Annotated in this window: 53 protein-coding genes and 4 pseudogenes; 29 read left to right on the forward strand and 28 right to left on the reverse strand. The window is 68.8% G+C overall.

Going from position 1 to position 43,475, the window contains the following annotated elements; all coding sequences use genetic code 11:
- Positions 1–145: 145 nt before the first annotated feature.
- From ACFWY5_RS53400 to ACFWY5_RS53410, 3 genes are all read right to left on the reverse strand, one after another.
- Positions 146–493, reverse strand: a complete 348-nt coding sequence (locus tag ACFWY5_RS53400; protein WP_379639667.1) for a hypothetical protein — start codon at positions 491–493, stop codon at positions 146–148.
- Positions 487–687 carry a hypothetical protein gene (locus ACFWY5_RS53405; RefSeq protein ID WP_379628034.1) on the reverse strand — a complete coding sequence of 67 codons (201 nt, stop codon included), beginning with the start codon at positions 685–687 and terminating at the stop codon, positions 487–489. The genes ACFWY5_RS53400 and ACFWY5_RS53405 overlap by 7 nt, the downstream gene beginning before the upstream one ends.
- Before the next feature lie 264 nt (positions 688–951).
- Positions 952–1,359: a GbsR/MarR family transcriptional regulator gene (locus ACFWY5_RS53410; protein ID WP_379628036.1), complete on the reverse strand. Its 408-nt coding sequence runs from the start codon at positions 1,357–1,359 to the stop codon at positions 952–954.
- A 63-nt stretch (positions 1,360–1,422) separates the two neighbouring features.
- Between ACFWY5_RS53410 and ACFWY5_RS53415 the strand changes: the two genes are divergently transcribed.
- Positions 1,423–1,896, forward strand: coding sequence for a DUF6653 family protein (locus ACFWY5_RS53415; RefSeq protein ID WP_379628039.1), 474 nt, complete (start codon positions 1,423–1,425; stop codon positions 1,894–1,896).
- Here the strand turns inward: ACFWY5_RS53415 and ACFWY5_RS53420 are convergent.
- Positions 1,854–2,567: a DUF998 domain-containing protein gene (locus ACFWY5_RS53420; protein WP_379628041.1), complete on the reverse strand. Its 714-nt coding sequence runs from the start codon at positions 2,565–2,567 to the stop codon at positions 1,854–1,856. The two genes, ACFWY5_RS53415 and ACFWY5_RS53420, sit on opposite strands and share 43 nt — an antisense overlap.
- Positions 2,568–2,607: 40 nt before the next feature.
- Here ACFWY5_RS53420 and ACFWY5_RS53425 point away from each other — a divergent pair, with 40 nt between their 5' ends.
- Both ACFWY5_RS53425 and ACFWY5_RS53430 read left to right on the forward strand, forming a co-directional pair.
- On the forward strand, positions 2,608–3,063 hold the full coding sequence (locus ACFWY5_RS53425) for a GbsR/MarR family transcriptional regulator (protein WP_379628043.1): 456 nt from the start codon (positions 2,608–2,610) through the stop codon (positions 3,061–3,063).
- A complete protein-coding gene (locus tag ACFWY5_RS53430; RefSeq protein ID WP_379628045.1) occupies positions 3,060–4,184 on the forward strand; it encodes an FAD-dependent monooxygenase in 1,125 nt (374 codons plus the stop codon). Before ACFWY5_RS53425 ends, ACFWY5_RS53430 begins: the two co-directional genes overlap by 4 nt.
- A gap of 20 nt (positions 4,185–4,204) precedes the next feature.
- Here ACFWY5_RS53430 and ACFWY5_RS53435 read toward each other — a convergent pair whose 3' ends face one another.
- Positions 4,205–4,783 carry a TetR/AcrR family transcriptional regulator gene (locus ACFWY5_RS53435; protein ID WP_379639668.1) on the reverse strand — a complete coding sequence of 193 codons (579 nt, stop codon included), beginning with the start codon at positions 4,781–4,783 and terminating at the stop codon, positions 4,205–4,207.
- A gap of 78 nt (positions 4,784–4,861) precedes the next feature.
- On the opposite strand from ACFWY5_RS53435, the gene ACFWY5_RS53440 reads away from it, so the two are divergent.
- Positions 4,862–6,097 carry an FAD-dependent oxidoreductase gene (locus ACFWY5_RS53440; RefSeq protein ID WP_379639670.1) on the forward strand — a complete coding sequence of 412 codons (1,236 nt, stop codon included), beginning with the start codon at positions 4,862–4,864 and terminating at the stop codon, positions 6,095–6,097.
- Between the two features lie 27 nt (positions 6,098–6,124).
- Here ACFWY5_RS53440 and ACFWY5_RS53445 read toward each other — a convergent pair whose 3' ends face one another.
- On the reverse strand, positions 6,125–6,466 hold the full coding sequence (locus ACFWY5_RS53445; RefSeq protein WP_379639671.1) for a TetR family transcriptional regulator C-terminal domain-containing protein: 342 nt from the start codon (positions 6,464–6,466) through the stop codon (positions 6,125–6,127).
- 13 nt (positions 6,467–6,479) lie between these two features.
- Here ACFWY5_RS53445 and ACFWY5_RS53450 point away from each other — a divergent pair, with 13 nt between their 5' ends.
- The 4 genes and pseudogenes from ACFWY5_RS53450 to ACFWY5_RS53465 all read left to right on the forward strand — a co-directional run.
- Positions 6,480–7,016 carry an aquaporin gene (locus ACFWY5_RS53450; RefSeq protein WP_379639672.1) on the forward strand — a complete coding sequence of 179 codons (537 nt, stop codon included), beginning with the start codon at positions 6,480–6,482 and terminating at the stop codon, positions 7,014–7,016.
- 174 nt (positions 7,017–7,190) lie between these two features.
- On the forward strand, positions 7,191–7,676 hold the full coding sequence (locus ACFWY5_RS53455) for an ATP-binding cassette domain-containing protein (RefSeq protein ID WP_379639674.1): 486 nt from the start codon (positions 7,191–7,193) through the stop codon (positions 7,674–7,676).
- Positions 7,677–7,740: 64 nt separating this feature from the next.
- Positions 7,741–8,097, forward strand: a complete 357-nt coding sequence (locus tag ACFWY5_RS53460) for a hypothetical protein (RefSeq protein ID WP_379639675.1) — start codon at positions 7,741–7,743, stop codon at positions 8,095–8,097.
- Positions 8,061–8,378: pseudogene (locus ACFWY5_RS53465) on the forward strand (ABC transporter permease); the annotation flags it as partial. The gene ACFWY5_RS53460 and the pseudogene ACFWY5_RS53465, both read left to right, overlap by 37 nt.
- Positions 8,379–8,404: 26 nt before the next feature.
- On the opposite strand, the gene ACFWY5_RS53470 reads toward ACFWY5_RS53465, so the two are convergent.
- The 3 genes from ACFWY5_RS53470 to ACFWY5_RS53480 form a co-directional block, all read right to left on the reverse strand.
- Positions 8,405–9,871 (reverse strand): cytochrome P450, encoded by a 1,467-nt coding sequence (locus tag ACFWY5_RS53470; RefSeq protein WP_379639676.1) that lies wholly within the window; start codon positions 9,869–9,871, stop codon positions 8,405–8,407.
- Positions 9,872–10,359: 488 nt separating this feature from the next.
- A complete protein-coding gene (locus tag ACFWY5_RS53475) occupies positions 10,360–10,497 on the reverse strand; it encodes a hypothetical protein (protein WP_379639677.1) in 138 nt (45 codons plus the stop codon).
- A gap of 426 nt (positions 10,498–10,923) precedes the next feature.
- A complete protein-coding gene (locus ACFWY5_RS53480; RefSeq protein ID WP_379639678.1) occupies positions 10,924–11,820 on the reverse strand; it encodes a choice-of-anchor K domain-containing protein in 897 nt (298 codons plus the stop codon).
- A 259-nt stretch (positions 11,821–12,079) separates the two neighbouring features.
- On the opposite strand from ACFWY5_RS53480, the gene ACFWY5_RS53485 reads away from it, so the two are divergent.
- Together ACFWY5_RS53485 and ACFWY5_RS53490 are read left to right on the forward strand one after the other, a co-directional pair.
- Positions 12,080–12,268, forward strand: coding sequence for a hypothetical protein (locus ACFWY5_RS53485; protein WP_379627620.1), 189 nt, complete (start codon positions 12,080–12,082; stop codon positions 12,266–12,268).
- 66 nt (positions 12,269–12,334) lie between these two features.
- Entirely contained in the window at positions 12,335–12,508 is a 174-nt protein-coding gene (locus ACFWY5_RS53490; protein WP_379639679.1) for a hypothetical protein, read from the forward strand.
- A 6-nt stretch (positions 12,509–12,514) separates the two neighbouring features.
- On the opposite strand, the gene ACFWY5_RS53495 is transcribed toward ACFWY5_RS53490, so the two are convergent.
- A complete protein-coding gene (locus tag ACFWY5_RS53495; protein ID WP_379627618.1) occupies positions 12,515–12,655 on the reverse strand; it encodes a hypothetical protein in 141 nt (46 codons plus the stop codon).
- On the opposite strand from ACFWY5_RS53495, the gene ACFWY5_RS53500 reads away from it, so the two are divergent.
- From ACFWY5_RS53500 to ACFWY5_RS53510, 3 genes and pseudogenes are all read left to right on the forward strand, one after another.
- The gene (locus ACFWY5_RS53500; protein ID WP_379639681.1) at positions 12,648–12,809 is read left to right on the forward strand and encodes a hypothetical protein; all 162 of its coding nucleotides are present in this window, start codon (positions 12,648–12,650) and stop codon (positions 12,807–12,809) included. The two genes, ACFWY5_RS53495 and ACFWY5_RS53500, sit on opposite strands and share 8 nt — an antisense overlap.
- A 14-nt stretch (positions 12,810–12,823) precedes the next feature.
- Complete coding sequence (locus ACFWY5_RS53505; protein ID WP_379639682.1) at positions 12,824–12,949, forward strand: hypothetical protein; 126 nt, start codon at positions 12,824–12,826, stop codon at positions 12,947–12,949.
- A 15-nt stretch (positions 12,950–12,964) separates the two neighbouring features.
- Positions 12,965–13,234, forward strand: a pseudogene (locus ACFWY5_RS53510) (hypothetical protein); the annotation flags it as partial.
- Positions 13,235–13,276: 42 nt separating this feature from the next.
- Here ACFWY5_RS53510 and ACFWY5_RS53515 read toward each other — a convergent pair.
- The 5 genes from ACFWY5_RS53515 to ACFWY5_RS53535 form a co-directional block, all read right to left on the reverse strand.
- Positions 13,277–14,101, reverse strand: coding sequence for a sulfotransferase family protein (locus ACFWY5_RS53515; RefSeq protein ID WP_379639718.1), 825 nt, complete (start codon positions 14,099–14,101; stop codon positions 13,277–13,279).
- A complete protein-coding gene (locus tag ACFWY5_RS53520; protein WP_379639683.1) occupies positions 13,984–14,442 on the reverse strand; it encodes a hypothetical protein in 459 nt (152 codons plus the stop codon). The genes ACFWY5_RS53515 and ACFWY5_RS53520 overlap by 118 nt, the downstream gene beginning before the upstream one ends.
- Before the next feature lie 16 nt (positions 14,443–14,458).
- Positions 14,459–14,875 (reverse strand): hypothetical protein, encoded by a 417-nt coding sequence (locus ACFWY5_RS53525; RefSeq protein ID WP_379639684.1) that lies wholly within the window; start codon positions 14,873–14,875, stop codon positions 14,459–14,461.
- Between the two features lie 33 nt (positions 14,876–14,908).
- Positions 14,909–15,442, reverse strand: coding sequence for a hypothetical protein (locus ACFWY5_RS53530; RefSeq protein ID WP_379627608.1), 534 nt, complete (start codon positions 15,440–15,442; stop codon positions 14,909–14,911).
- A gap of 123 nt (positions 15,443–15,565) precedes the next feature.
- On the reverse strand, positions 15,566–15,886 hold the full coding sequence (locus ACFWY5_RS53535; protein WP_379639685.1) for a thioredoxin family protein: 321 nt from the start codon (positions 15,884–15,886) through the stop codon (positions 15,566–15,568).
- 333 nt (positions 15,887–16,219) lie between these two features.
- Here ACFWY5_RS53535 and ACFWY5_RS53540 point away from each other — a divergent pair, with 333 nt between their 5' ends.
- From ACFWY5_RS53540 to ACFWY5_RS53575, 8 genes are all read left to right on the forward strand, one after another.
- Positions 16,220–16,882 (forward strand): recombinase family protein, encoded by a 663-nt coding sequence (locus ACFWY5_RS53540; RefSeq protein ID WP_379639687.1) that lies wholly within the window; start codon positions 16,220–16,222, stop codon positions 16,880–16,882.
- 439 nt (positions 16,883–17,321) lie between these two features.
- Positions 17,322–17,882, forward strand: coding sequence for a hypothetical protein (locus tag ACFWY5_RS53545; protein ID WP_379639688.1), 561 nt, complete (start codon positions 17,322–17,324; stop codon positions 17,880–17,882).
- A gap of 107 nt (positions 17,883–17,989) precedes the next feature.
- Entirely contained in the window at positions 17,990–18,580 is a 591-nt protein-coding gene (locus ACFWY5_RS53550) for a DinB family protein (RefSeq protein WP_379639689.1), read from the forward strand.
- Positions 18,581–19,218: 638 nt separating this feature from the next.
- Positions 19,219–19,884 carry a TetR/AcrR family transcriptional regulator gene (locus tag ACFWY5_RS53555; protein ID WP_379639690.1) on the forward strand — a complete coding sequence of 222 codons (666 nt, stop codon included), beginning with the start codon at positions 19,219–19,221 and terminating at the stop codon, positions 19,882–19,884.
- Positions 19,877–20,749: an ATP-binding cassette domain-containing protein gene (locus ACFWY5_RS53560; RefSeq protein ID WP_379639691.1), complete on the forward strand. Its 873-nt coding sequence runs from the start codon at positions 19,877–19,879 to the stop codon at positions 20,747–20,749. The genes ACFWY5_RS53555 and ACFWY5_RS53560 overlap by 8 nt, the downstream gene beginning before the upstream one ends.
- Positions 20,746–22,302, forward strand: coding sequence for an ABC transporter permease (locus ACFWY5_RS53565; protein ID WP_379639693.1), 1,557 nt, complete (start codon positions 20,746–20,748; stop codon positions 22,300–22,302). Before ACFWY5_RS53560 ends, ACFWY5_RS53565 begins: the two co-directional genes overlap by 4 nt.
- Before the next feature lie 628 nt (positions 22,303–22,930).
- The gene (locus tag ACFWY5_RS53570) at positions 22,931–24,124 is read left to right on the forward strand and encodes a lipase family protein (protein WP_379639694.1); all 1,194 of its coding nucleotides are present in this window, start codon (positions 22,931–22,933) and stop codon (positions 24,122–24,124) included.
- Between the two features lie 74 nt (positions 24,125–24,198).
- Positions 24,199–24,435: a DUF4097 family beta strand repeat-containing protein gene (locus ACFWY5_RS53575; RefSeq protein ID WP_379639719.1), complete on the forward strand. Its 237-nt coding sequence runs from the start codon at positions 24,199–24,201 to the stop codon at positions 24,433–24,435.
- Between the two features lie 305 nt (positions 24,436–24,740).
- On the opposite strand, the pseudogene ACFWY5_RS53580 reads toward ACFWY5_RS53575, so the two are convergent.
- A pseudogene (locus ACFWY5_RS53580) lies at positions 24,741–25,823 on the reverse strand (IS701 family transposase); the annotation flags it as partial.
- A gap of 252 nt (positions 25,824–26,075) precedes the next feature.
- On the opposite strand from ACFWY5_RS53580, the gene ACFWY5_RS53585 reads away from it, so the two are divergent.
- Together ACFWY5_RS53585 and ACFWY5_RS53590 are read left to right on the forward strand one after the other, a co-directional pair.
- Positions 26,076–26,468, forward strand: coding sequence for a hypothetical protein (locus ACFWY5_RS53585; protein ID WP_379639695.1), 393 nt, complete (start codon positions 26,076–26,078; stop codon positions 26,466–26,468).
- Positions 26,469–26,492: 24 nt separating this feature from the next.
- Positions 26,493–26,741: a hypothetical protein gene (locus tag ACFWY5_RS53590; protein WP_379639696.1), complete on the forward strand. Its 249-nt coding sequence runs from the start codon at positions 26,493–26,495 to the stop codon at positions 26,739–26,741.
- A gap of 93 nt (positions 26,742–26,834) precedes the next feature.
- On the opposite strand, the gene ACFWY5_RS53595 is transcribed toward ACFWY5_RS53590, so the two are convergent.
- Positions 26,835–28,007, reverse strand: coding sequence for an alpha/beta hydrolase fold domain-containing protein (locus ACFWY5_RS53595; RefSeq protein WP_379639698.1), 1,173 nt, complete (start codon positions 28,005–28,007; stop codon positions 26,835–26,837).
- 206 nt (positions 28,008–28,213) lie between these two features.
- Here ACFWY5_RS53595 and ACFWY5_RS53600 point away from each other — a divergent pair, with 206 nt between their 5' ends.
- Complete coding sequence (locus tag ACFWY5_RS53600) at positions 28,214–28,753, forward strand: dihydrofolate reductase family protein (RefSeq protein ID WP_379639699.1); 540 nt, start codon at positions 28,214–28,216, stop codon at positions 28,751–28,753.
- Positions 28,754–28,765: 12 nt separating this feature from the next.
- Here the strand turns inward: ACFWY5_RS53600 and ACFWY5_RS53605 are convergent, their stop codons facing one another.
- From ACFWY5_RS53605 to ACFWY5_RS53630, 6 genes are all read right to left on the reverse strand, one after another.
- Positions 28,766–29,182, reverse strand: a complete 417-nt coding sequence (locus ACFWY5_RS53605; RefSeq protein ID WP_379639700.1) for a nuclear transport factor 2 family protein — start codon at positions 29,180–29,182, stop codon at positions 28,766–28,768.
- A gap of 121 nt (positions 29,183–29,303) precedes the next feature.
- Positions 29,304–29,783 carry a TipAS antibiotic-recognition domain-containing protein gene (locus tag ACFWY5_RS53610; protein WP_379639701.1) on the reverse strand — a complete coding sequence of 160 codons (480 nt, stop codon included), beginning with the start codon at positions 29,781–29,783 and terminating at the stop codon, positions 29,304–29,306.
- 63 nt (positions 29,784–29,846) lie between these two features.
- Positions 29,847–32,954, reverse strand: a complete 3,108-nt coding sequence (locus ACFWY5_RS53615; RefSeq protein ID WP_379639703.1) for a BTAD domain-containing putative transcriptional regulator — start codon at positions 32,952–32,954, stop codon at positions 29,847–29,849.
- Positions 32,955–33,061: 107 nt separating this feature from the next.
- Positions 33,062–33,403: a DUF1330 domain-containing protein gene (locus ACFWY5_RS53620; protein ID WP_379639704.1), complete on the reverse strand. Its 342-nt coding sequence runs from the start codon at positions 33,401–33,403 to the stop codon at positions 33,062–33,064.
- 130 nt (positions 33,404–33,533) lie between these two features.
- Positions 33,534–34,697, reverse strand: coding sequence for an alpha/beta hydrolase fold domain-containing protein (locus ACFWY5_RS53625; protein ID WP_379626797.1), 1,164 nt, complete (start codon positions 34,695–34,697; stop codon positions 33,534–33,536).
- Between the two features lie 594 nt (positions 34,698–35,291).
- A complete protein-coding gene (locus tag ACFWY5_RS53630) occupies positions 35,292–35,810 on the reverse strand; it encodes a hypothetical protein (protein ID WP_379639705.1) in 519 nt (172 codons plus the stop codon).
- A 192-nt stretch (positions 35,811–36,002) separates the two neighbouring features.
- Between ACFWY5_RS53630 and ACFWY5_RS53635 the strand changes: the two genes are divergently transcribed.
- The 4 genes and pseudogenes from ACFWY5_RS53635 to ACFWY5_RS53650 form a co-directional block, all read left to right on the forward strand.
- Entirely contained in the window at positions 36,003–36,521 is a 519-nt protein-coding gene (locus tag ACFWY5_RS53635; RefSeq protein ID WP_379639706.1) for a TlpA family protein disulfide reductase, read from the forward strand.
- Entirely contained in the window at positions 36,518–37,324 is an 807-nt protein-coding gene (locus tag ACFWY5_RS53640; RefSeq protein ID WP_379639708.1) for a cytochrome c biogenesis CcdA family protein, read from the forward strand. Before ACFWY5_RS53635 ends, ACFWY5_RS53640 begins: the two co-directional genes overlap by 4 nt.
- A 10-nt stretch (positions 37,325–37,334) precedes the next feature.
- Positions 37,335–37,460 (forward strand): hypothetical protein, encoded by a 126-nt coding sequence (locus ACFWY5_RS53645; protein ID WP_379639709.1) that lies wholly within the window; start codon positions 37,335–37,337, stop codon positions 37,458–37,460.
- A 48-nt stretch (positions 37,461–37,508) separates the two neighbouring features.
- Positions 37,509–38,006, forward strand: a pseudogene (locus ACFWY5_RS53650) (ArsR/SmtB family transcription factor); the annotation flags it as partial.
- 184 nt (positions 38,007–38,190) lie between these two features.
- Here the strand turns inward: ACFWY5_RS53650 and ACFWY5_RS53655 are convergent.
- The 5 genes from ACFWY5_RS53655 to ACFWY5_RS53675 form a co-directional block, all read right to left on the reverse strand.
- Positions 38,191–38,649, reverse strand: a complete 459-nt coding sequence (locus ACFWY5_RS53655; protein ID WP_379639710.1) for a hypothetical protein — start codon at positions 38,647–38,649, stop codon at positions 38,191–38,193.
- 114 nt (positions 38,650–38,763) lie between these two features.
- Positions 38,764–39,750 (reverse strand): ArsR/SmtB family transcription factor, encoded by a 987-nt coding sequence (locus ACFWY5_RS53660; RefSeq protein WP_379639711.1) that lies wholly within the window; start codon positions 39,748–39,750, stop codon positions 38,764–38,766.
- 29 nt (positions 39,751–39,779) lie between these two features.
- On the reverse strand, positions 39,780–41,297 hold the full coding sequence (locus ACFWY5_RS53665) for an MFS transporter (protein ID WP_379639712.1): 1,518 nt from the start codon (positions 41,295–41,297) through the stop codon (positions 39,780–39,782).
- A complete protein-coding gene (locus ACFWY5_RS53670; RefSeq protein WP_379639714.1) occupies positions 41,297–41,845 on the reverse strand; it encodes a dihydrofolate reductase family protein in 549 nt (182 codons plus the stop codon). The genes ACFWY5_RS53665 and ACFWY5_RS53670 overlap by 1 nt, the downstream gene beginning before the upstream one ends.
- Positions 41,846–41,948: 103 nt before the next feature.
- Positions 41,949–42,488 (reverse strand): dihydrofolate reductase family protein, encoded by a 540-nt coding sequence (locus ACFWY5_RS53675; protein ID WP_379639715.1) that lies wholly within the window; start codon positions 42,486–42,488, stop codon positions 41,949–41,951.
- Between the two features lie 89 nt (positions 42,489–42,577).
- On the opposite strand from ACFWY5_RS53675, the gene ACFWY5_RS53680 reads away from it, so the two are divergent.
- Entirely contained in the window at positions 42,578–42,937 is a 360-nt protein-coding gene (locus ACFWY5_RS53680) for a hypothetical protein (RefSeq protein WP_379639716.1), read from the forward strand.
- Positions 42,938–43,475 lie beyond the last annotated feature (538 nt).

Consider the following 43,475-nt stretch of genomic DNA (forward strand, 5'->3'; position numbering starts at 1 on the left):
CCGAAGCCGATGACGACCACGCCCACCACGACCGGCTGGATGCCGAGCCGTTCGGCCAGTCTGCCGGAGCCGAGCACCAGATGGTCGGCGGCGAACGCGAGCACGACGAGGCCGAGGACGCTCAGTAAGGCGAGGAGGAGCAAGGTCAGTCTCCGATCAGGTCGCGACGGCGGAAGGCGGTGACTGCGGCTGCGCAGAGAGCCACGGCGAGCGCGGTGAGCCAGATCGGGGGAACGGCGTCGGCCTCTGCGCCGGGTGCCTTCGGCAGGTGGGCGTTGGGGGACAGGCTTTGCGTCCACGTGGGTAGCTGGAGCACCTCGCCGAGTTGGCCCAGGAGGGCGAAGGCGACGAGCGCGGCCCAGGTGAGTGCGGTCAGCCGGGGGAGCAGGCCGTACAGGAGCATGGCCAGTCCGGCCGTCACCCACACGGCGAAGCCGCCCGCGACCAGGCCCATGATTGCGAACACGGTGGCCAGGAAGGTATCGGTCAGCACGCCTTCGCCGCCGAGCCGGTCGAGGACGGCGGCGAGTTGCAGGCCGAGCAGGATGCGTAGCGCGGTGGTCTTCCAGCGCCGATGGGGCCGAGGAAGCCGTGGACCTCTCCGGTCCGTACGGTCAGGCCGAGGCCGTCCAGCGCACGGACGGAGCCGAACGACTTGATCAGGCCATCGATGAGTACGGCAGGCACAGGCGCCTCCGGCGGTCGGATCCGATGTGACGTTGCCGACCAGGCTTCCCGGCGCTCCACTCACGACGTTAACAGCGTCCGATCCGCCGCACCAGACGGACCTTGACGCGAATCAGACAGCGGCGTTTCGTCCTCCGCGCTTTGTGCTGGCTCGGTCCGGGTCGTGAAGGGCACAGCCTCGGTCTGTTCGAGGGGGACCGGTTCAGCTGTGCTCTGTGGTGTAGCGCTCGCGCCACCTGTCGATGAGGGGAATCACGTGGTTGGTCATGTAGGAGTAGATATCCTGCATTTCGTGGAGGCGGCGGCCGGTGGTGCCGTCCTGGCCCGCGATGGCGATGCCTTCGCTCGCGACATCGCCATGACCTTCAGCATCGCGTTCTGCTGTGACATCAGGCTCGCCCAGGCGCCCTGGCGGAAGCGGTAGTGGTCGCGGCGGCTGCCGGGGGCGGGGACGCGCTCGACGAGGCCGATCGGGATGAGCCGTTTGACGGCGGTGGAGAAGGCGCCGGAGCTGATCGACAGCCGTTCGCACAGGTCGGCGGCGGTCATGGAGTCCTGCTCGGTGTACAGCAGGGCGGTCATGACGCGCGCCGTCGTCTTCTGCATGCCGCCCTGGGCCAACGTCAGCGCCAGCTTCTCGGCCGCCTCGCGCAGTTGCTCGTCCCTGCTCACCTAGCGACGATTACCAGCTCTTCGAATGTTTACAGATCTCTGAAAGTTCTATACAAAAGAAGAATGATGAAAGACGTTGTCGCCGGCGCTCACGGCATGAGCGGCGAAACCTGGAAGCGGCACGCGAACCCGTGGAGCGTGTGGACCCGCTTCGCCGCGATCCCCTTCTTCGAGCTGGCCATCTGGAGCCGCGAATGGATCGGCTGGTGGTCGCTGGCCGGGCTGGCTGTGGTTTTGGCCTGGCTGTTCTGGTTCAACGTGCGGATCTTCGGCCCCGTGGGCCCGGACAGCTGGGCGGCCCGCGGCATCTACGGCGAGCAGCTCCACGTCGAAGGCAAGCTGCCCGGCGAACACCAGGTCGTGCTGAGACTGCTGATCGTCGCCGGGCTCGTCGGGTTCGTCCTGATCGCCTGGGGGCTCATCGCCTTGCAGATCTGGCCGCTCGTGCTGGGCACCGTCCTGCTCGTACTCGCCCAGTTGTGGCGGATCGACCGCTACGGCCTGCTGTACGGCCGGCGGGAGAACGAGGGCAGCTGAGCGAGCCGTACGGCCAGAACGGTGATCCAGCAGAACCCCACCACCAGCGACAGGTGCTCAAGCAGGCCGGCGGGCGCCGGTCGCCACAGGCCGAGCGTGTCGAGCCGGTAGGCGATGCCGGCGGCGAAGGCGAACGCGATGACCAAGGCGCCGGAAATCCGCATGAAGCGGCCGGTTCCGGGCAACTGTCGGGCCAGTGCGAACGCGCCGCCGGCGAGCCCCGCGAACAGGGCGAGCCCGGCGACCTGGTGAACGCGCCCGGCCGTGGTGAGACCTTCCGGCAGACCGGGCGGGTAGCCGAGCGCGGGGTCGGTGGGCACCAGCCCGCCGACCGCGAGCCCCACGGCCGCGATCGCCAGGAACGCCGGTCCCCAGGCGGCTCCGCGCCCGCCGGGCGGCAGGGTACGGCGCAGCCCGAGCGCGAACAGGCCGAGCAGCACGGCGGCGAGCAGGAAGTTGCCGGTCTGCAGCCAGGCCCGTTCACCGGTGCCGAGCTGGCTGGCCCCGTGATGCCACAGGCTGTATCCGGGCCGGGTGGCGCCGTCGATCCACAACACGGCCAGGAACACCGGTCCGGCGACGAGACCGCAACGCAGCAACGACATGGGGAAGACCTCCCGTTTCTCCGCACGCACATCCGCGTCGCGGGCCGACCAGACTTCCCGGCTCACCTCTTGCTGGATACACAGAATTTAACCCATACTAAAACTCATGAAAAGAGAGGAAGACGAGAAGCTGCTGGAGTGGGCCGAGCAGGTGGCCATGTACCTGGCCCGCGACGGCGTGCCGCCCATCGCCGGGCGCATCCTCGGCTGGCTCATGGTGTGCGACCCGGCCGAGCAGTCCGCCGCGCAGATCAGCGCCGCCATCGGCGCCAGCCGCGCCTCCCTCACCCTCAACCTGCGGCTGCTGACCGGCATGAGCTTCCTGTCCTGGCGCACCCGGCCGGGTGATCGAACCATGTACTACCGGATGGCCGACGACGCCTGGCACGCCGTGGTCCGCAAGCAGATCGCCGGGATCACCGCCTTCCTCGACATCACCCATCGCGGCCTCGACCTGGTCGGCCCGGACGGCGAGCGAGCCGCCCGTATCCGTCAGGCACAGGCCACCTTCACCTGGATGGCCGAGGTGTTCGACAACGCCCCGCCCCTGGACGAGTCGTGACCGGCCGCGCCATCGTGATCGGTGCCGGCATCGGCGGCCTGGCCGCCGCCCTGGCCCTGCGCCGCATCGGCTGGCAGGCCACCGTGCTCGAACGCGCACCCGAGCTGGGCGAGATCGGCGCGGGCATGTCTCAGGCTCCCAACGCCCTGCGCGCCCTCGACGAGCTCGGCGTCGGCGAGCAGGCCCGCCAGGTGGGCGTGTCCACGTTCGCCACCGCCAACCTGCGCACCCCCAACGGCCGCCACCTGCAGCGTGCCCACCCCGGCGACGTGTCGGCGCTGCTCGCCTTCCACCGCGCCGACCTGCACCGCCTCATGATGGAGGCGCTACCCGCCGACTGGATCCGCACGGGCACCGAGGCCACCGTCATCAGCCAGGACCGTGACGGCGTCGCCGTCGGGGAGCTGAGCGCCGATCTGGTCATCGCCGCCGACGGCACCGGCAGTACGGCACGGCGCCTGCTCTGGCCCGATCATCCCGCACCTCGCTTTCTCGGCCGGACCGCCTGGCTGGGCGTCGCCCCGTTCGCCGGGCTGCCGGGCAGCATGACGCTGGGACCCGGCGCCTACTTCCTCATCCATCCCCTGTCCCGCGGCCGCGCGTACTGGGCCCTGGTGACCACAGCTGATCGGCCCGGCATCCGCTACGCCGAGGAGAAGGCTGAGGCGGCCCGCCGTACCCAGGACTGGCATGACCCGATCCCCGGCCTGATCGACGCCACCCCAGCCGAAGCGGTGATCCACATCGACATCCGCGACCTCGGCCCCCTGCCCACCTACGTCAATGGCCGCGTCGCGCTCCTGGGCGACGCCGCGCACGCGATGAGCCCCGACCGCGGCCAAGGCGCCGGCCAGTCGATCGAGGACGCCGTCGTCCTGGCCGCCGCCCTCGCCACCGAGCCCACCGTTCAGACGGCGTTGCGCCGCTACGACGCTGATCGCCGCCCCCGCACCCAAGCCACCGCACGCGCTGCCCGGGCGGACGGCCGCCGCGCCACCTCCCGCGCCGCCCACCGGGCCCTGACCACCATGATCCGCCTCACTCCCGCAGCCCTGTGGCGTCGCGGCATCGCCCCAGATGCCAATCCCACCTGGCGCTGGCGCCCACCTCGGCTCGGCTGATCCCGTGAAGGCAGGCGCTCTCAGGTGCCGTTGAGGGCGACATCGACGCAGCCGTCGACGAAGGTGTCGTCGACCTCGAAGCCGGGGCCGAACACGCTGAACCAGATCGGGCCGACGATCCGGGTGATGAGCGTGTCGGCGTCCACCGTCGCAGGCAGTTCGCCGCGGCTGACCGCCCGCTCCAGGATGGGCCGCACGGCGGCGTATCGGTGCCGCCAGTAGTGGTGGCCGACCTCGGCCATGGCGTCGTGATGACGGCCGGCGGCAAGAGCCGCCATCAGCGTACGGCTGGCCGGGTGCACGATGACGTCGCGCACCTGCCGGGCCAGCGCCACCAGGTCACCTCGCAGCTGTCCGGTGTCGGGCACCGTGATCCGGCCGCCGGTCAGGCTCGCCAGCGCGTCGGCCAGGAGCGCCTCACGCGTGCCCCACCGCCGGTAGATGGTCGACTTGTGCACCCCGGCCCGGGCCGCGATGTCCTCGATCGTCAAAGCGGCCAGCCCGCGATCGGTCAGGGCCGCGACGGTGGCCAGGTGCACCGCCTGCGTGACGCGCGCGCTGCGCCCGCCGACCCGGCGCTGTGGAGGTGAGGCTTCCATGCGGCCACACCTTAATGCGACGGTTCGTTGCATGCAACGAACCGTCGCATTAACCTGGAAGCTCTTACCTGTGGAGGCATGATGGACGTCATCATCGTGGGCGCGGGGCCGGCCGGGGCAACACTGGCCCTGCTGCTGGCTCGCCACGGAGCGCGGGTACGGCTGGCCGAACGCGAACCCTCGGCAGGCGGCGTCTTCCGCGGCGAGGGCCTGATGCCGCTGGGCCTGGACGCCCTGCGGCAGGCGGGGCTCGGCGACCTGGTCACCCGCATCCCGCAGCGCACCGTCGAACGGTGGCGGATCTGGATCGACGGCCACGAAGTCCTGACCATCCCCGAGCCGGTCACCCAGCTCGGCGACCTGGCCTTCCGCGTCGCCTCGCCGGCCGCCCTCCTCGACGGGATCATCGATCAGGCGCGCGCCTACCCGGGCTTCGCCTTCCACCCCGCCACCCGGTTCGCCGACGTGCTGGGCGACGGCCGCGGCCGCGTCACCGGCGCGCGCATGGTCACCACCGACGGCGCTCAGGACTGGGACGCCGACCTGGTCATCGGCTGCGACGGCCGGGGGTCGTCGGTGCGCACCAAGAGCGGCCTGGACCTGGAACGCGCCCCCGAGTCCTACGACGTGCTGTGGTTCAAAGCGCCCCCGCCGGTCCCCGCGCGGGATGGCTGCGACTTCCACATCATGGTCCGTTCCGGCCACCATCCGCTCGTCGCCTACACCTCCTGGGACGATCTGCTGCAGTGTGGCCTGATCATGCCCAAGGACGGCCTCGCCGCCCTCAGAGGCGATGACTGGCCGGACATCGCCATCGCCTCCGCGCCCGATGAGCTCGCCCGTCACCTGCTGGCCCACCGGCAACAGCTGGAAGGACCGGTCCGGCTGAACGTCCTCGTCGGCCGCGCCGCCTCCTGGAGCACACCCGGCGTGCTGCTGCTCGGGGACGCCGCCCACCCCATGTCCCCGGTCCGCGCCCAGGGCATCAACCTGGCACTACGCGACGCGATCGTGACGGCCAACCACCTGGTTCCGCTCGCCTCCGGCGCCTCGCCCGACCCGGCCGCGATCGATACGGCATGCCACGCCGTACAAGCCGAGCGCGAGCCCGAGATCACCCGCGCGCAGCAGCTTCAACGCCGCGAGGCACGCGGACAGGGCGACGCCCGATCGGCCAGTTGGCGCTATCGCCTGGCCAAGCGTGGCGCCGCTTTCCTGGGCGGCTACCCCTGGGCCCAGCGCGCCTGGCTGAACCGCCAGCACGAACTCCGCTTCGGCTCCACACCCGTCACCCTGAACAGCCCCACCGGCTGATCGTCTCCCTTCACACGCGGAGGGGTCCTACTCGTCCACAGTGAAACCGTCGAGTAGGGCTCGCGCGCCGGCCAGCAGTTCGTCCGCCGAGGCTCCGGCGCGCGAGCGCAGGTTGACCGCGTAGGCCAGCAGGGTCAGCGCCTCCGCCGCGGCGTCCAGGTTCAGCCCGGGCCGCACCCTGCCGCCGTCGTGTGCGGCCTGCAACTGGGCGCGCATGGCCGTCCGCAGCGCGTCGTGATGCTCGTGGAGGACCTGCCGGACCTCGGGTGAGGCGCCGCTCGCCGCCGCGTGCGTGTTGGTGATCAGGCAGCCCCAGCGTGCGTGCTCACCCGAACACCGCGCCGCCGTTCCCCTCGCGCCGCTGGCCATCGGGGCGGTCCTGATGGTGATGGTGTACGCGGGCGGCCACGTCTCGGGCGCGCACTACAACCCGGCCGTGACGCTGGCCGTACTGTTGCGCGGCCGGATCACCCTGGCCGACGCCGTGCCCTACTGGATCGCCCAGCTCGCGGCCGCGGTGGCGGCGGCATTCGCGGCAACGTTCGTGGCCGGGCCCGCCCAGGTCCAGGCGCTCTCGCCCTCGGGGCGGGCGATCGGCGCGGCGCTGTTCACCTTCGCGCTGGCCTACGTGGTGCTCAACGCCGCCACCAGCAAGGACCACCCCGGCAACAGTTTCTACGGCCTGGCCATCGGGTTCACCGTCGCGGCCGGGGCGTTCGCGGTGGGTGGCGTGTCCGGCGCGGTGTTCAACCCGGCCGTCGCCGTGGGGGCGGCCAGCATGGGACTGCTGGACTGGTCCAAGATCTGGCTCTGGCTCGCCGCCGACCTCGTGGGCGGCGCGCTGGCCGGTGCCGCGTTCCTGGCTCTCAACCCCGACGACCGCTCCCCGACGGAAGCCGCTCATGATCCCACCGCGTGAGTCACCGCAGCCGCCCGCGTCCGACGCGACATCGCCGCCCTGTCCCAGAACTGCACCCTCGATGGCGACCTGACCACCTGGGAGAACCTGCGCCTGCACGCCCGCCTGCACGGCCTTACCACCTAAGACGCCCGAACCCGCGCCCGCGACCTGCTCGACCGGTGGAACCACCTGGTGCGCACCTTCTCCGGCGGCATGAAACGCCACCTGCAGATCGTCCGCAGCCTCCTGCACCACCCGAAGCTGCTGTTCCTGGACGAACCCACCGCCGGGCTGGAGCCCCGCTCCCGCGACCAGATCTGGACCCACCTGCACCAGCAACAAGGCCTGACCGTGTTCCTGACCACGCACTACCTGCACGAGGCCGAGCACTGCGACCGCATCGCCCTCATCGACCGCGGCCGCCTCATCGCCTGCGACACCCCCGCCGCGCTCAAAGCCTGCATCGGCCACGACCGCATCCACCTGCGTACCAGCGACGACCACAGCGCCGCCCCCTGCCTGCGCGACACCTTCGCCCTCCCCGTCACTCCCCGGCCGGACGGGCTGACCTTCACCGTCACCGACGGCGCCGCGTTCGGCCCCCGCCTGTGCGCCGCCCTGACCGTCGAATCGAATCGGTCAGCTTCACCCGCCCCACCCTTGACGAGGTGTTCCTGACCCTGACCGGCCACACCGTCGACCACCCGCCACCCGCCACGGCAGGGCAGGCAACGGCATGCCCATGACCAGCCTCCCCACCCTCGCCACCCGAGCCCTCGGCGCCCAAGCCGCGGCAGAGATCGGCGCCGCCGCCGCCATCTTCCAGCGCGAGATGCTGCTGTTCACCCGCGAACGGCTACGCCTGGCCCTGCTCCTGGTGCAGCCGGTCCTGCTCCTGACAGTGATGGGCGTCGGCCTCACCAACGTCATCCCCAGCGACCGCATCGGCGGGCAGTACCTGCTCTTCCTGTTCCCCGGAGTCCTGGTGATGACCGTCGTCACCCCGCCTTCACGGTCGGCTCCTCGCTCGTCGCCGACCGCCAGCGCGGCATCCTGCACGAGATGCTGCTGGCCCCCATCCGCCGGGAAAGCCTGCTGATCGGCAAATGCCTCGGCGCCACAGCCGTGGCCACCTGCCAAGCCACGTTGCTGCTCATCCTCGCCGGACTGTTCGGCATCCCCTACCAGCCGATCACCTTCGCCCTGGTGGTACTCCAACTGGCCATCACCGCGCTCGCCATGGCCGGCCTCGGCGCCCTGCTCGCCGTCAGCATCCGCACCACCCAGACCTTCCACGCCGTCACCGGCCTCATCTCCCTGCCCCTGCTGTTCCTGTCCGGCGCCATGTTCCCGCTCACCGGCCTGCCCGCCTGGCTGGCCGCCGCCACCACGCTCAGCCCTGTCAGCTACGCCGTCGACGCGATCCGCCACACCCTCGCCACAGCACTACCCGGCCGCCAGCTATCTTCGCCGGGCCCACCTGGGCGGACTGGCGGCCTCCAGCCCTGCTGGAGACCACCCTCCTCGCCGCCCTCGGCATGCTCCTGCTCCTGCTCGCCGCCCGCCGCTTCACCCGCCGCGGCCGCGTCGGGGGTTGAATGCTCTTGCCTCTGGTTCAGCAGTACTGGTAGAGAGTCGACGCCGTATACGGCTGAGGCTTTCAGGAAGGGAATCTGTCCGGGTTCGACCGCGAGCCGCAGATGCGGGAATCGGGAGATCAGTGCGGGCAGGGCGGTGCGGAGTTGCATGCGGGCCAGTTCGGCGCCGATGCAGCGGTGGATGCCGTGGCCGAAGGCCAGATGTGAGGTGGGTTTGCGGGTGGGGTCGAAGCGCTCCACGCTCTCGCCCAGTGCCGGATCCCGGTTGGCGCCGCTCAGCGAGCACAGCATGACATCGCCGGCAGCGACCTGTACCCCGCCGATCCGCATATCTTGTGTGGCGAATCGGGGAAAGGCCACCTGTGCCACCGACAGGTAGCGCAGGAGTTCCTCGACGAACGGGCCGATGGCGGCGTGATCATCGCGGATCAGTCGGACGTGCTGCGGATTCTGCGCAAGGATCATCGCGCCGAGAGCCAGCGTGCTCGCGGGAGGATCTATCCCACCCGTCAGCACACCGTCAGCGAGCCCAGCCAGTTCTTGGTCGTCGATCTGGTCGCCGTGTTCTTTGATCAGCATGCCGATCAGCCCGTCATCCGGGCATGTCCGCTGCTTGTTGACGACGTCCAGCATGGCGGACATTGATTGCGATATCGCGCCCAAAGATGCGTGCGGACCCTCGAAGAGGTCGAACCGTGCCTGGCTCAGCCGCTGGATGTCAGCGCGGTCCTCATACGGCACGCCCAGCAGTTCGCAGATCGTCAGCGTGGGAATCGGCAGGGCGAACGACCTCCACAGGTCGACCGGCTCGTCAGCGCGTTCCATGAGATCAAGGTGTTCGGCCACGATGGACGTGATCCGGGGAGCGAGCCTGGCCAACCGCCGCCTGGTGAACTCAGGGGTCAACAGGCTGCGTCGGCGAGTATGCACGGGTGGATCGGTGAGGCCGAGGCCGCCGGGGTTTGGTTGTGCCAGTCCGATGCCGTCTACCAGTGTGGTGAACTCGGTGCTGATTCCCTCGGTCTTGCCGAGTACGGCCTTAGCCTCGGCATAGCCCGTCACCAGCCAGGCGTTGAACCCGAGTGGCAGCCGTAGCCGGCAGATCGGCTCACGTTCACGCAGGCTCTTCAGCTCCGGGACCGGATCCAGCCCATCGCGTCGGAGCGGCATCAGTGCGCGATCAGGGAGCCGGGAAAGATTGAAGCCGTGTTTTCCCGCCGCCCGTAGGAGAATACGTCTGCCCAGACTGGTAAGAGTACGCGCCCGAAGTCTCATGATCGAGCACCTTCCGGAGAGGCCTGCAGAAGGTCGTGTCCCACCTGGGTGGTGCGGGAAAGGATCTCCATCTGTTCCCTCGCCTCTCTGGGAGCTGAGGAGCACCAGCCATGAGACATTGAGTAGTCGATCAATTGCATAGAGTAGCACGATCATGTGCCACTGCCGCGGCTCGCTCGGCCGGGGTGAGCTGGCGGGCGAAGGCCTCCTGCAACGTCCGCAACGCCAACGGCGCGGCGCCCGTCCAGCCCTGGCGCAGGAAATCGGGCACCGCCACCCCGGTAACGGCGCTTAAGTCTCCGGCGTGCGTGCCTTCGACCACCGCGGCGCGGGCGCGATGCACAGTCGCGACGTTGCCGCGGAAGTAGGCGAAGGCCTCCCGGTCGGTCGGGGTGAGTCCGTACGCGCGGCTGCCCGACTGCCCGCTCCCGGCCTCTGTCCCGGCCTTTGTCCCGGCTGCCGACGGCGGAGTCCTGCGGCTGATCGAGTCAGCGCCAGATCGTGCGCTCGGTGACCTTCAGGCCCCGGGCCGCCAGGCGGACGTGCTCGGTGGTCAAGGTGCCGTCCGTGTGCAACGCGGTCAGCCGCGTGACCGTGGCGGAGCGGCGTTCACGATCGACGGCCATAGCGGCCCTCCCGGCTACGGCGCCTCGCAGGGGGTCAGGTGTTGGGCGTGTCCCCTCTGCTCCCACCCCGCGACGCTGGGAGCAACGCACCCAAACGGACCGTAGCAGGATAACTACGGATCGTCTCGAAATTCGGTACACCGCACCATGGCGGCTGGAGCCGGCCCGGTGTGCGCGGGGCTGACCGGGGCCGCTCACCGCCAGGGATGGTCAGGCCAGCTGATCCACGTCTCGACCGAGAGGTTGTCAGCTTCGGCATCCGTCAGCACCGCGCAGGCTTCGGCCGCAGCAACAACCGCCCAGACATCCCGGGGACTACCGCCGGTGGGGATCTTTTCGCTGGATGGCGAGGAGGAACGCCGGCCCCAGATCGCCACGCCGCAAGCCCGCCCACCGGACCGGTGGGCGGGTAGTGGCAGACGATGGTCAGGACGTGGCCTGGTCGCCATAGCCGTAGGTGACGACCACGGTCCCGTCCGGCTTACGCAGGCTGCCGGTGTCGCCCTTGTCGTTCCAGATGGAGCTCTTCATGCCGAAGGAGAAGCCGCCCCACTCGGGGTGGATCTCGTTGGTGTAAACACGCAGCCGGTAGCCGCACATCATCGTGAAGTCGGGGAAGGTGAAGTCCTGGCCGGCCTCGCCGGCGTTGACCGTCCACCCCTTGAGGTTGACGTAGGCGGCGCCGAGGTTCTGGATCTCGATATACTCATCGCCCTGCCCGGTGGCCTGGCCTCGGAAGTTCACCGTGGTGATCCGTAGGTCGACCTTGTCGGAGCGGCACATCACGGCCATCACCCGGACCGAGGTGTCCGTGCCTTCGGGACAGCTCGCGGCCAGGCCGGGGCCGCCCACAGCCATCACGAGCGTGGGTGTGGGGTCCTGGCCCTCCTTCAGCAGCCGGGTGGGCCGCAGCCGGTAGGGGACGCCGTCGATGGTGATGGGCTGGCCGACGTCGCCGCCACCCAGGCAGCTGAGGATGTCGTCCATCGGGCCGTTCAGGTCGGGGGTCTCCTGGTGCTCGAAGCCCAGCACGAAGCTGAGCTCGCCACCCCCGTCTCGCACCAGCTTGGACAGCAGCAACACCTGGAAGTCCGCGTTGGCGGTGGTGGGGCGGTTGGAATGAGTGAGAGTGCCGACCGCGAACTCGGTCCCGTCCACCGGCACCTCTACCGGACCGCCCTGGAAGCGGTAGGCGTTGGGCTCTCCTCCCTGCGGTGGCGTCCCCCAGGTGAGCCGGTCGGTGTTGTAGCCCTTGGCGTTCGGGGGCAGCGGCTTGGTCAACTTCTGGTTGTTCCACGTACCGGTGATGGTCGCTTTCGACATCGGAGCCCTCTCTCCTCGCCGTCACGGACAACGTCGGACCGCATGGGACGACTTCACCCGGCAGGGCACGTCTCGACACGACGATCCACTGACGCCCTTACTACGACCTTTACGGCTTATCGACACGCATTCAAGACACGCGAGGTGACCTCATCTGGTCACCATGTGTCACCCATTGGGGATAAATGGGCAGCCCGGCGGCCAGATTGTTCTCGCGGACCTACCGAAGGGACTTGCACATGGTCCTATCGTCGCCCCGGTGCCGGACCGCGGTTCAACCGCCACGGGGACAGCGGCCTTCCAGCTCCGCGACGGCCGCTTCGTCGATCTTGCTGCCCACATCATCACCGAGCGGAGCCACCGCGTCGATCTGCTCCGCCGTGCCAGAGCATGGTTCAGCCGGTTGAACGGCCGTGAAAGCCGGCGCCGCGGGTTCACGGCGCGCTGACCGTTTGCCCTCCTGCCCAGGCTGGGAGATCTTGATGATGGAACACCCTCTGAGAGGAAGACTCGCATGATCGGAAGTGGCACCGCCTGCCGGCTCCTGGCGGCGCTGCCCCGCGCGGCCGTACCTCTGCTCGCCAGTCCGGCCGCTGCCTACACCGCGCCCGCGACAGCCACCAGCGCCCACGGGACCTTGCAGTTGTCCACCACTTCCGGTTCTCCCGGCGACCCGGTGACCCGGTGACCATCACTACACCATCACCAAGAACACCGCCAGCCCGGTGTACGCCGACGGCGAATTCAGCCGCAGATCGCCGGTGAGGTTCTTCGAGGACGACACCTCGTGCGCCGTCGTCTCCGGCCCCACCCCCACCACCTGCAAAATGACCAACAACACCTTCATCGTCGACTACCCGCAGACGAACAAGATCCCCGCCAACAGCACCGCGTCCGTCGTCATCAACACCACTGTCGCCGCCGTGCCCCCAGCCGCCTGCCAACTGGCCTTCTTCAACCTGGCCTTCAACGGCACCAACGAGCCCTGAGCCCCGACCCGATCGTGTTCACCGTCCTCAACGAGGCAGACCTGGCTCTCGGGCTCACCGCGACCGGCGGCCCAGCTCTGTCGATGACGGTCGGCTACTCCCAGACCACCACCAACAACGGCCCCGCCACCGCGACCTGAGCCACCGTCACCACCACGCTGCCGCCCCAGACGACCGGCGTGAGCGCGTTGCCGGGAAACTGCTCCTACAACGCGACGGCCAAAACGGTCACCTGCACCCTGTCCGGCCTGGCGGCCTCTGCCGCCCAGACCAACAACTTCACCGCCCAGATCAGCACGTTGGCCCTCGGCTCGCTTCCCGCGTCGGCGGCCAGAACCAGCAGCAGCCCCTCCGACACCAACGCCTCCAACGACACCACTTCGGCGAACTGCTCTGCCCTGACCGGCCTCATCATCACCTGCTGAACCCTCCACGGTGTTCACGCCGCGACGGCGATGAAGCCGGTGTCAGGACACCTCGGCCGCGAACCGTCTCACGTAGCCGGCGAATGCGTCCAGGATCGAGGCTGGTTCCAGGCCGTAGCGCGGCAGATCGTAGTGGTGTGGTGAAGTCCCTGACCTGGGCACGGCACCGGCAGGGGGAGGGTGCTCGCCCAGCTGGGCGAGCACCCTGGCGATGGCCGATGCCGGGGCGTGTGTCAGTTCCGCGTAGGGGACGTCGATGAAGCGGGCGGGGTCTGTGTGCTCGCGTACGCGCATGGCCCGGGTCAGGGCCTGGGCCCAGATCTGCAGCCAGTCGCGCCCGAGGACTGTCAGGTCGACGCGGTCGGTGTGCATGCCCATGGTGGCCTCGGTCAGGCTGCACCAGGAGGGTAGGGCGACCAGCGGATCGCGGTGTACCCACACCAACGTCGCGTCCGGGAAAGCAGCCAGGAGCGCCCGCAGCGACCACAGATGGGCCGGGCATTTGAGTACCCAGCGCGACGGCGCGTCCTGGTTGTCGATGAACCGCAACTGCCGTCCGAGGTAGCGGTAGTCCTCGGCAGCCGCGTTGTCGGCGCGTTCGGCCAGCCAGGCCAGATAGCCGGGAACTCTGATGCGGGCGTGGTGGAAGAGGCCATGGGGAAGCAGGAAACTGCACTCTTCAGGCTGGCGCGCGTGCAGCGGGTGCATCGCGCGGGTGGCCGGAGCCAGAGCGCGCGAGGAGGCCACCGTCAGGCCCGCGCGCATCGCCCGCAGGCTCTGGCCTGTTCCAGCGGGCCGGGGGTCGAGCAGCTCAAACAGCATTGGTGCCCGGAGGCCTGGAGCGTCGGCCAGTAGCCTGTGCAGCAGGGTGGTGCCGGAGCGGGCAACCCGATGACGAAGACCGGCCGCAGCGGGCGCTGGGCAAGATGGCCAGGCTGGGCCGCAACCCGCAGCCGGATCGCCAAGCGGCGCACCACGTCCTGGCGCAACGCCAGGCGGCCGATCGGTGAGAGGTCCTCAGCGGTGGTGAAGGCTTGCCACAGCACCGTCATGTCGTCGGTGAAGCCCTGGTCGAGGTGGTGATCGGACTTCTCCAGACTTCTGGCGTGCTCGGCCAGCGCGGCGAGGGGCTCCGCGTCCCTCCGCCGGGGTGCCCAGGTGCCGATGACCTTGTTGGCCACCGGAACCCAGGCCGCTCGCCGTCGCATCACCGCTACTCGGCGGTCATGAAGGTGATCTCGTCGGTGTGGACGTTCTTGCTGCCGCCGATGTGGCACCAAGCCATGCGGCGCCCGTCGGAAGCCACCGCGATGGCCTGGGGGTGTTGCCGGTGCCGCCGTCCAGCAACTCCCATGGCGTCCACCCATCTGCGCCGTCCTGCCCGGACTGGTAGAGCTTTCCGTCCAGCCCTGTGTGGAAGACGATCACGTTGCCCCCGGGCCCGTTCGCTGCGGCCACGGCGTACTTGGTCTGGGCGGGCTGGGGGAACTTCTGCCAGCCCAGCCAGGTGTCAGCAGGTCGGCGGTTGAGGTAGACGATCTGGTCGGTGCCCACATGGAACACCAACAGCTCGCCGTCACGGGCGTAGGCCATCGCGACGGGCAGGGTCGTGGAGGCTCCCGGGATCAGTTTCCAGGCCATGTTCGAACTCCCTGCGGGGGTGTGCCGGAGCGGTCAGGCGAAGGTGATGGTGCCGACGGTGTAGATGCTTGAGACGGTGCCGAGCCCGAGCGTGCAGGTGAGGATGTCGGTGGCGGGGCCGCTCTGGTTGCTGATCACGCTGTCACCGGCGAACAGGCCGCCGCTGACCACGCCGGTGATGACGGAGGTGTAGACAGCGCCGGCGATCGTGGTGGTGTAGTTCAGGCTCAACGTGCTGGTCTGGCCGGTGTTCCAGGTGATGGTGGAGGTGGAGGCGCCCGAGCCGGCCAGGGTGAGGCAGCTGCGGTTCGGCACGACGAAGGAGCCGGTGAAAGTGCCCGACGTGATCGCCGGGACACTGACGGAGGTGCACGGACCGAACAGGTTGGTCGTCTTGATGGTGACGGTCTGCGGGCTGGTGCTCAGCGGCGGCGTGTAGGTGACCGTCGAACTGGTGGGCGGCAGGCACACCAGGTCACCCGGCACAGCCTGGGCCGGTGCCGCAGCGACCAAGAGTGCAGCGGCAGTGCTGAGGACGGTCAGGGCGGTGAGCACGGTGCGGATCACAGCAGATTCCTTCTCATCGGGCGGACCTGGTGCATGACTGTCGGGGCGCGCATCGGCCAACCGGGGGACGCGTGATGGACGATGGGGCAACCCGCCGGTGTGAGCCCCCGCCGGAGCCGACGCTCACACCAGAGCGTCCAGGAACTCCCTCATCTGACCCTCGCTCTGGGCGCCGCTCTTCTGCCCGGCGATGGCACCGTTCTTGAACAGCAGCATCGTGGGGATGGAGGGCACCTGGTAGCGGGGAGGGGTGGCCGGATTCTCGTCGATGTTGAGGGCCGCCATGGTGACCCTGCCAGCGTAGTCGGCAGACAAGTTCTCCAAGATCGGCGTCATCAGCTTGCACGGCCCGGCCCATTCGGCCCGGAAGTAGGCCAGTACAGGCTTGCCGGCGTTGACCACGTCGGCGTCGAAGGAGGCATCGGTGACAGTGAGGAGAGGCAACGCGGGACTCCGATCCGCTGCGACCAGCCATGGTGAGAGACCAACTTCTTGACCATCGCACGCGCGACAAACATGTCAAGGATGAGGACGCCTGCCTACGCATCCGAGCACGTCCCCGCCCGCCCGGTAGATCAGGATTGCTCCGGACCATGCCCCAGGGTGTCGGGATTAGAAGGTTTCCCGACAGGCGCCCGGAAGGCCCAGCAGGACACCCGAAAAAACGGACACTGGGTGACGAAATATGACGACTGGCGGGCGGTTTCCCCTGCGAATTGACGACAGGATTTTGCGACAGGAAAACTAGGGCTCCAGCCACCTCCCGAGGAGAACCCGGTGCAGATCGTCTACACGCGCGTCTCCACCGCGACCCAGTCTCTCCTCCGCCAGCGGCACATTCTCACTGAGGCCGGCCTCCTCGTCCGCACCGAGGGCGTCGCCGAAGGGTTCCGTCCCGCCGACGGCGTCCTGCTCTTCGAGGACCCCGCTACCACCTCGAAGGTCCCGGCGCTGGAGCGGCCCGCGTTCGCGAAGGTCGCCGCCGCCGCGCACCCCGGCGACACCCTCACCGTCTCCGAACTCTTCCGGCTCTGCCGCGACCTGATCGACATCTACAACGTCCGCGCCTGGTGCCAGGCCCGAGGCGTCATCCTGCGCGTCCTGTCCGGGTCCCTTTCGAACTTCCACGACCTGGCCGCCAACGACGCGACCACGGACCTGCTGATCAACGTCATCACGGCCGTGGGCCAGTTCCAGCGCGACATCCAGAACGAGCTCACCGTCGAAGGCGTCGCGGCCGCCGAGACCGAAGGCCGCTACCGCGGCCGGCCACCCGCCCTCGCCGGAGCCGACCTCCAAGACGTCCGCTCGACCTACACCGACCAAGGCGCCTCGATCGCCGCCCTCGCCCGCGCCCACGGCGTCAGCCGCGCCGCCATCCGAACCGCCCTGGCCGATCTACTACCCGACCCCAGCGTCCCCGCTTCCCGACCCTCCTGACCAACACACAGTCACCACCATCACCCACAGCTGCTTTGGGGCTGGGGCCACGTTCGGGAGCGGAGGGCCAGCTTGAACAGGTGCGTTCGGCGTTCACCGACGATGGCACTTCGATCGCGGCTCTCGCCCGTGCGCATGGAGTGAGCCGGGCCGCCATCCGAACTGCGCTGACCGGGCTACTGCCGGGCCAGCCGGGTCCTCCCTCGCCTATCCCGACCAAGGGCCCTGCCGGAGCGTCGAGCTAAGTTACTCGCCGGTACCGCCACGGCTGTCCGCAGGTTCCTCAACCCCGAAGCAGCAGATCAGCTTCACCACCGACCGCGCCGAGGCCATCGCCGAGCGCCGAGGCGGCCATCGCCGCCGTCCGGGACATGGCCACTGGCGCCGCCCTGGACGACGCCAAGCTGGCGGCGTTCATGGACGAGAACGGCAAGCTCCTGTGAGCCGCCGCCGTGATGAGACGGGCTGGACCCGCGCCGAGCGCGACGTCGCCGAGGTGATGATCTGGCTGCGCAGCAACCACGGCCGCGAGGTCAGCTACGCAGACATCGCCGTCGGCGTTGGCATCAAGGATGGCGCCCGCCTGCGGCGGGCCGTCAAGGTCGCCCGCGTGGTCGCGGCCAACCGGGGCGATCGCCTGGAGAAGTTCCTGCCCTCACAAAGCCCCGCCCAGCGCAGTGGGCGGCGCCGGGTCTTCGTCACCCGCTACATGCGACGCGGCCTGGGCGATGAGTTCGGCGCCCGCGACGCGATGTCCGCTGCCCGCACCGCGATGACCGCGATGAAGGACATGCACCGCGCCACGACCTTCGAGGCCGGCAACGACAGGTCGATCGCCCGCACGGAGTTCGCCACGATGGCCACGGCCGTCGACGAAGCCATCGCCAAGGTCTCCGGCATCGACAAGGTCGGCCCCCAGGTGGTCAAGCACGAGAACACCGGTCTGCTCGCCCAAATGATCGCCGAGATGGAAGCCCGCCTGACCGAAACCATAGGCTGACCAGGAAAGACCACTCTCTCGGGACACGCTTCAGTCCCGCCCTCTCCGCACGCCCAGGCAGCCCCGCCAGCTGAGCCCACCGGCGCAGCCTGACAGGATCGTGGCCCATGATTGACGACTTCGCGAAAAATATCGTGCACGAGAGACTGCGGCGGGACCGCCAGGCGTTGCTCTGGAAACTCGACGGCTTGTCCGAATGCGACGCCCGCCGACCTCTGACACAGACCGGGACCAACCTCCTTGGCCTGGTCAAACACGTGGCCAACGTCGAGGCCAGATACTTCGGCGAGGTCTTCGACCGCCCTTCCCCGGAACCGCTGCCCCGGTGGCAGGACGCCGACGGCAGCGAACATTGGGCGGCCGAGGACGAGACCCGCGAACAGATCATCGGGTTCTACCAGCGCACGTGGGAACGCTCCGATGCGACGATCAACGAGCTCCCCTTCGACGCCCCCGGCCACGTCCCATGGTGGCCGGAATCGACACCAGCCCGGCACACGAACCTGTTCGCGATCATGCTCCACGTCCTGAGCGAGACCGTCCGACATGCCGGACACGCCGACATCCTGCGCGAAGGACTCGACGGCCGGACCGGGGCGCGCGCCGAACACGGGGAGCAGATCGACGAGGAAGCCCGCGCAGCCTACCGCGCGAAGATCGAGCAGGCCGCCAGGACGGCCGCGCAAATCACGGCTTAACCACAATCACGCCACCGTGACCCCCGCCAGCGGCGGGGGTCACGGTCCACCTTTGCCCCCACCAGCAAGATCACTTAAGGGCCAAATGTCGGAGTGCCGCGACGCGCCCTGATGACCTCAAGGCGCTGTCCACACCCTCAGTTCCTTCTTGGGTCCGGGGCTAAGTTCGGCCAACTTGGCGCACTTGAAAGAAGAGATCATCCTCCTCTGACCTGCTGGAAGGGTCCTCCAACCCTAGATAACGAGAGCCGCGGCCCCGGCTATTCGGTCCGTCTGGTGGCCCCGCTCGCGCTTCACCGCGCCGTGCTGGAGCAAAGCGCTGCTCTTGCCGACAGTGCTGGCCCGGCCGAGCGCAAGGCGCACCGGGTGTACGCCGCTCGCATCACAGCCGCCGAGACTCCCCGAGCATGATCAACCTTTGTTGAGATCTGGCTGATCGGCTGATCAGGACTCTGCATCAGGCCTCTCACCAGCCCAGATCAACGCCGTTTGGGGCCTATGACAGCGTTCTTACTCGCGAGTCCCCGGCCGTCACTGGACTGCGGAGGTACTCGGCCCGCCAGACGCCCTGACCGCGCGGAAGTCACCTCGACAATATGAGTTTACCGTAACCAATATGTTCATATAGTATCCGGACTATGCGTTCAACCGATGATCGGCCGCCCGAGGACCTGACCGCCCGCGCCCGGATCCGGGACGCCGCCCTGGCCGAGTTCGCCGAGCGCGGCTTCAAGGGGACGACCATCAAGGCCGTCGCCGACGCCGCCGGCGTCTCCATCGGCCTGGTACAGCACCATTTCGGGTCGAAAGAGGGACTGCGGGCCGCCTGCGACGCCCATGTCCAAGACACCATGCTGGGCGCCGCGGGCCAGGTCCAGGACAGCTCCGACGTCACCCCCGAGCTCATCCGGGGCATGTTCGAGGCGAGCGAACTCAGCGTCCGCTACCTCGCGCGGGCCCTGGTCGAGGGCTCACCCGTCGCCGAGGCGATCTTCGACGAAGGCGCCGGTGCCGCCGAGCGGTTCCTGACGGACAACTGGCCCGACGACTTCCCCTCAGACGAGGCCACGACGCGCGAACGCGCCGCCGTGATGGCGGCGATGCACCTCAGCACGATCGTGCTCCACCAGCACCTGACCAGGCGATTCGGCATCGACGCGCTACACCGGGCCAACCTCGCCAGGCTCGGCATGGCCATGATCGACGTCTACGCGCACCTGGGCCAGTGGATCACCTCCGGACAGGGCGGCCAGGTCCGCCAGGCCATCGCCGACCACCACGCCAAGGAGCACCCTGATGACTGATGCGATCCAGATCCGGTCGCTGATCAAGAACTACGGCCGCACCCGCGCGCTGGACGGCCTGGACATGAGCGTGCGCGAAGGCGAAGTGCACGGCTTTCTCGGCCCCAACGGCGCCGGAAAGACCACGACCCTGCGCATCCTGCTCGGCATGCTGCGCAAGGACGACGGCGAGGTACGGCTGCTGGGCGGCGACCCCTGGACCGAAGCCGTCGAACTGCACCAGCGGCTCGCCTACGTCCCCGGCGACGTCACCCTCTGGCCGAGCCTGTCCGGCGGCGAGGTGATCGACCTGCTCGGCCGGCTGCGCGGCAGCGCCGACACCAAGCGGCGCGACGAACTCATCGAGCGTTTCGCCCTGGATCCACGCAAGAAGGCGCAGACCTACTCCAAGGGCAACCGGCAGAAGATCGCGCTGATCGCCGCACTCGCCTCCCAGGTGGAGCTGCTGCTGCTGGACGAGCCGACCTCCGGTCTCGACCCGCTGATGGAGGCGGTCTTTCGCGAGGTCATCGCCGAGGAACGGCGGGCCGGCCGTACAGTCCTGCTCTCCAGCCACATCCTCGCCGAGGTCGAGATGCTCTGCGACCGCGTGAGCATCATCCGCGACGGCCGGATCGTCGAGGCCGGAACCCTCGCGCAACTGCGCCATCTCACGCGCACCTCGGTCACCGCCGAACTCGCCACGATCCCGGCCGGCGGCCTGCCCGGTGTCCACGACCTCAACATCGACGGTCACCGCGTGCGCTTCCAGGCCGACACCGACCACATCGGCGAAGTGCTCACACACCTGACCCAGTACGGCGTGCGCGACCTCACCGCCCAGCCCCCCACCCTCGAAGAGCTGTTCATGAGGCACTACCGATGAACACGACCACACTGATCCGGCTGATCCTGCGCCGCGACCGCATCTGGCAGCCCCTGTGGATCGGCCTGATCACCCTCTTCGTCGCGACCACGGTGACCACCATCCGGGAACTGCTGCCCACCGCGCAAGCACGCCAGCAGTACGCCGGCGAGATCGTCAACAACCCCGTGATCCTGCTGATGCAGGGTCCGTCCTTCGGCGACAGCCTGGGTGCCATCGCCGCCCAGCAGCGCGGCGCCGCCACCATGGTCTTCGCCGCCCTGGCCAGCATCATCCTGCTGGTCAAGCACACCCGCTCCGACGAAGAGCAGGGGCGGCGCGAACTCGTCGGCTCAGCCGCCGTGGCGCGGCACACCCCGCTGACCGCCGCCCTGGTCGTGGTGCTGGCCGCGAACGCCGTCCTGGCCGTGCTGATCACCGTGGTCTGCGTGAGCGCCGGGCTCCCCTTGGCCGGGTCCCTCGCCTGGGGGCTGGTGGCCGCGTCCGGCGGCTGGATGGCGGCCGCGATGGCCGCGGTCGCCGTACAGATCACCCAGAGCGCCCGCGTGGCCGGCGCCGTGACCTTCACCGTGTTCTTCGCGGCCTACCTGCTGCGCGGTGTCAGCGACGTGGGCGGCCCGGGCATGCACTGGCTGGGCTGGCTCGTGCCGAACGGCTGGATCCTGCGGGCCCGCCCCTTCGGCGGCGAGCAGTGGTGGGTATTCGGGCTGGTCACGGTATTCGTCGCGACCCTGGTCGGCGCAGCCTACGCATTGTCGGCCCGCCGCGACATCGGCTCCGGCCTCAGGCCGCCACGGCCCGGCCCCGCCCACGCACCCGCCAGCCTGCGCGGACCGCTCGGACTGGCCTGGCGCACACACCGGGGCATGGCCCTGGCCTGGATCGCGGGCGCCGCCTTCATCGGCGCCGGGATCGGGCTGGGCGGGCAGAACGCCATCAAAACCTTCGGCCAGAGCGGCGCCCTGGACTTCTGGGCAGAACGCACCGGAACAGACGACCCCGCGCAGATCTTCTTCGAGCTCGTCGTCTACAAACTGGCGGTGTACTCCGTCTCCCTGTACGCGATCATGACGGTGCTCCGCCTGCGCGGCGAGCAGGCGACGGAACTCTTCCTGTCCCACCCGGTCAGCCGGGCACGCTGGGCGCTCAGCCACCTCGTGTTCGCGCTGGCGGTGCCCGCCGCCGTCCTCGTGACCGCCGGCCTCGGGCTGGGCCTCGGCGACGGCGACTTCGCGGCCACCCTGGCCCTCACCACGTTCATCCTGCCCGGCATCTGGGCGATGGCCGGGCTCGCCATGGCGGCATTCGGACTGTTCCGGCGAGCCGGAGTCGTCGTGGCGTGGACCGCCCTGGCAGCGGCCATCGCCCTCGAAATCGGCTGGGAGGTCGGACTGGTGAGCGACCCGCTCTTCAAGATCTCCCCCTTCGCCCACATCCACTACTCCACCCTGGCCGGCTCCGGACCGGGCCCCCTCCTCGGGCTCACCCTCGTGACCACCGGCCTCGTAGCAGCGGGCCTGTACGGACTCCGCCGCCGCGACCTGGCCCTGTAACCACCAGCCGCACCCCGCCCATGGTGCACCCGCAAGTTCTCCCAGCCGGGGATGCCGCCGAACACGAAGCCATCTACTACGTTCGACACCAGCCACAACTGACGGCTGGAACCAGCCAATAGAGTCTCCATCGATCCCGGTGCGATTCAGTCGCACCTGGGTAAACATCTCGAGCCTAAAGATCATTCGCATCGTGGCATCGGTGGACGCGCCCCGCCAATCTCGCGATCATGCTGTGCTCGGCAGTCCGTCTCAGGATAAAAGGCTCAATATGCTCGGCGAAGTTGATAGGAGGCCACATTGAAGGCGGGCTCTGTTCTCATGGGCAGCTAAGCGCGAAAGTCGCGTCAAGCCCTGGCCTTCGTGTAAAGGACTCCTGCCATGGTAGGTTTCCCCGCCGCACGTGTCGCGTCTCTAGTACGGCAGCCGCCATTCGTTAGCTGAGCTGGGTATATGCGGTTGCCAGGCGGGTGTGTTGGTGGAACCAGCGGGCGCGTGCTTGATGCCGGCAGGTGCGGTCCGGGCGGGACGAGGACGCCGTTCACGCTCCATGGGTAGGGCTGGCACTACCAAGAACCAGGATGCCGCCAGCAATGCCGCTCTTTGCGGCTGTATTTAGGGTTTCGGCATGACCTTTTCTCGTGCCATAGTGACCGCCGGGCTCGCCCTGGGCTGCCTTGCCACCGCGTTCCCCGCCGAAGCCTCAGTAGCACAAACCGTGGCACGCGGCGCCTTGGTCTCCTCGACCCTCGTGGAGAAGCTGGACAAGGGCCAGGTCGCCGAGCGGCTCAAGGCGACCGGCATCGATGCGGCGCAGGTGAAGTACGGGGTCAGCGCCTATCGCGTGGTCTATCGCACTGTGGACGCCAAGGGCCGGTCCACCACCGCCAGCCAGTTGGTTGCCCTGCCTGACAACAGCCGGCGCAACCTGCGGGTCGTCTCCTGGTTGCACGGCACTACCGTGTACCGGGGTGATGTGGCCTCGGTGAACGAGAAATCCACCGACCGCGCCACGGCGCTGCTGTTCGCGGGGGCCGGGCATGCGGTATCCGCCCCTGACTATCTCGGCCTGGGCACGGGGCCCGGCCACCACACCTACGGAGACCCGCGGACCACGGTCTCCGCCCCGGTGGACGCCTTGCGCGCGACCCGCGCCTTCGCCAGGGGCCACGAGCGGCGGCTCGACTCGCGCGTGCTGGTCAGCGGCTTCTCACAAGGCGGTCCCGCGACCATGATGGTGGGGCGCTTCCTGCAACAGGGCCGCGACCCGTACTTCCGGCTGGGCGGCCTCGCCCCTATCGCCGGCCCGTTCGACCTGAGTTCTTTCGAGGCCGCCGCTGCGAACGACAAGATCCGGATGGCCTCGCTCTACCTGGCCTACTTCGTGATCTCGGCTGACCGTTATACCGACGTCTACCGCACACCGAGTGAGGCCTTCCGCGCCCCGTACGACGAGCAGGTGGAGAAGCTCTTCGACGGAAACCATCAGGCTGCGGAGATTGCCCAGGCGTTGCCGCCGACGTCCGAGAAGTTGTTCACCGCGCAGTTCCTGGACAGGGTGCGCAAGCCGACCGGCAAACTGAAGGAGCTGCTGACCGCGCTCGACTCCACCTGCAACTGGAAGCCGGACGTTCCGGTCCGCCTGCATCATGCCCAGGGCGACACGGACGTCGCCTACGACAACGCGCTGTACTGCCAGCGTCAACTACGTTCCCGCGGCGCCACGCAGACTCTCACCGACGCGGGCAACGTGGATCATAACCAGACCGTCCGTAAGGCGCTGCCGCTGGTGGTCGCCGGCTTCACGGGCAACCGGGCCTGATCCGTCCGGCATCGAGAACGCCGGTACGGCCGAATCTCTCAGATATGAACATGACGAAGATGCAGAGAACCATGATGATCGCGGGCCCCGGCTCGGGCGATGTGAACCTGGCCTTCGCCGGGCCGCCTGACCAGGTCACAACCACCACGGATTCGGGCAAGACCGTGATCCAGGTGCCTCAGGGGTCGTACAACATCGTGGCCAAGACGGACTCCGGCCACAAGAACATCAAGCCCGCGAGCATCCCCTCGGCCCAGCACACGATCGCGCTGTCCAGCGATTCCGGGGACCTGGAGGTCAGGACACCCTGATGGGCGCCTCCCAGCGACAGCTGGCATTCGTTAGCTGAGCTGTATATATATGCGGTGGCCAGGCGGGCGCGGCGATGGAACGAGCGGGCGCGTGCTTGATGACGGCGTCGCCAGGCTGACCAGTGAGCAACGTGTTCCAGGGTTGGTGTGTGGCCAGTGACGGCGTTGAACAGGCGCTTGACCTCTGCGATCGTCAGCGGGATCAGACCAGGGTCGGCGGGCGGTGCCTCGTCGGGACGGGTGGGGCGCGTGGCCTGGGTGTCGGTGCGTTGCCGGGTCGCGGCGGTGCTGGCCGCGCAGACGGCCAAGGCGGCCATGACCAGCACAAGGTGCCGCAACAGCGCCTGGTGGAGGCGGATCTGGGGCTCGTCCAGGTCGAACAGGTTCTTGCCGGCCTGGAAGCTCTCCTCCACCGGCCATCGCAGCCCGGCCGCGGTGATCAGGCGAGCCAGGGTGGCTGGCTGACCGGCGGGCACGAAGCAGTAGTGAAAGGCCAGTTCACCACTCTTGCGGTGCTTGCGCACCAGCAGATAGTGGGCGGGGCTGGCAGTGGCGATCCAAGCCCAGGCGTAGGTGCGCTCGCCCTTGGAGCCGTTCCCGGCCGAGCGGATGACCCACCGGCGTTTCTGCCTCAGATATTTGGCCACGGCTTGTTCGCAGCTCAGGCAGGTGCCGCCGCCGAGGGTGAGGGTGAAGGTGGCACGGATACGCAAGACGTAGGCCTGGCCGTGTTCTTCCAGAAAAGTCCGCAGCTTGGTGCAGGCGCCGTAGACCTCGTCACCGGCCACGAAGTCCAGGCGCACGTCGTCGGCGTAGGCCTCGCGCAGCAGGTCGATGGCCAGTTCGCCCTTGGTGGCGAAGGTCAGATGCAGCGGCAGGCCGGTGGTGATCGCGGTGACGGGGTCGCTGATCTGCTCGGCGGGGATCCATTGCCGTGCGCCGATCAGCGCGTGCCCGGTGGCGGCGCGCGCGTAGGCGAGGTAGACGGTGTTGATGCCGTTGTCGATGCCGCCGGCGCAGCCCATGTGCTGGCGCTTGACGCCCGCCGTGGCCAGGCCCTTCTTCTCCTGGCCGGACTCGTCCAGCACGCCGATGGTCAGGCTGCCCGGCCGGGCGGCGGCATCGAGCCGGGTGACGGCGAAGCGGCGGATGGTGCTCATTGCGCCCGCGGTGTCCCACCGAGCCCGGTTCAGCAGGCGCTGGGTGGCATCCGGGCGGCGGTCGCCAATCCATTCGGCGATCGTCCAGCCGTTGCGTCTGGGCAGCTCGGACATGACGGCTCGGACGTACTTGGCGGCCTCCAGCCGTGGTTCGATCCGGGTAAACATCGGTGCCAGCGCGGTCATGAGGTCGTCGAGGTTCCGTTGCACACGCCTGGCCTCTTCCATCCTTGATGGTTCTTTCTCGGTGAAGGTTCCTGGCTTTGTCTACTGGTCAACGGCGAGCCACTCGCGACTGCCCGTCTGGGGCAGGTGAGCGTCTCCGGCCGCGGTTGAGGTAGGGGTCAGGGTTTCTCGCACGTGGTTTTCAGTCCTTGTTCGCTCGCCCTGGGAACTGGTGAGGGCGATCCGGCGCTGGGATGGAGGGGATCTGTGGCTGGGGGTCGCAACACTGGTGGCGCACCCAGACAGGAGACCCACATGATCACTCAATCTCTCTCAGCCGGACTCACCTTCCTTAGACGCGTCCTCGCGGTCGACGCGGCCGTCACCGCCGTCAACGGGCTCGCCTACGTGGCGATGGGCGAGTTGATCGGCAAGGTCCTGGGTCCTCACGCGGCGACGCTGCGCTGGCCCGGTGTCTTCCTGGTGGTCTACGGCGCGGCGGTGGCCTACCTGGCGGCGCGTCCCAGGGCCGCGGGCGTGGTCACGGTGGTGGCTGTCAACGGGGTGTGGGCTGTGGGCAGCGTCGTCGTCGTCCTGACGGGGCTGCTGAACCTCACGGCCCTCGGGGTCGCATGGGTGCTGGCACAGGCCGCGGTCGTCGCGGCGTTCGCGGTCCTGCAGCTCGCAGGGTTGCGCAGGGTCAGCTGACGGATCTTCATCGAAGGAGGAACGATGCGCACTATGTTCAGGAAAGCGGCAGCCGCGACGGCGGGTCTGGCGCTCGCCGGTGGCGTCCTGTTCGGCGTGGCCTCGGCCGCGCGAGCCGATGTCGTGCCGATGGGCTGGGAACTCTACAAGGCCTACGGCGACTCTTCGGAGGCCTCGCGCAAGCTGTGTTTCGCAGAGGGGCGCCGGTTGTTCGGCAACCAGTTCAAGTGCTCCCCTGGAGCGTTGGGCTGGGCGCTCTATTTCTGGTCCTGACGTGGAGGGTGGGCCCGGGCCACCCGGGCCCACCCTCTGGTGTCAGGGCGGAATCCATCGGTCGCGAGCGTATCCGCGGCGTCGGCCAGGTTCTCAGAGTTGTACCGCTGCTCCTCGATGGAAGGCGGCAGCGCGGCTCAGCGCCTGTCCCGCTTCCGGAAGGAAGGACCAGAACATGTGGAAGACATGCGCGTCGACCGGATAGAGGTCGAGCTCGACCTCCACCCCGTACTCGGCGGCTCGGGCGGCGAGCAGCCGGGCTTCGTGTACGAGGGCGTCGCCGGTGCCGACCTGTACGAGCATCGGCGGGTAGCCGGTCAGGTCCGCCGCGAGCGGGTCGAGGAGAGGGTCGCTCGCCGGACGGCCCTGAAGGTAGTCGCGCACGGCGTCGCGACTGAGCGTCAGCAGTGGTGCCGAGGCGGTCTTGACCATCAGCTCGCAGGTCAGATCGACCCACGGGCAGAGCAGGATCGCCCGGCCCGGCATGGGCAGCCGACGCTGCTTGAGCACGCCCAGCAGCGACAGCGCCAGCCCGCCGCCGGAAGAGTCGCCCGCGACGGCCAGGGCGCCGGGGTCGTCGGTCCGGTCCAGCAGCCACTGGTAGGCGCGCAGTATGTCGTCGAGCGCCGCCGGGTAGGGATGCTCGGGGGCCAGCCGGTACTCCGGCAACAACACCGACGTCCCTGCCGCCACGCAGAACGCGCCGACGACGGAGCGGTAGCCGTACGCAGAGCCCATGGTGTAGCTGCCACCGTGCAGGTAGAGCACGGTGGGTGGGCGCTCCGCGCCCGGCGTCAGCACGAACGACGGCACCCCGCCCGCGCTCACCGGGCGAGTGTCGATCTCCGTGGGGACGGGGAACTCGGCCAGCAGCGACTCGAAGGCCTCCCGCAACTCCTGCCGGTGCGCGCTCCCGACGATCGCGTGCCGGGGGTCCATCAGGCGGGCGATCCGGCCGGCCGTATCATCGCCGGCCGCGCGAGTGGCGGCCACGGCGCTGTCCACGTCGGCGAGGATGACGCGGGCGCGCTCCTGCAGCGCTCGTCCGGCGGGCGTCAATTCGACCCGGTGGGTGGTACGGCGGAGCAGTTCGTAGCCGATCAGCCGTTCCAGCGCCCGGATCTGGCGGCTCAGCGCCGGCTGTGACAGATACAGCCGGCTGGCGGCCCGGCCGAAGTTGAGCTCGTCGGCCACCGCGGTGAACGCGCGCAGGTGGCGCAACTCGATCGCGTCAGGCGCTGGGGGCAACGGCAGGGTGTCGCTCACCTTGTCATTGTGGGCCATGCGTTGGGCGTATTGCGGTCATGCGTGTTCGGCCTTTCCTTTGATGTGAACGGCCGTGTCAGTCTGGCCGTGTCGCAAGGAACACCATCAAGTCTCCGTGAAGCGGACTCGAATTCCCGATCGGCGTCGGACTTGTGACGGTGCCCGGATCCTCCCCTGACAACCCAACCAAGAACCAAGGAGCGAACATGCGCGAAGTTGTGCTGTACCACCTGATGTCGCTGGACGGCGTCGCCTATGAGGAGCCCGGTGACTGGCTCGCCGACGAGGGGGATCACCTGATCGACTATCTCCGCCAGGTCATCGCCACACAGGACGATGTCCTGATGGGACGAGGCAACTACGACTACTGGGTCAAACACTGGCCGACATCGGACTTCGAGCCCTTCGCCACGTTCATCAACAGCGTGCGCAAGCACGTCGTCACCTCGAGCGCGCTCACCTCGGAGTGGACGAACACCGTCGTGGCCGGCACCCCCGCGATCGACTACGTCACCGACCTGAGACAGCGACCGGGCGGAGACATCGGCGTGCACGGCAGCCTCGAGTTGGCGCGCTCGCTCATGCACGCCGGGCTCATCGACCGGCTACGGCTGGTCGTCGCGCCCGCCATCGTGGGACGGGGGAGGAGAGTCTTCGGCGCTGAAGAGGTCGTGCGATCATGGGCACTGACCGGACTCGAGCAGGGGCGGAGCGGCACGCTGTTCCTCGACTACACCAAGAAGTAGGGGGTCTTCAGCTCACGTTGGTGCTGCTCGAGGTGGAGTGAGGACCTGGGCGATCAAGTGGGTGTCGGTGTACTCGGTGATCTCGGCGACCTTGCCGTCGCGTATGACGAAAATCCAGCAATAGCGGTTCGGGTAGGGGCGCCCTGATGTGGTGATGCTGTGATTGCGGCCTTCGACGACGACCACGTCATCGTCGGCCACGAAGCGCTCGGCGCTGACCACATTGCGCCCGCCGAGCTGCTCCGCGAGCGGGCGGAGCAGGTCCTCCAGTACGGCACGCTTTCCGTCATAGGTGCCTGACCACGCGGTCTGGCCGATGATCGTCCAGCGGACGTCATCGGCCAGAGCGTCGATGAAGGGTCGCCCATTGCCCTTCGCGGTTTCGGCGAAAACTCCCTGCAGAAATGTCCGGTTATCGGCCTTGGACACCCGGCAGACCTCCCAGTAATCCGAAAAGCTTGGCGATTCTCGTTATACCGACGCAGCGTACGGGGCCCGGCCGGTGAGCACGTCCAAGCTCTGCGTCGAGGCGAGCCCGGTCCTGCCGCTCCTATCTCCGTGATTCCGGCGACGCGGCGGCCGCGCGGGCGGCGTTGGCGGTGATCGCCGCCCGCAGCCACTCGGCCGCGCCGGGGCGGGTGTTGTCCTCGATGCCTGCACGGTAGCGCGGATCGTCCACGTAAAGCTGGCTCTTGAGCACGTGGAACTCGTGGCTCATGTCGTAGAACCAGCGGCTGACGTGCGTTCGTTGCGCCTCGGCGACATCCATGGCGGCCTCGCCCTCGGGGTCGGCGCCCGCGTCCATGAGGTCGCGGATGCGTGCCTCGATGGTCGCGTTGTCGTCGTTGATCTGTTCCCACTCGCGCTTGCCGTAGCGGGCGACTCGCTTGGCCGTCTGGCTGTAGGCGTCCGAGTCGCCCCAGCGTTGTTCCACCTCTCGAAGATGCTGCTCTTCCTTCTCCGCCCATTCGCCCCACACCTCGCGCTTGTCGGCGTCGTTCAGGGGGGATTGGATTTTCTTGTCGCTCATGACGATGACCATAAAGTCTCACGTAGCGTGAGGCTCAAGCCGAAAGTTCTACGTCGCGGCGAATCAGGGTGTGATGTTGTGGTTGTGGCGGAAGATGTTGTCCGGGTCCCACTCCCGCTTCAGTGCCCGTAGCCGGTCGAGGCGAGGCTGGTCGTAGACGCGGCCGAGGCCGTTGTCGTCGTCGGACAGGACGTTCACGTAGGCGCCGGCGGCGTGCGGTGTCAGGTTCGCCGCAAGCAGCCTGGCGTCGGCCATCCGGGTCTCGTCCTCGGCGGGGTCGCTCCATTTCGCGGCCGCGACATACTCGAACGCGGCCGATCGGTGGGCGAAGGCTGAGTCGCCCGCCTCGGCGATGGCGCCGCCGTACTGCTGGATGCTGGCGGCGACGCCGTGGTGGCCGACTCCGTGCAGCAAGATGCCCTTGATCGCCTCGTCGCTCAGCTCGGTGAAGTAGTGGCCCTTCCAGTAGCGGCGGAAGGTGTGCCCTTCCGCGCTGTCATCGCGCCGCTGCAGGTCGAGATAGCTGATCTCGTGCGCGCGGACGGCCAGGGGCTTGCCGAGTGTTTCCAGGGCGGCGAGGTGGAGACGTGCCTGCTCCGGATCGCCGACCCAGACCCATCCGAGCGTCGCCACCCCGTCGGCGACGGTGGCGTTGAAGGTGGCCTCGCGCGGAGCCTCGGCGCTGAGGTCGCGCCAGGCGCGCATCGCGTCGAACGCCGTGTCGGCGGCGAAGTCGTGCTCGGCGACGAAGGCACGCGTGCCCACCTTGTGCAGGACGAACTCGAACTCGGTGACCACGCCGAAGTTCCCGCCGCCGCCACGCAGGCCCCAGAACAGCTCCGCGTTGACCTCCGGCGTCGCCCTGACCAGCTCGCCGTCCGCGGTGACCAGCTCGAATCTGGCGACGTTGTCGCAGGTCAGGCCGTAGCGGCGGGCCAGCCAGCCCATCCCTCCGCCGAGGGTGAGCCCGCCCACGCCGGTGTGGGAGACGTTCCCGGCCGTGGTGGCCAGGCCGTACTCCTGGGCGGCGTCGTCCAGCGCGCCCAGAAGCGCGCCGCCCTGCACCACCGCGCGGCGGGCGGCCGGGTCGATCCGCACGGACGCCAGCGGCGACAGGTCGATCATCAGGCCGCCCTCGGGGACGGCGTGCCCCACGATGCTGTGCCCGCCGCACCGCACGCCGACCGTCAGGTCACGCTCACGAGCAGCTCGTACGGCCGCGCGCACGTCGGCCACGCTCGCGCACCGCATGATGACGCTGGGCCGCCGGTCCACCATGGCGTTCCAGACCGACCGGGCGGTGTCGTAGCCCTCGTCTCCTGGCAGGAGCACCTGCCCGTCCAACCGGGTATCCATCGGCTTTGTCCTTTCCTCGGGTGATAACGGCTCAGATGTCGCGTGCGCGCGGACCAGCCGCGGCAGGCGGTAGCGCTCCGGAGCGGTCTGTTCGACCAGGTGGTCGGCGTTCAGCCGGTCCAGGTGCCGCCGGATCCGGTCGGGCGGCACCTGGACGAGCGCGGCGAGTGGCTCCGGCTCCAGCACGTCGCCGGGGTAGAGGGAGGCGGCCAGGCGCAGAGTCCGCCGGGCCGCCGGGTCGAGTCGCTCGTACGACCAGGACAGCGCACGCCGGACATCCTGGTCGCCGTCGCCCGCCTGGAAGACGGCCAGGACGTCGCGCTCGATCTCGCGCGCGAGCGCCCCGGCGGACAGTCCGGGCACGCGGGCGAGCCGCTCCCCGACGATCCGTAGCGCCAAGGGCAGGTGCTCGCACAGCTCGGCCAGGGTCCTCGTCTGCTCGGGTTCGCGGCGCAGCCGGTCGTGACCTGCCTGCCCGGCCAGCAGCTCCAGGGACTCCTCCGGAGGCAGGGGGCGCAGGTCGATCCGCGCCGCGGTGCCGCTGGTGACCAGGCCGCGCAGCTGGTTGCGGCTGGTGACGATGACCGTCGGGCCGTTGCCGGGCAGCAGGGGCCGCACGTGGCGGGTGTCGCGGGCGTTGTCCAGGAGGATCAGCATCCTGCGGCCGGCCGTACGAGATCGGAACATCGAGGTCGCCGCGTCCCGATCCGCGGGAACGTCAGCCGAGCGCACGCCGAGACCGCGCAGCAAGATGCGCAAGGCCTGGCCGGGGGAGAGGGACGGCAGAGCGTCGAACCCGCGCAGGTCGAGGTAGAGCTGGCCGTCGGGGAAGGTCCCGGCGGCGGCAGCGGCCCAGTGGATGGCCAGCGCGGTCTTGCCGACGCCCGCCCGGCCCACGATGACGGTGGCGCCCGGACGCTTCGCGGCCCGGTCCAGGGTTTCGAGCTCGCCTGTGCGCCCCACGAAGCCGCTGACATCGGCGGGCGTTTCGCGCGGCGGGTGCGCCTCGGCGGCGCCCGTCGCCGGCTCCGGCACCCCGGCGAGGATCGCCTGGTGAAGGTCACGCAGTTCGGCGCCGGGCTCGACGCCCAGTTCCTCGCGCAGATGGCCGAAGGCCTCGCGGTAGGCGTCCAGCGACTCCGCCCGCCGTCCGGCCTGGAGCAGGGCGCGCATCAACTGCGCCCAGTGCCGCTCGCGCAACGGATGCTCCAGAGTCAGCGTCCGCAACTCGGGGATGAGGTCACGGGACGGGCTGCCGGAGGACAGGTCCAGGTCGATACGGCGTTCGACGGCGCGCCTGCGCTCCTCCTCCAGGACGGCGACGTCGCGCTGTTGCAGGATCTCGGAGGCCACGTCCGCGCAGGCGCCGCCGCGCCACAGGCCGACCGCCCTGCGCAGCAGCGCGATCTCCTGCCCGGGTGAGTCAGCGTGGCAGGCCCGGTTCAGGAGGTGGCGGAACTCCAGCATGTCCAGCCGGTCGGGGCCGAGCCGGATCTCGTAGCCGCCCGGCCAGGTCCGGACGGTCGTGCCGTCCCCCAGCCACTGCCTCAGCCGTGCCACGTACGTCTGCACGACGCGCCGCTCGTCCTGGGGCGGCTGATTCCCCCACAGCCGCTGTGACAGGCTCTCGATCGAGACGACCTGGTTGGCGTGCAGCAGAAGGCAGGCCAGCAGCGTGCGGGTCTTGGCTCCCGGCACCGGCCGCCACGCGCCGTCGCCGAGGCTGACGGTGAGCGGTCCAAGAACGGAGAAGCGCGGCGAGAACGCACGCTCCCGCACCGAGCCGGAGGTCTCAAGGACCTCTCCAACCACCATGAACCGCCCGCCTTCGAAGCCCCGATGCCGTCCCGTCGGGACCAGCCTTGGATCGTGCCGCGGCCCGGAGCAACCCTTTCGAAGGGTCTCGAAACGTCCGGCGCCGCTCACAGAGCCGCAGCGCGCAGTTCCGCCGCGAGCCCGGCCGCGCTGTGACCGGGCGAGACCCCCTCCACGAGAACGGCGACGCCGTCGATGTGCCCGGTGCGCAGCGGCAGAATCGCCTGGTAGGCCGCCGACTCATACCAGCGCACGACACGGTCCATGTCGGGGAACTCGATGACCACGACGGTGCCGGGCCACTGGCCTTCACGGACGTCGACCGGTGGGCCGTGGACCAGGAACCGCCCCTGGAAGGGGTCCATCGTGGCCTGGACGCGCTCCATGTACTCCAAGACGTCGGGGTGCATCGACGGCGTCTTGAGATGGGCGATCGCGTAAGCGGTCATGGGACGGGCCCTTCGTCAATGAGGCGGTGTTCCGGCTCAACGAGGCCAGGCTGGCACGACCGCTCACGCCGAAGGAAAGGCCGAACACGCATGACCGCGATGCGCGGAACGCATGAGCCGCCGGCGTTCCTCAGCCCTGGGCGGGACGGAAGGCGGCGGCGTGGGACAAAGCCTTGGCCGCTTCCGGAAGGAACGACCAGTACATGTGGAAGACGTGCGCGTCGACCGGATAGAGGTCGAGTTCCACTTCCACCCCGTGCTCTGCGGCTCGCTCGGCGAGCAGGCGGGCTTCGTGCACGAGGGCGTCGCCGGTGCCGACCTGCACGAGCATCGGCGGGTAGCCGGTCAGGTCCGCCGCGAACGGGTGGAGCAACGGGTCACTCGCCGGATGGCCCTGAAGGTAGTCGCGTACGGCGTCGCGGGCCAGCCTCAGCAGCGCCGCCGGCGCCGTCGTGGCCAGATGTTCGCAGGTCAGATCCACCCACGGGCTCAGCAACAGGACTCGTCCCGGCATCGGCAGCCGGCGCTGTTTGAGCGTGGCGAGCAGCGACAGGGCCAGCCCGCCGCCGGAGGAGTCGCCCGCTACGGTCAGCGCGCCGGGGTCGTCGGTCCGGTCCAGCAGCCACTGGTAGGTGCGCACGGCGTCGTCGAGGGCCGCCGGGTAGGGATGCTCGGGGGCCAGCCGGTACTCCGGCAGCAGGACCGGCGTCTCGGCCGCCACGCAGAACGCGCCCACGATGGAGCGGTAGCCGTACGCCGAGCCCATGGTGTAACCCCCGCCGTGCAGGTACAGCACCGTGGGCGCGCCCTCCACACCCGGCGTGAGCACGAACGACGGCACCCCGCCCGCGCTCACCGGACGCGTGTCGATGTCGGCGGGCACGGGGAACTCGCCCAGCAGCGCCTCGTTGGCGTCGCGCAGTTCCTGCAGATGCGCGGTGCCGGCGATGGTATTGAGCGGCTCCATCAGCCGGGCGATCCGCCCGGCCGTCTCGTCACCGGCCGCGCGGGCTGCGGCCACGGCGTTGTCCACCTCGGACAGGATGGCGCGCGTGCGCTCCAGCAGCGCCTGCCCGGCCAGCGTCACCTCGACCCTGTGGGTGGTACGGCGCAGCAGTTCGTAGCCGATCAGCCTCTCCAACGCGCGGATCTGGCGGCTGAGCGCGGGCTGCGACAGGTAGAGCCGGTTGGCGGCCCGGCCGAAATTGAGCTCGTCGGCCACCGCCGCGAACGCGCGCAGGTGGCGCAACTCGATCGCGTCAGGCGCTGGGGGCAACGGCAGGTTGTCGCTCACCCTGTCATTGTGGGCCATACGTTGTGCGTATTGCGGTCATCCACGTTCGGTCCTTCCCCACGGGCCCTGTCCACCGTCGCCGGTGGCTCAGGAGGTGCAGGTCCCACCGTCGAGGACTGTCATTCCGCCCCCCTTGATATAGCCGTTCCATGCGGGAACGCGTACCCGGTCCGTTCTGGTGTAATAGAAATAGACAATCGTTCCTCGCTTGATCGAACCCTTCGGGGTCCAGCCTCGCGGGGTGCGATAAAGCGTTTTGTGGACGTTGAGCCGCGCTTTGTTCCAACTGCAGTCGGTGGACGCGGACGTGGTGGCCGACGCGACGCCACTCGCCGCACTGGCTACTGCCAGGCCTGTCGTCAGTAGGACGCAGACGAATATCCGGCGCATGTCAGTGCGCTCCCTTCGTTGTCGGTTGCGGGACTGTAGTCTCGTCCCGACATCTCCGCCCCCATCGATGGGGGTAGATGCCTCTTCACGTGTGAACTGCCCTGCCTGGCCTCCGGCTACGGCAAGGCGTAACCGGAGGCCAGGCAGGGCACATCCCGGGTTCCACGTGCACCTGGAGCTGCCGACGATGTCGGCAGGTTCGCATCAGATGCGGCAGGAGCCCGGCACAACCCTCATCTTTCCGACCTGCCCCCACGCCAGACCAAGTGGCTCCATCTGCCGGTGGAGGACGCCATTGATCGTGGCGGTCAGATCCCGGTATCCCGCGAAGCGCTGACCCAGGCGCACCGCGAAGGCCCGATCGCCGCTCGACGTCACGAAGTTGTGTGGGGCGGTGATCTGGTACGTACAGACCATGTAGCGCGACGCCGTGGAGCTGGAAACGCTGGAGTCGGCCGCCTGTGCCACGGCCGGCAGGGCCAGGACGCTCGCCAGCGCCGCGGCGGCAACCGGGATTCGGACGAAGTTTCGCATGTCTGCCTTCCAGTCGGATAGGGGGAGCGCGCCGCTGTTCAGGGCGGTCGCGCCTCCGAGGGAGATATGGCCCGGCCCCGTGAAGTCACGGATTACCTGGCCGTGCTTCGTGGAGTCGATGACGATGGAGCCCTCAAACCTGGGCCGTTCCCTGCCCGCCGGGGCGGACGACGCGCCTGCGACGTGCACGAAGACTCACTAGAAACTAACGACGCCCGCCATCAAGCCACCCTCGACGGGTCTTCAGCTTGTCGAGGGGCCGAGCGCATCGACCGGCGGGAGCGGGAAGCGCGCGAGGCCCGTCATCACAGCGTAAGAATTGAGTGACAGGTTGACGTCTACGCTGGCCGCATGGTCGCAGTTCGAACGACGGTCGCCGTCATGGCGGTGGTCCTGCTGCTCGCCGCATGCGGTTCCGGACAGATGGCCACCAGCCAGGCGCCCGCGGCGACGTCCACACCGAGCGGCACCGCTTCGTCGGCCGCGCGCTCCATCCCCGCAGCCTTGAGATTCACGGCAAAGACCCTGGACGGCCAGGCGTTCAGCGGTGAGACGCTGGCTGGCAAGCCGGTGGTGTTCTGGTTCTGGGCGCCCTGGTGCCCCAAGTGCCGGGCCGAAGCGCCGCATGTCAAGGCCGCCGCCGCCGCGTACAGGGACGTGGCTTTTGTCGGCGTCGCGAGCCTGGACACCGAAGCGGCCATGAAGGAGTTCGTCCAGCGGACCGGTACCGGTGGCATCCCGCACTTGTCGGATGAGAAGGGCGCGGTCTGGGCCACGTTCGGCATCGCCTCGCAGTCCACCTTCCTGTTCATGAAGGCGGACGGCTCCACCAGCAAGGCCACCGGACCGCTGGGTGTCGAGGAGGTCAACGCGCAGGTCGAGAAGCTGCGCGCGGGATGAACGATCTGCCGCTGGCGCTGGCCGTGACCGCGGGCAGCGTGGCCGCGTTCAATCCGTGTGGTTTCGCCCTGTTGCCCGCCTACCTGAGCATGCTCCTGGCCGGCGAGCGTGGCGGCGCGCGTCGGGCCTTGGGTTGTTCGGCGGCGATGACCGCGGGATTCGTCACTGTCTTCGGCCTGTTCGGCCTGGTGGTCACCCCGTTGGCGCTGTCGCTGGGCCGCTACCTGCCCTGGGTGACGATCGCCATCGGCCTGGCCCTGCTGGTCTTGGGCGGCCGGCTGCTGTCCGGCCGCGAGCTGTTGCTGCGCGTGCCCGCCCTGCGCACGGGACACCTGTCTGCTTATGGCTACGGCCTGTCCTACGCCGTGGCCTCCCTGTCGTGCACCGTCGGCCCTTTCCTCGCGATCACCTCCGCGTCGCTGACCGGTGGTGGCTTCCTCGGCGGCCTGGCGGTCTTCGTCGCTTACGCCTTCGGCATGGGCCTGGTGATCACCCTGTTGTCCCTGGCGGTCGCGCTGGCCCGTGGCGCCGCGGTGTCCAGGATGCGGCGCATCCTGCCCTACATCCCCCGCATCAGCGGCACGCTCCTGATCCTGGCCGGACTCTACGTCGCCTACTACGGCTGGTACGAGTTGCGCGTCTTCGCCGGGGAGGCCGCCGACGACCCGATCATCGGCATGGTCACCAGACTGCAGGGCGCCCTTACCGGCTGGCTGGAGGCGCTCGGCCCGGCCTGGATCGCCTTCGCGCTCGCCATGCTCCTGCTCATCGCGATTGGCACCCGCCGCGTCTTCCGCCGATGACTCTCCCATCGTGGAATGGTCGTTCCACGATAAGAAGTGGGCGTACCCCCACATCAAGCTTTTCGATCCCGCTGCGGTGCTGGACCAGGTCGTGCGCGTGACCGGGCTGAGCAGGTCCCTGGCCGCCCAGGCGTAGCCGTGTCCGTCGACGCGGTGTTCGGCGCACTGGCCCGATCCGACCAGGCGCACCATCATGAACGTGATCGCCAGCGAAGGCGGCGCCAGCGCCAGCGCGCTGGCCCGGCACCTGCCGATCACCAGACAGGGCATCGCCAAACATCTGGTGGTACTCGAAGAAGCCGGGCTCATCACCGCCCGGCGAGCCGGCCGCGAGGTTAAGTACGACGCCCGCCCCGAACTGATCAACGAGGCGATGACCTGGATGGCAGGCATCGCCGCCGAATGGGACGACCGTCTGGCCGCCCTGGCCAGACTCGCACAACAGGAGGCCCCCATGAACACCACCGGCACGATCGTCGGCCTGGACCTGACCATCCCGCGGTCATCGGCTGGCAGCCACAAACCCTGCAGGGCACACCGGCCACCGACGACGACGACTTCGTCATGGCATCCCCCGGCGGCGACTGGATGCCGGCGTATGCCACCGCCGCGGCGAGAACGCCGACCTGCCACCCCAATGGCTCGCCTACATCGCCGTCGACGACCTGGAAAACCAGCCTGAAGACCTGCACCGAACGCGGCGGCACCCAGCTCACCCTGATCAAGGGCGCGCCCGGGTCGAACCGCTACTGCGTCATTCAGGACCCGGCCGGCGTGATGCTAGCGCTCACTGAAAACGCGGCAACCGCAGGCTGAATGACCGGCCTCGGCGACATGGGGCTGCTCGACGAGGGCTTGGTGAGGCGTTATCCGATGAGGAGTCCTATCAGCATCAGAGTCGCGCTGCCTCCCAGAACGCCCAGCCAGGCGAAGCGGGAGGACGTCGCGGATCGGCGCTGGTAGGACAGCGCCGCGAGCCCGAACAAGACGGCCGGGACGCCGAAGACGACCCAGGCGGCGGCGAAGTTGAACCAGCCTGTCGCGGACATGTTGCTGATGCCCTTGTCGAGTGCGATGGGGACACCCGCCAGGATGAGCAACTTGACGATGAGCTCCAGCGCCGGATAGACGAACTGGGCGGCGGCCGAGCCCCAGAGCCCGCACAGGACGATCCAGCCGGGCAGGCGTCCGCCCCAGGGGCGGACGCTGGCCAGCGCGAGCATGACCGTGAGGATTCTGAGTCCCACTGCTCCGAGCGCGATCAGGCCGTCTTCTTCTGGCCATGCGCTTTCGACGACCGCGTTGACGGCTGCCAGGATGAGCACGATCGCACAGAAAAGGCCGACGAAGCCGGCGGCGCCGTACGCGGGCCATAGAGGAGCCCATGACCGGTCTTTCTGATGAGTGCGGGGCAACGTGAGGGCCTTTCGGCAAGGTGGTCAGGTCAGGAGGGTGAGGAGTTCTGCTCCCCGAGGGGTGATCTTGATGTGGACCTGGCGGCCGTGGCGTTGGCGGCTGAGCAGGTCAGCGGACTGGAGCTGGTCACAGTGGTAGCTGGCTGTGGAAGGCGAGCAGTTCAGAAGGGCGGCGAGCTGCCCGATGGGGATGGAGGCCCCGGCGAGCCGCAGGATGGCGGCGCGGGTGTGACCGAGAGCGAGACCGAGCTTGTCGGTGTCGTTGCGTACGGCCTGGCGGGAAGGGCTGGACCACAAAAGGCCGACGGCAGGTAGGGGATAGCCGATCCACGCCGGGCCGGGCTGGTCGAAGGAGAACAGGCAGGCACCCTGACCGGAGATGACGGGCACGAACGTGAGCCGCCGGCCGGCGAGGTCGAAGGACCTGCCCTGCTGGTCCGGCAGCCGGATGGAGCCGCCGTCGTAGGCCAGACGTTCGCTCAGGCCGGGCAGCAGGGTATGCAGGCTGCGCGTCACGGCGGCCAGGCCGATGCGCTCCTGTTCCTGGCGCAGGAGGGCATCGGCGTTCTTCCAGACGACGCGGAACTCCTCCCACAATCGGTTCATGAGCCGCGCGTAGGCGCGTATCCACGTTCCCGGACGGTCCGCCACCGGTTGCCAGTGCCGGGGGAGAGCCGGGCCGAACTCGGCTTCCAGCTCCCGGATGAGGATGAAGTCGTCGAGTTCGGCCAGGGCGGCGAGGTAGGTGCCCATGTCCGCCTCCCCGATCGTGGAGGTGGCGGTCAGGCAGTCGGGGATGACCGAGAAATGGGGGTCGAACAGTGGGCGCAGGATGACGGCGTCGTCGCCGATGACCGCCGTTACGGCGCGCTGCCAGTGGCGGGGCACACCGTGCGGCCGTCCGCCGAGCGTGCCCGCGATCAGCGACAGGAGCGTCGCGCCGGGGTGCAGGGACACGGTGGCGTTGACGTCGTCGAGGGCGCCGATCCGTAACTGTGAGTATCCCTGCATGTCTCTCCTGTCGTGTGCGTCACGACCGTTCAGCGGATGGGGTCCTTGAGCAGCTTCATGACGGCGATCGCGGTGGCGGCCAAGACGACGGCGCTGATCGCGGCGACGGTGTGAAGAGACCCGGCGAACGCCTCACGCGCCGCCGCCAGCAGCGCGGAGGCCTGCTCTTCGGGAAGCGCCGCGGCCAGCGCGCCCGCCGCGGTGGCGGAGTCGGACGCCGCATCCGCGATGCCGCCGGGGAACTGCTGAGCCGAGGCGTCCATGTGCGTGCGGTAGACGAAGGTGCCGACGCTGCCCAGGATGGCGATGCCCAGGGCATAGCCGCACTCGTTGCCGGTCTGGGTGAGTCCCGCGGCCGACCCGGCCCGTTCGGGTGGTGCGGAGCCGACGACCACGTTGGTGCCCAGGCCCACGAGGGGGCCGCCGCCGATCGAGGTCAGGCAGAAGCCGGTGATCACAAGAGCCGGTCCTGCAGACGTTCCGGCCTGAGTCAGCACCACCAGCCCGGCGGAGGCGACGAGGAGCCCGCCGCCGAAGAGGTAGGCGGTGGAGACGTGCCGCGCCAGCAGGGGAGCCACCTGGAAGCCGAGGATCGCCGCCACCATGCCGGGCACCATCGCCAGGCCGGTGTGCAGGGGCGACAGCCCGTGGTTGAGCTGCAGGTACTGGGCGACGAAGACCATCGTGCCGCCGGAGAGCATGGTGTACAGCAGCATGGCGGCCAGTGTCGAGGTGAACCTGCGCCCGGCGAACAGGCGCAGGTCCAGCAGAGGGTCGGCCAGCCGGTTCTGGCGGCGGACGAAGGCCACCGCCACCGCCAGGCCGAGCACGAGGCTGATGATCGCCTCCGGCCGCCAGCCGTGGGCGGCGGTCTCCTTCAGGCCGTAGACGATCGGCAGGATCGCCGCCAGCGACAGTACGACGCTGGGCAGGTCCAGCCGGCCGCGCTCCGCCGTACCGCGGAATTCCGGCAGCAGGAGCGGGCCGAGCACGAGGAGAAGCGCCATCGCCGGAACGCCGAGAAGCAGGACCGAGCCCCACCAGAAGCGCTCCAGCATGACGCCGCCGACCAGCGGGCCGACGATGGCGCCCGTGGTGAAGCAACCCGCCCAGATGCCGACCGCCGTGGCCCGCTGACCGGGATCATGGAACATATTCATGATCAACGCGAGCGTCGAGGGAGTCAGCGTGGCACCGGCGACGCCGAGCAGGGCCCGGGCCGCGATGAGCATCTCCGGGCTCGTGGAGTACGCGGCCGCGATCGAGGCGAGGCCGAAGGCCGCCGCACCGATGAGCAGCAGCCGCCGGCGCCCCAGCCGGTCGCCCAGGGCTCCCGCGGTGATCAGCAGGCCGGCCACCAGGAACCCGTAGATGTCCATGATCCACAGTTGCTGGGTGCCGCTGGCGCCGAGGTCGGCGCTGACGTGCGGGATCGCCAGCAGCATCACGAACGTGTCGAGCGAGACGAGCAGGGTCGGCAGCGCCAGTACGGCCAGGCCGATCCACTCCCGCCGGGTCGCCCGGACGGCGGCCTGGGGCGCGCTCATCACGCGTCCGCCACCTGGTAGGAGAGGATCACCACTCCCGAGCCGAGGGTGCGTGTGGCCATCAGTGACAGGGCGGTGTTGTCGCCCTGGCTGAGCAGCATGTCACCGGGGCCGCCGACGCCGGCGAAGCGTGGATGCACCCAAAGATGCAGTTCGTCCAGCAGGCCGTGCCGCATGAGGGTTCGCGCGACGGGGCCGAAGCCGTGCATGAGGATGTCGCCGCCGTCGTCCTGGCGCTTCAGTTTCTCGGCCGCCGGAATGAGATCCGTGATGATCGTGGTGTTGTGCCAGTCGGCCTTGTCCAGGGTGGTGGAGGCGACGTACTTGCGCATGTTGTTGATCGTGTCCGGGTAGTCGCCGCTGCGTCCCGGCCAGGCGCCGGCGTAGACGTCGTAGGTGTGGCGACCCATCAGCAGCGCCGTGGCAGCCGAGAGTTGCTCAAGGGCGATCTCGTTGGACTCGTCGTCGATGTAGGCGAAGTGCCAGGCGTCCATGTGGTTGACGACGCCGTCCACACTGACGAACGTAGAGTTGATGATCTTGTTCATTCTTACCTGCTCTGCTGGAGTGTCCGGTGGACACTTGATGGCATGGGTGGTGAGCGTAAAACCTCACGTAACGTGAGGCTCAAGTGGTCAATCGCCGTGCGGGTCAGCCGGTCGGCCGGTAGGTCAGCACCACGAGGCCTGAAGGCAGGACGCTGGTGTCGGCGAGGGCGAAGCTCGCGGTGAGGCCCTTGTGGTGAAGCAGGTCGCCGCTTCCGATGAGGAAGGGGTGCAGCCACAGACGCACCTCGTCGATGAGGCCGTGTTCCAGGAGGGCGCGGGAGAACGAGCCGAAGCCGTACTGGACCAGCCGGGCCCCGCCGTCCTTGAGGGCGGCGACGCGTTCGGCCGCCCGCTCGGCCAGGACGCCGGTGCCCGTCCAGGTGGGGGCAGTGAGGGTGGTGGAGGCGACGTACTTGGGCATGGCGTTGATGTGGTCGCTGTAGGTGTCGCCGGAGCGTTCGGGCCAGGTGGCGGCGAACACCTCGTAGGTGCGCCGGCCCATGAGCAGGGCGTCGGACGCGAGGAGCAGATCGGTCTGGATCTTCTCGGAGGCGCCGCCGTCGTCGCCCGTTGAGGGCCAGTCCTGCGGGTCGCCGATGACGCCGTCGAGCGTGATGTACGTGGAGTTGACCAGGTAACCCATGGTGGTGTTCCTTTCGACGCGGCCAGAGTGGCACGGCCGTTCACGCCGAGGGAAAGGCCGAACGCGCATGACCGTGATACGCGCAACGCATGGCCCGCTCAGCGTTGAAGGACTGGCTCTACCTCCACGATCAGCGGAATCGTCTCTCCTACGGCGACGCCGCCTCCCGCTCACACCCCTGGGATACACCCTTCTCAGCCGCTGAGACGCTGGTCGAATGGGCGAGCGAACACTTCGAGGAAATCGATAAGGCGCGCCGCCTACGACGGCAGAAATCCCGTGTTCGGCTAACGCTGCGCGCCGGCGAGAAGAGCGGAAAGTGTGTGCGGGTGCCGCCGGGTTTCTTGGCCATCTCCCATTGGGTAGCGAAGGCGATCAGATGTCGGCATGAAAGGGATCTGTTGGGCATCGCCAGAAAGCTGGCGGCGGACGCATCGGTGAAATCATGATCCCATCCCGGCCGGACACACAGCCTGCTCCAACGCTCGCTCGGCGCCGACGCGGCCATTATCGCTGCTTATGCGAGGTTGTCGGCGACCTGCTGGGGCCGGATGTGGGGATGCTGCGACGGCTCCTGCTGGCATACGGCCTGGCCGTGGCGTACGCGATGGTGCGCTCGACTGGTTGGGCCGTTATGGCGGTGGTGACCGTCAACGGCGTGCAGGTCGTGGGCGGCTTGGCCGCTATGTTCGCCGTTCTGCAGGCCTCCGTCGGAGATCACGCTCAGATAGGTTATCGTCGCCATCGCATGGCCCCGTGGTTGTGCGGCGTCGTTCTCCTGGTGCCCGCAGTTGTCCGGAAGTGTCTGCGGAGCGGGCGACCTGCCCTTTCCAGGGGTTGGAATCAGGTCGTTCGCCGAGCGGAAGCCATCTTCCTGCCCGTGGCCAACCGTTCAGAGTGCGTTACGTGAGCCTCTTTCCGTGATGTCGTTATGTGATCGTGTGGATTTGTAGCGTTACCGCCAGTCGGTGGGTCCAGGCGTGCTGG

Origin of the sequence: Nonomuraea sp. NPDC059007 (genome assembly GCF_042740555.1) — a bacterium.
Classification (GTDB): Bacteria; Actinomycetota; Actinomycetes; order Streptosporangiales; family Streptosporangiaceae; genus Nonomuraea.

Coding starts and splice junctions, on each gene's coding strand:
- ACFWY5_RS53415 (WP_379628039.1), top strand. CDS start 1,423: ATGATGAAAGACGTTGTCGCCGGCGCTCACGGCATGAGCGGCGAAACC.
- ACFWY5_RS53665 (WP_379639712.1), bottom strand. CDS start 41,297: ATGAGCGCGCCCCAGGCCGCCGTCCGGGCGACCCGGCGGGAGTGGATC.
- ACFWY5_RS53525 (WP_379639684.1), bottom strand. CDS start 14,875: ATGGCCTGGAAACTGATCCCGGGAGCCTCCACGACCCTGCCCGTCGCG.
- ACFWY5_RS53450 (WP_379639672.1), top strand. CDS start 6,480: ATGGTGATGGTGTACGCGGGCGGCCACGTCTCGGGCGCGCACTACAAC.
- ACFWY5_RS53435 (WP_379639668.1), bottom strand. CDS start 4,783: ATGGAAGCCTCACCTCCACAGCGCCGGGTCGGCGGGCGCAGCGCGCGC.
- ACFWY5_RS53555 (WP_379639690.1), top strand. CDS start 19,219: ATGCGTTCAACCGATGATCGGCCGCCCGAGGACCTGACCGCCCGCGCC.
- ACFWY5_RS53670 (WP_379639714.1), bottom strand. CDS start 41,845: ATGAACAAGATCATCAACTCTACGTTCGTCAGTGTGGACGGCGTCGTC.
- ACFWY5_RS53585 (WP_379639695.1), top strand. CDS start 26,076: ATGATCACTCAATCTCTCTCAGCCGGACTCACCTTCCTTAGACGCGTC.
- ACFWY5_RS53520 (WP_379639683.1), bottom strand. CDS start 14,442: ATGCGACGGCGAGCGGCCTGGGTTCCGGTGGCCAACAAGGTCATCGGC.
- ACFWY5_RS53480 (WP_379639678.1), bottom strand. CDS start 11,820: ATGTCGAAAGCGACCATCACCGGTACGTGGAACAACCAGAAGTTGACC.
- ACFWY5_RS53475 (WP_379639677.1), bottom strand. CDS start 10,497: ATGGCCGTCGATCGTGAACGCCGCTCCGCCACGGTCACGCGGCTGACC.
- ACFWY5_RS53460 (WP_379639675.1), top strand. CDS start 7,741: ATGACCAGCCTCCCCACCCTCGCCACCCGAGCCCTCGGCGCCCAAGCC.
- ACFWY5_RS53500 (WP_379639681.1), top strand. CDS start 12,648: ATGACCAACAACACCTTCATCGTCGACTACCCGCAGACGAACAAGATC.
- ACFWY5_RS53610 (WP_379639701.1), bottom strand. CDS start 29,783: ATGAGCGACAAGAAAATCCAATCCCCCCTGAACGACGCCGACAAGCGC.
- ACFWY5_RS53490 (WP_379639679.1), top strand. CDS start 12,335: ATGATCGGAAGTGGCACCGCCTGCCGGCTCCTGGCGGCGCTGCCCCGC.
- ACFWY5_RS53680 (WP_379639716.1), top strand. CDS start 42,578: ATGGCCCGCTCAGCGTTGAAGGACTGGCTCTACCTCCACGATCAGCGG.
- ACFWY5_RS53565 (WP_379639693.1), top strand. CDS start 20,746: ATGAACACGACCACACTGATCCGGCTGATCCTGCGCCGCGACCGCATC.
- ACFWY5_RS53635 (WP_379639706.1), top strand. CDS start 36,003: ATGGCGGTGGTCCTGCTGCTCGCCGCATGCGGTTCCGGACAGATGGCC.
- ACFWY5_RS53620 (WP_379639704.1), bottom strand. CDS start 33,403: ATGACCGCTTACGCGATCGCCCATCTCAAGACGCCGTCGATGCACCCC.
- ACFWY5_RS53600 (WP_379639699.1), top strand. CDS start 28,214: ATGCGCGAAGTTGTGCTGTACCACCTGATGTCGCTGGACGGCGTCGCC.
- ACFWY5_RS53425 (WP_379628043.1), top strand. CDS start 2,608: ATGAAAAGAGAGGAAGACGAGAAGCTGCTGGAGTGGGCCGAGCAGGTG.
- ACFWY5_RS53590 (WP_379639696.1), top strand. CDS start 26,493: ATGCGCACTATGTTCAGGAAAGCGGCAGCCGCGACGGCGGGTCTGGCG.
- ACFWY5_RS53440 (WP_379639670.1), top strand. CDS start 4,862: ATGATGGACGTCATCATCGTGGGCGCGGGGCCGGCCGGGGCAACACTG.
- ACFWY5_RS53570 (WP_379639694.1), top strand. CDS start 22,931: ATGACCTTTTCTCGTGCCATAGTGACCGCCGGGCTCGCCCTGGGCTGC.
- ACFWY5_RS53660 (WP_379639711.1), bottom strand. CDS start 39,750: ATGCAGGGATACTCACAGTTACGGATCGGCGCCCTCGACGACGTCAAC.
- ACFWY5_RS53640 (WP_379639708.1), top strand. CDS start 36,518: ATGAACGATCTGCCGCTGGCGCTGGCCGTGACCGCGGGCAGCGTGGCC.
- ACFWY5_RS53560 (WP_379639691.1), top strand. CDS start 19,877: ATGACTGATGCGATCCAGATCCGGTCGCTGATCAAGAACTACGGCCGC.
- ACFWY5_RS53675 (WP_379639715.1), bottom strand. CDS start 42,488: ATGGGTTACCTGGTCAACTCCACGTACATCACGCTCGACGGCGTCATC.
- ACFWY5_RS53445 (WP_379639671.1), bottom strand. CDS start 6,466: ATGGCCAGCGGCGCGAGGGGAACGGCGGCGCGGTGTTCGGGTGAGCAC.
- ACFWY5_RS53470 (WP_379639676.1), bottom strand. CDS start 9,871: ATGAGACTTCGGGCGCGTACTCTTACCAGTCTGGGCAGACGTATTCTC.
- ACFWY5_RS53550 (WP_379639689.1), top strand. CDS start 17,990: ATGATTGACGACTTCGCGAAAAATATCGTGCACGAGAGACTGCGGCGG.
- ACFWY5_RS53615 (WP_379639703.1), bottom strand. CDS start 32,954: ATGGTGGTTGGAGAGGTCCTTGAGACCTCCGGCTCGGTGCGGGAGCGT.
- ACFWY5_RS53575 (WP_379639719.1), top strand. CDS start 24,199: ATGATCGCGGGCCCCGGCTCGGGCGATGTGAACCTGGCCTTCGCCGGG.